Raw genomic sequence first — 45,072 nt, 5'->3', positions numbered from 1 at the left:
GCATACCGAGCCTAGGCGAGGTACCGAGTGGTGGGGCAAGAGCCCTTTGGTTACTTTGGGGCTTTTCCAAAGTGACCCGCCGTAAGGGCGGAACCCATAGCCGCCGTTACCGCAGCAACGGATATGTACTCACCCAAACCCCAAAAAGCGGTCGGCCCGAAGGCCGCCACGGAAACAAGCTCCCTCACCACAAAGAGATTTTTCAGCCTGAAAGTTGTGTAGATACCCATGCCCCGATGGCGTCAGACCAGGCGCCGCTTACTTCGGTCCCATAATCTTCACCAACTTATCCGGCGACGGCGCTCCTTGCTGTTGCTGCAAGCCACCCTTGTCATCCAGGTAGAAAATCGCCGGCGTGGCTGACAGTTCCAGCTCATCCATCAACTTCATATTGGCATCGAGCTTGGCTTCGATATCCGCCGGGATCTTGGCCAGCGCCTGCAATTTGCTGCCCTTGCCGGCGGCTTCGTGTTCTTCCAGGGCTTTTTGCGGGTCTTTGGCGGCGAACAGGGCGGCCGACTTGGCGGCGCTGTCTTCGCGGATGATGCCGACCATGATGTGGCGCAGTTGGACCTTGCCGGCTTTTACCCATGGCCGCGCCTGTTCCCAGAACATGTTGCAGTAAGGGCAGTTGGGGTCGCTGAACAGGTAGACGATGCGCGGTGCCTTAACGTCGCCGTCCTGGATCCAGCTGCTTTTTTCCATCTTGGCCCAGACTTCCTTGGCCATCGGCGCGTACACCAGTTTTTCCAGGGGCGCGCTGCTCAGGTCATTGCCTTGGGCGTCGTACAGGTTGCCGGCGATTACGCTCTTGCCGTCGGCGGTCAGGTACAGGGCCATGCCACGGTTCTGGTATTGCGCGGCGTAGCCGGTGAGGCCGCTGGGCGCGTCGAACTTGCCGAGGATTTTGGCGCCTTTGGCTTCGATCTGTTTGATCGGTGCCGGCCAGTCTTCGGCCTGGGCCAGGGTGGCCGCCAGTGTCAGCGGCAGCAGGGTCAGCAGGTGGCGGAGGCGAGGCATGTCGGTTTCCTTGTGGCGGCAGGGGCGGTGTCGAAGGTTTCCATGGCGCGGGCCAGGCTGGCCTGGGACAACTCACCCAGGTGACTGTTGATCAGGCGTCCGTCGGCTTGGTAGAACAGCGTGGTTGGCAGGGCCATGGAGCCCACGGCCTGGCCGAGGCGGCCGCTGGCGTCGAACAATACGTTGTCCAGGTTCAGGCCCTGGGTGGCCAGGTAGGTGCTGACGCTTTGCATGCTCTCGGCCTGGTTGACGAACAGGAAGGTCACGTCCGGGCGCATGCGCTGGGCGCTTTCCAGCACCGGCATTTCACGGCGGCACGGCGGGCACCAGGTGGCCCACAGGTTGATCACCAGCGGACCGCCTTGGTAATCCGCCAGTTGCACGACCTCGCCATTGGCGTTGCGCAAGGTGATGTCCGGCAGGCGTGTGCCTTTTTCATACACGCTCAAGGACAGGCTGGTCATGCCCCAGAACACCAGCCCGGTGATGACCCCGGCGCTCAGCGGCTTGCGCAGCGCCGGGCGACGCCAGCCATAGAGCAGTGCACCGAGGATCAGTGCGACGACACCGGGCCAGGCGAGAAAACCGCCGTCGCGCAGGTCGACCATCTGCAGCCAGTCGTTGCTGTAGTAGCTCCAGTACATCAGTACAAAGCTGACGCGCGCCGCCAGCATGCCCAGCAGGAACAGGCTGAACAGCACCGATTCCGGATTCTCACCGCCACGCTTGGCCACGCGCCAACCCACCAGGGTGGCGAGAATCAACGCGCTGATCAGCAGGATGTGATTCAGGGCGATGGCGAAGGTGCCGATGGTCAGGGTCAGCATCAGAGGGCGTCCCGGGCTTGAGTCCAGCGTTGCAGGAAGGCGGCGGCATCCACTTCGCCGGTGATTCGCTGGGCGCGGCGTTCCTCACCGTCTGGGCCGATCCACACGAAGCTGGGCGGCCCCGGCACTTGGTAGCGGCCCAGCAGTGCGCGGCTGGCGGCATTGTCGGCGGTGACGTCGAGGCGCAGCAGGCGTACGTCCTTCAGCGCGTCGAGCACTTCGGGCTTGCCGAACACCTGTTTCTCCATGATCTTGCACGACACGCACCAGTCGGCGTAGTAATCCACCAGCACCCATTGGCCCTGGGCCTTGGCGCTGTCGAGCTGGCTTTGCAGCACGGCGGGGTCATTGAGGGTCATGAAGGCTTCGTGGGCGGTGGGGGCGGCAGTGGTCCGCGAGCCGCTGTAGACCTTCAACGGTTGCCACAGGTCATCGCTGCCACCCGCGGCACCCACCAGCAGCAGGCCGCCCCACAACCCCACGACCACGGAACCGGCGCCGAACAGCATGGCAACCCGCCCGAAATCCTGGGCCAGGCGCCAGCCGCAATAGGCCACGGAGATAGCCAGCGCGCCCCACAGGCCGAGCCACAGGCTTTCGTCGATCACCGGGCGAATCATCAGCACGGCGGTGGCCAGGAACAGGAAGCCGAAGATGCCCTTGAGCACATTCATCCAGGTGCCCGGCTTGGGCAGGAAACGGTTGCCCACGGTGACCAGCAACAGCAGCGGCACGCCAATGCCGATGCCCATGGCGAACAGGATCAGGCCGCCATGCAGGGCATTGCCGCTCTGGGCGATATAGAGCAGTGCACCGGCCAGGGGGGCCGTCATGCACGGCCCCACCAGCAGGCCGGAGAGGGCGCCGAGCACCCCGGCGCCGACCAGGCTGCCGCCGCTTTGGTTGCGGCTGACGTTATCCAGGCGGTCACGCAAGGCCACGGGCAGTTGCAGTTCAAAAAAGCCGAACATCGGCAGGGCGAGGATCACAAACAACGCGGCGAAACTGCCGAGGATCCATGGGGTTTGCAGCAGCGCGGCGAGGTTGCTGCCAAGCAACGCGGCCAATACGCCCAGTGCGGCATACACCAGCGCCATGCACACCACATAGCTGCTGGCCAGGGCAAAGCCGCGACGTGGGCTGGCGCCACTGCCCACCACCAGGCCGGCGAGAATCGGCAGCATCGGCAACGAACACGGTGCAAATGCCAACAGCAGGCCCAGGCCAAAGAACACCAGCAGGCTCCAACCCAGGCTGCGCTGCTGCAAGCCGCTGGCCAGGCTCTGGTCCTGGGCTTCGGCGGTCGCGGCGACGGCCGGGTTGCCACCCAGGTCCACGGTGATCGACTGCGGCGGATAGCACAGGCCCGCATCGGCGCAGCCCTGCCAGCCCAGCTTGACCTGGCCGGTGACGCCGGCGGGAATCTTCACTTCCAGGCCCTGGCGATACACTTCCTGCTCGCCAAAGAACTCATCGCTATGGGCTTCGCCCTGGGGCAGCGCGGGTTTTTCGGCCAGGCCATCGAACTTCATGCGCTGCTTGTACAGGTAATAACCGTCGGCAATCTGCCAATACAGCTGGGTTTCGCCACTTTCAAGACGTTCGGAGGTAAAGGTGAAAGCCTTGCCCACCGGGAGGAAATCGGGTTTGGTCTCAAACGGATTGCCCGGCGCGGCCTGGGCGAACCCCGCGAATAACACCAGCAGAAAGGTAAACAGATGCCGCATGGTCAAGCCTTAGTTCGATGCAAGTGAGGCACACAATGTGTGGCGTTGATTAACCGATGATTAACCGGGCGCTATTCTAAAGTGTAGGGAATATCTGAGCTTGCATCTTTTCACGGCATAATCTGCGCTTAATCCGCTGCACTTTTAATCACCCCATCTTTCATGAAGGGTTCACCATGCACGTACTGGTCTGTGAAGACGACGAACTGATCGCCAGCGGCATCGTGGCCGGCCTCGGTGCCCAGGGCTTTACAGTCGAGCGCGTGGCCACGGCGGCGGCTGCACGGGCGATGCTCAAGGCGGCGACCTTCGACATCATGGTGCTCGACCTCGGCCTGCCCGACGAAGACGGCCTTAAGCTGCTGCAGCAACTGCGCAGCCAGGGCCTGGAGATTCCGGTGCTGATCCTCACCGCGCGGGATTCGGTGACCAACCGCGTCGACGGCCTGCAAGCCGGTGCCGATGACTACCTGCTCAAACCTTTCGACCTGCGCGAATTGGCCGCACGCCTGCAAACCCTGTTGCGCCGGATGGCGGGGCGCAGTGTCAACCTGATCGAGCACGGCCGGTTGACCTACGACCCGAGCAGCCGCGAAACCCTGCTGGGAGGCCAGCCGGTGGACCTGTCCCGGCGTGAACAGGCGCTGTTGCAGGCCTTGCTGCACAACAAAGGTCGGGTGCTGTCCAGCGAACAACTCAAGGACAGCGTCTACGGCTTCAACGATGAATTGGAAAGCAACGCCCTCAACGTGCATATCCATCACCTGCGGCGCAAATTGGGCAACGGCATCGTCGAGACCGTGCGCGGCCTGGGTTATCGCCTCGGCCCGGCAGATGATGGAGAGAATGCTTCGTGAAAAGCCTGCGCCTGCGCCTGACGTTCAAGCTCGGCGCCGCGTTTGTGCTGATCTGGGCCCTGGCGGCGGCCTGGATGCTCAACGACCTGCGCAACCAGATGATGTTCTCCCTCGACCAGCGTTTGGTGGCGTCGGCGCGCATGGTGGCGGGCCTGACCGAGCAGATGCCGGGCCTGGCCAGTGTGAGCGGCGGCGCGCATTTCAGTGCCGAGCAACTCAATGTACCGGGGGGTATGGCGTGCCAGGTCAGCTCCTTGCGCGGGGAAATCCTCGCCCGCAGCCATACCACGCCGGATGAGGGCCTGGAGTCGCGCAAGAGCGGCTTTCGTGACCAGGTCATCGACGGTGTGGGCTGGCGCAGTTTTACCCTGTCCCGTGGCGACCTGTTGATCACCACCGCCGACCGTCAGGTGGAGCGCGAGGCCCTGAACCTGTCGATCCTGCTCGCCGCCTCGGTGCCGGTGGGCGTGGCAATGCTTGGTTGCCTGTGCCTGTTGTGGCTGGGCATCGGCCAGAGCCTGCTGCCGCTCAACCGCATGCGTGACGCGCTGATGCGCCGCAGTGCCGACTCCCTCGAACCGTTACAGATCCACCCGCTGCCCAGTGAACTCAAGCCGCTGCTCGACACCCAGAACCAACTGTTGCAGCGCATCGCCAAGACCATCGAACGCGAACGCCGCCTCACCGGTGACGCTGCCCACGAGTTGCGCAGCCCGCTGACGGCGATCAAGACCCACCTGCAAGTGGCGCGTATGACCGAAGGCGCGGCCCGCGACCAGTCCCTGGCCCATGCCGAGGAGGGCGCCGACCGCTTGCATCGGACCCTGGAGCAATTGCTGCTGCTGGCGCGGGTGGAAGGCAGCCTGTCGTTCGACGATGGCTTGCAGTCCAGCGCCGAGGAAGTGGCGCGGCTGGCGATCCAGGACGCGAATGCCGGCGACAATGCGCGTATCGACCTGAACCTGGCGGACAACCTCAGCGAAACCCCGGTGGACATGCCGGTGGGCCTGGCGGTCGCGGCCCTGCGCAACCTGCTGGACAACGCCCTGCGCCACACACCCGCAGACACCCGGGTGGAACTCAGTGTGTTCACCGCCGCTGATCAAGTGATCTTCCGCGTGCGCGACCACGGCAAGCAGATTTCCCCCGAAGACCTGCAATACCTCACCCAACGTTTCTGGCGCAATGGCAACAGCGAGGGCTGTGGCCTGGGCCTGGCGATCGTGCAGGCGATCGTGCAGCGCTGTTCCTGCTCGTTGACGTTCGACAGCCAGGTGGATGGCCTGCGCGTCGAGCTGGGTATGCCGTTGCGACACTGACCGCGTTTTTTCATGTGCCAAATAGTTACCGCCCGCTTGAAGTTCAACCCTTCAGGATGGCGGTAATTTTTTTGCGCTTGAACGGGCCGAAAGACTCGGCCTGTATTGAAAAGGACGGTTCTTATGTTGGTCATCGATACCAGTTTCCCAGCCAGGGATTTCAACGAACGTCACGGCGAACCCGTGCGGCAGGTGATCCTGCATTACACCGCGGCGCCTTTCGCCTCCTCCTTGCGCACCCTGACGCAAAACGGCGTCAGCGCTCATTACCTGCTGCCTGATCCCGATGAGCCCGGCTACCGTGCCGCCGGGTATGACGAGTTGCGCGTGTTTCGCCTGGTGCACGAAAACCAGCGCGCCTGGCATGCCGGAGCGAGTTATTGGGCCGGGCGCGATAACCTCAACAGTCGGGCGATCGGCATCGAAATCGTCAACCTGGCCCGGGATGACGGGGGCGTATTCACCTTTCCAGCGTACGGCCAGGAGCAGGTGGCGGTGTTGATTGCGTTGCTTCGCGACATCCTTGGGCGTTATCCGCAGATCGGCCCGGCCGATATTCTCGGGCATTCCGACGTGGCGTACTGGCGCAAGAGCGATCCGGGGCCGCGCCTGCCGTGGCGCGGTTTGTTCGAGGCGGGAGTGGGAGCGTGGTTCGATGAGTCGATGCGGGCCATGTACCAGCGCCGGTTCTGTGTCGGGTTGCCGCCTGAAGTGGAGGTGGAACGGGCATTTCAGCGCTATGGCTATAAGCCGGCGCAGAATCGCCAGGCGTTCGAGCAGCGCACCCGTGCGTTTCAGATGCACTTTCGGGCGCGGGATTATTCTGGCGTGCTGGATGCAGAGACCTGCGCGATCCTGTATGCCTTGAATGAAAAATACCGCGGACTTTGATCTCATCCATCAGTCAACAATCACTGCCCCCTAAATCCTCTTATCGCTGGTGCGTTTCCAGAACAGGAAATCCGTGCGCATGCCCTTGGGCCAGACGCCAACGGATCGGCAGTTTGGTCACCATTATCCGCGTATTGAGGGATCGAGAGATGTCAGTCGCTACCAGCCGTATCGAAGATACCCAGGTGCATGAAACGCTTTATCAGTTCGACGAAAGCCCGCTGCTGGCCCGCCAGCGCCAGCAGGAATCCAACGCCCGCAGTTACCCGCGGCGCATCCCCCTGGCGCTCAAGCGCGCCAAGGGGATCTACGTGGAAGATGTGGAAGGCCGCAGCTTCATCGACTGCCTGGCCGGCGCCGGCACCCTGGCGTTGGGACACAACCACCCGGTCGTGATCCAAGCCATCCAGCAAGTGCTGAGCGACGAATTGCCGTTGCACACCCTGGACCTGACCACGCCGGTCAAGGACCAGTTCGTGCAGGACCTGTTCGGCCTGCTGCCGGCGGAGTTGAAGCGGGAAGCCAGGATCCAGTTCTGCGGCCCCACCGGTACCGACGCGGTGGAAGCGGCATTGAAACTGGTGCGCACCGCCACGGGGCGCAGCACGGTGCTGTCGTTCCAAGGCGGTTATCACGGCATGAGCCAGGGCGCGTTGAGTCTGATGGGCAGCCTGGGGCCGAAAAAACCCTTGGGCGCCTTGCTCGGCAATGGCGTGCAGTTTTTGCCATTTCCTTACGACTACCGGTGCCCGTTCGGTCTGGGCGGCGCAGAAGGTGTGCGGGTCAACCTGCATTACCTGGAAAACCTGCTCAACGACCCGGAAGCCGGGGTGTTGCTGCCGGCGGCGGTGATTGTCGAAGTGGTGCAGGGCGAGGGCGGGGTGATCCCGGCCGATCTCGACTGGCTGCGCGGCCTGCGACGCATCACCGAGCAGGCGGGTGTGGCCTTGATCGTCGATGAGATCCAGAGCGGTTTCGGCCGTACCGGCAAGATGTTTGCCTTCGAGCACGCCGGCATCATTCCGGATGTGGTGGTGATGTCCAAGGCCATCGGCGGCAGCCTGCCGTTGGCGGTGGTGGTGTATCGCGACTGGCTCGACACCTGGCTGCCGGGCGCGCATGCCGGGACGTTCCGTGGCAATCAGATGGCGATGGCGGCCGGTTCGGCGGTGATGCGCTACCTCAAGGAGCACAACCTGGCCGGCCATGCGACAGCCATGGGCGAGCGCCTGGGCGAACACCTACGCATCCTGCAGCGTGACTACCCGCACTTGGGGGATATTCGCGGGCGCGGGCTGATGCTCGGCGTGGAACTGGTGGACCCGGACGGCGCCCTGGATATTCAGGGCCACCCGCCGGTGCATCGCCAGCTGGCGCCGCTGGTGCAGCGCGAATGCCTCAAGCGCGGCTTGATCCTCGAGCTGGGAGGGCGGCATGGCAGCGTGGTGCGCTTCCTCCCGCCGCTGGTGATCACCGCCGCAGAAATCGACCGCGTGGCCGAGATCTTCGGGCGCGCGCTGGCGGCAGCCGTCGCCGGCCTCTAATTTTTTCGCGTGTTGGTACGTTTCTACAGATATCAGCGCTGCGCGTGGTGCGCAGCCCGCCTTTGAACGATGGAGAACAGCAATGACCTCAGTATTCGACCGCGACGACATCCTGTTTCAGGTAGTGGTCAACCATGAAGAACAGTATTCCATTTGGCCCGACTACAAGGCCGTGCCGGAAGGCTGGCGCACCGTGGGCAAGAGCGGCTTGAAGAAAGAGTGCCTGGCCTACATCGAAGAAACCTGGACCGATATGCGCCCGTTGAGCCTGCGCCAGAAGATGGACGGCGCTGCACTGGCCTGACGCAAAACCTGCAGTAGTCCGGCCTGTTGTGGTGGGCGGGCCTGTTGTGGCAAGCCCGCTCGCCACAACAAGCTCATCACATTCGTCATGACCTTACGCGTTCTTGCCCTTCTCCAATCCCCCCGCAGCCCCCGTCACCACCTGCACACTCAAGCGCGGCGTGGCCAGGTCCAGCCCGGCTTCATCCAGATGCCGTTTCAGTGACAAGTTGAACGCCCGCGACACTTCCCACTGCTTGATCGGCGCCGTCTTGAACCGCGCGCGCAGGATCGCGCTGCCGGATTCGAAGCTTTCCACGCCCTGGATCTCCAGCGGCGACCAGATATTGCGGCGTTGCAGCGGGTCGTTGCGCATCTTCTGACCGACATCGCGCATCAGCTTGATCGCGTCGTCGATTTCCATGTTGTAGGGGATTGCCACCCGGAAGATCGCATAGCCGAACTCCCGCGAGTAGTTCTTGATGCTCTTGATCTCGCTGAACGGGATGGTGTGCACGATGCCGTCAATGTCGCGCAGGCGCACGGTGCGGATGGTCAGGCCTTCGACGGTGCCGAGGTGGCCGCCGACGTCCACGTAGTCATCAATCGCCAGGGAGTCTTCGATGATGATGAACAGGCCGGTGATCAAGTCGGCTACCAGCGACTGTGCGCCAAAACCGATAGCCAGGCCGATCACACCGGCACCGGCCAGCAGTGGCGTGACGTTCATGCCCATGTTCGCCAGGGCGACGATGGCGGCGATGATAAAGATGGTGACGAACAGCACGTTGCGGATCAACGGCATCATCGTCTGCGCACGTGCATTGGCCAGGCCTTTGCGCGAGCGGGTCAGGGCGTGATGGATCGCGGTGTCGCTGAGGATCCAGATCAGCCAGGCAAATAGCAGCGTGCCGCCCAGGCCAAACAGCTTGACGCTGATTTCATGGCCATCGCCTTCGGTAAAGCGAATCAGCGACAGCCCCCACACCCGCAGCCCCAGTTCGATAAACACCAGCCACACCACCAGGTGGGCGAGGGTGTAGACGAAGCTTTTCAGGCGCTCGGAGTACAGCGCATGGCGCTTGTGCCCACGTTGCGGCTTGAGCGCATGGCGACGCACCAGGCCGTTGATCACCATGCACAACACCAGCAACACGGTGCACAACAGCGACTGGCGCAGGGCGGTGCTGGTGTCGCCGGCGGAGACGAAGGTGGCGAACAGCGAGATACCCACCAACAGCAGGGCCGGGATGTACCAGAAGGTGCCGATGATCTCGATCGTGTCGCTGAGGGCGCGGCGGGTCAGGCGGCGCGACAGTGGCTGGTTGCGGATCAGGTGGGCGATCGGCCGCCGGAAACGCAGGATAAACACGCCGGTGGACAGTGCGGCCATCACATTGGCGACCGTGGCCGCCGTGTGGGCCAGGTGCTGGCCGAGCGCGGTTACCAAGCGTGGATCACTCAAGGCTTCACCAAAGGCGGCAAAGCTGCCGATCCACCACAGCGGGCGGAACGCCTGACGGCGCAGGATATACAGGGCGCGATGGCGGTGCGGGCCGTCAAGCACGGAGAAGGCAATCACACAGATTGCCGAGAAACAGGTACCGACCACCAAGGCGTAAGCCAGCACCATTGCCAGGGATTTGCCCAGGGACGAGGGCAGGGCGTAGCTCAGGTAGACCGTGATCACCAGCGCGATCAGCCAGGGCCCCAGCTTACGCAGGGCGAAGCGCAGCATGTCCCAGGTGCGCGGATGCTGCGGCAACTCCTCGGGCAGGCCGAAGCGCTCGCGTACCCGGTGGCTCAGCCAGATCAACATGGCGGCCAGCAGGCTCCACACGGCGAGGATCATGGCAAAGCCGAAAATGATCGGCAGCCATTCGCTGGCCGGCAGCATCAACGCGCTGAGTTCATCCTTGGCCAGATCGATTTCATTCGACCAGCGCCCCAGCGGGCTGTCGGCGCCGGAGAACTGCTGCTCCAGGCCCGACAGCGTGCTGCCGATCAGCCCGAGCACGCCTTGTTCGGCGGCGGGCTGGGCTTTCTGGGTGGCGGCCCGCAGCTTCTTCAAGTCGCTCAGCAACTGGGTGCGCTGCTGGTCGTTTTCCAGGGTCTTGATCACCTCGTCCAGCGACTGCCCCAGCGGCACTTCGGCGTGGGGTTGGGTCTTGTTGGTGCTGAGCAGCCCGGGCAAGCCCACCGCTTGGGCGGGCGAGAGCGGCAGCAGCGTGAGCAGGGCGATCAGGAAACAGCAGGGCAGGGCAAACAGACGGGAAAGCACGAGGCGGTCAACCTTGAAAACGACGGGTTGAGCGAGTGTACGAGTGCAATCGTCATTCGGCCAGTTTGGCGAGGATCTTGTACACCACGGTGCCCAGGATCAGCAGCATACCGATCCACATGCCGAATACGCCCAGGGGCTTGTCGCGGAAGTTGAAGCCGACGGCGAGCATGATCATGCCGATCAGAATAGGGATAAGCATGGCGTGGAAAGAGGACATGGAGATCATGGGACGACGGCCTTGTCGGATTGGGAATACTGACAAGTCTAGGTCGGATTGCAGAAGGTGGCGTTGATATGTGTCAGGTTGGATTTCCTGTAGGCGCTGGCAAGCCAGCGCCTACAGGAGGTTTGATCAGGGCAGGTCGTGGCTGGCGTAGAACGCGCCCAACACCTTCACCAAATGCGCCAGGTCATGGCTGCCGCACAGTTCACGAATGGAGTGCATGGCAAACGTCGGCAAACCGATGTCCACCGTACGTACACCCAGGTGGCTGGCAGTGATCGGGCCGATGGTCGAGCCGCAGCCCATGTCGCTGCGCACCACAAAGCTCTGCACCGGCACTTCTTCGGCCATGCACAGGTGGCGGAAGAACCCGGCGGTTTCGCTGTTGGTGGCGTAGCGCTGGTTGCTGTTGACCTTGATCACCGGGCCGGCATTGAGCTTGGGGCCGTGGTTGGCGTCGTGCTTGTCGGCGTAGTTCGGGTGTACGCCGTGGGCATTGTCGGCCGACACCAGCAGGGATTTCTGGATGGTGCGTACGAATTCATCACCTTCGGGCAGCAGGCGACGCAGGGTCTGTTCCAGCATCGGGCCATCGGCACCGCAGGCCGAGCAGGAACCGACTTCCTCGTGGTCGTTGCACACCAGCACGCAGGTTTCGTCGCTCTCGCTGGTGAGCAGGGCTTGCAGACCGGCGTAGCACGACAGCAGGTTGTCGAGGCGTGCGCCGGCGATGAAGTCGCCATTGAGGCCGATCACGGCGGCGCCCTGGGTGTCGTAGAAGCTCAACTCGTAGTCGAGCACCACATCGGCGTTGAGCCCATGCTCCCGTGCAAGCTGCTCGGTGAGCACGGCACGGAAGTCCACGCGCTCATCACCGGCAAATTGCGCGAGGATCGGCGGCAACTCGGTCTGGGCATTGATCGCCCAGCCCTGGTTGGCTTCACGGTTCAGGTGAATGGCCAGGTTGGGGATGATGGCGATGGGCAGCTTGAAGTCGATCAGCTGGCTTTCGACCTTGCCGTCACGGCGGAAGGTGACGCGGCCGGCCAGGGACAGGTCGCGGTCGAACCACGGCGCCAGCAGCGCGCCGCCGTAGACTTCCACGCCCAGTTGCCAGAAACCCTGGCGCTGCAGCTCAGGCTGGGGCTTGACCCGCAGGCACGGGCTGTCGGTATGGGCGCCGACCAGGCGAATCCCGCCTTGCAGCGGCGAGTGGCGGCCGAGCTTGAAGGCGATGATCGAGGAGTCGTTGCGGGTCACGTAGTAGCGACCGTTGGCTTCGGTGGCCCAAGTCTCGCGCTCGTCGAGGCGCTGGAAACCGGCCGCTTCCAGGCGCTGGGCCAGGGCGGCTGTGGCATGAAAAGGAGTAGGGGAGGCCTTGAGGAAATCGATCAGGCCTTGATTCAACGCTTCGCGCATAAATAGCTCCAGACAGCAATGCGCGGAGTTTACCGTTCGAGGGCGAGAAGTGCACCGCCCCTCCCACATTTACTGTATTTACAGCTTTAGAACGGTGCAGGGCACTCAAAGCGCAAGCGCTCGCCGCTTTGCGGGTGAGTGAAGCTCAGCATGCTCGCATGCAGGCACAGGCGCGGCCACGCAGCCAGGGCCTGTTCGTGGGCATACAAACCATCACCCAGCAACGGATGGCCGATGGATAGCATGTGCACACGCAACTGGTGCGAGCGCCCGGTGATCGGCGTCAGCTCGACGCGGCACCAGTCGCCACAGCGTTCCAGCACTTTCCAGAAGGTCAGCGCGTGCTTGCCGAACTCGTGGTCCACCACATGGCGCGGCTTGGTCGGCGGGTCATAGCGCAAGGGCAGGTCGATGCTGCCGCTGTCCAGTTCCGGCTGGCCCCAGGCCAAAGCGGTGTAGGCCTTTTCGGTTTCGCGGTCGTGAAACTGGCGGGACAGTTCGCGATGGGTATCGGCGTCCCGGGCCAGCAGGATGATCCCCGAGGTTTCCCAGTCCAGGCGATGGACGATGCGGGCTTCGGGGTAGCCGTTTTCCTGCAGGCGGGTGATCAGGCAGTCCTTGTTGTCATCGGCGCGGCCAGGCACCGAGAGCAGCAGGGTCGGTTTGTTCACCACCAGGACAGCGTCGTCCTGATGCAGGATATGAATAGTGGACAGCGGCATTAAACAGCCTCGTAACAAACGCCAACGGCGGCTCGACCACCCGGTTCCCGCAAAGGGATCAAGGTGACCGAGCCGCCGTGGCGGCCGCCTGTTCGATCAACGATCAGGCAGGGTGATATTGAGTTCCAGAATCGAGCAGCTGCCGTCGTTTTCAAGGGCGACATGCACGTCATCGTTGCCGATATTGACGTACTTGCGGATCACCTCGACCAGTTCCTTCTGCAAGGCTGGCAGGTAATCCGGGGTGCTGCGTTGGCCGCGTTCGTGCGCCACGATGATCTGTAGACGCTCTTTCGCGACCGACGCGGTGCTTGGCTTTTTGTTGGCGCGAAAGAAGTCGAGAAATTTCATTGTTTAGTTGCCTCCAAAGATACGCTCGAAGAATCCCTTCTTCTTTACATCGAGGAAGCGATGTTCCACGGACTTGCCCAGCAAACGATCGACAGCATCGCTGTACGCCTGGCCGGCGTCGCTCTGGTCGTCGAGAATCACCGGCACGCCCTGGTTTGAAGCCTTCAAGACTGCCTGGGATTCCGGGATCACACCCAGCAGGGTCACGGCGAGGATGTCCTTGACGTCTTCAACACCGAGCATTTCGCCATTGCTGACGCGCTCAGGGTTGTAGCGGGTGAGCAGCAGGTGCTCCTTGATCGGGTCTTCACCTTTCTCGGCGCGCTGGGACTTGCTGGCCAACAGGCCGAGCATGCGGTCCGAGTCACGTACCGAAGACACTTCCGGGTTGGTCACCACGATGGCTTCATCGGCGAAGTACATCGCCAGGTGAGCACCGGTTTCGATACCGGCCGGCGAGTCGCACACTACGTACTCGAAGGTTTCCTTAAGTTCAGCGAGAACCTTGCCTACGCCTTCCTTGGTCAGCGCATCTTTGTCGCGGGTCTGGCTGGCGGCCAGTACATACAGGTTTTCAAGGCGCTTGTCCTTGATCAGGGCCTGTTGCAGGTTGGCTTCACCGTTCACCACGTTGACGAAGTCGTACACCACGCGGCGTTCGCAGCCCATGATCAGGTCGAGGTTACGCAAACCGACGTCGAAGTCGACGATGACTGTTTTGTGGCCGCGCAGTGCGAGGCCGGTACCGATAGCGGCGCTGGTGGTGGTCTTACCCACACCACCCTTGCCGGATGTAACCACGAGAATCTTGGCCAAGGTGTTTCACCCCTAAGGAAAAAGGACCTTTCAGTCCCTGAAAAACATCTCTTGGAACTCGCTGCAGGCGGACAGCCCTTGTAGGAAAAAGATGTGGTTTCCTTAGGGGAAACGCCAGCTTTCAATCATTCCTACACAAGTATTGCCGGTTTCGCTGTGCTATCAGAGTCTAGAGATGCTTGGAAAATGCGGCAGTATCCGTTAAAGACGGATGATGTTCAACACATCGCCCGACAGGCTGACTTGCACTGCGGCGCCCCACAGCGGATCACGGCGCAAATCTTCTGAAACCTTGTACTGGCCCGCGATGGACACCAGTTCGGCGGTCAATTGCTGGCAAAAAATGCGGGCCTTGGTATCACCCTTGATGCCGGCGAGGGCTCGGCCGCGCATCGGGCCGTATACATGGATGTTGCCATCGGCGAGAAGTTCCGCGCCGGGACTGACCGAGGCGATCACCACCAGGTCGCCGCCCTGGGCGTAAATCTGCTGCCCACCGCGTACGGGCGCAGTGATTATCTTTGTAGGCTTGATCGTCGGTTCCGGTGGTTTTTCCGGTTTTTTCGTCACCTCTCCGACCAAAGGTTCAAGCGGACGCTCACGGGCGCCGGAGGGCGGCAGTACTGGCAGTTCAATTGCGATGGCTGCGGCAATGTCTTCGATACGGCTGGCGCGAATCGCCAGGGTCCGCAGGCCATGGGAGCGGCACACGCGCATCAGGCCGGGCAGATCGATAGCGCCTTGGCCGGCCGGCAGTTTGTCCAGGGCCAGTACCAGCGGGGCGTTGTTGAAGAAATTCGGCGCCAGGGCAACCTTGGCGGCGAGTTGGCGGTCCAGGGCGTCAAGGTCGTTGCGGGCCAGTTCCAGCACGGTGATGGCGAGCATGCTGCCTTTCAGCTGGAACACGGGATCTTGGTCTAGCGGTTCGGTTTGGCTCATGGTCGGCAAAAAGCGGCTTGTCACGAAAAGTGTCGAGACTTATAACGAGAACACTCACTGGCCGCAAGCCGAGTCGAACCGTTGTAGAATGCGCGGCCCTGTCTTTCCCGGAATCTGTAATGGATCGCCCGCGTTTTCGAGCTGCATTTTTTCACCCGCGTTTTTGGCTGTTATGGCAGGGACTCGGCCTGCTGTGGCTGGTTACCCAACTGCCATACCGCGTGCTGCTGACCATTGGTCGCCTGCTGGGTGCGGGCATGTACCATGTGGCCGGCGAACGCCGCCGCATCGCCGCGCGAAACCTGGAACTGTGTTTCCCGGAAAAATCCGCCAAAGAGCGCAAGCGCCTGCTCAAGGAGAACTTTGCCTCCACCGGCATCGCCTTCTTTGAAATGGCCATGAGCTGGTGGTGGTCGCGCCAGCGCCTGGCGCGCCTGGCCCACGTCGAAGGCCTCGAACACCTCAAGCAGGCCCAACTGGATGGCAAGGGCGTGATCCTCATGGCCCTGCACTTCACCACCCTGGAAATCGGCGCTGCCTTGCTGGGGCAGAAGCACACCATCGATGGCATGTACCGCGAGCACGGTAACCCGCTGTTCGACTATATCCAGCGCCGTGGCCGTGAGCGGCATAACTTCGATTCCCTGGCGGTCGAGCGCGAAGACGTGCGCGGCATGCTCAAGCTGCTGCGTGCCGGTCGCGCCATCTGGTATGCACCGGACCAGGACTACGGCGCCAAGCAAAGTATCTTTGTGCCGCTGTTCGGCATCCAGGCCGCTACCGTGCCTGCTACCAGCAAGTTCGCCAAACTGGGCAAGGCGCTGGTGGTGCCGTTCACCCAGGAGCGCCTGGCGGACGGCAGCGGTTACCGCCTGGTGATCCACCCACCGTTGACCGACTTCCCGGGGGAAAGTGATGAGGTGGACTGCCTGCGCATCAACCAATGGGTCGAAGCCTCGGTGCGCGAGTGCCCCGAGCAATACCTGTGGACCCACCGCCGCTTCAAGAGCCGTCCACCGGGCGAGCCCAAGCTGTACGAAAAACGCCGTCGCTGATAGCGACTTTTTCCCATACGGAGTGACGCAATGCACCCAGCTGAACCGGTTACAGGCTTGATTCTCTCCGGCGGCGGGGCGCGAGCGGCGTATCAGGTGGGGGTGTTGGCGGCGATTGCCGAGCTGTTGCCGCCGGGAGCAGCCAATCCCTTTCCGGTGATCGTCGGCACCTCGGCCGGCGCGATCAATGCGGTGACCCTGGCCAGCGGCGCCATGGACTTCACCGCCGCTATCGGGCGCCTTACGGCCTTCTGGCAGGGCTTTCGCAGCCACCTGGTGCTGCGCAGTGACTGGCCTGGGGTGATCCGCCAGGCGAGTCGCTTCCTCATCCACAGCCTACTGGGCATCGGCGCCCAGGTACCGGTGGCGTTGCTCAACAGCTCACCGTTGCGCGACCTGTTGCACGAGCGGTTGAACCTGGATGGCATCGACGAGGCTATCCGCCACAAGCATTTGCACGCCGTGGCGGTGACGGCCTTCGGCTATGAGTCCGGGCAGGCGGTGACCTTCTATCAGGGTGGCGGCACCATCGATGCCTGGCTGCGCCATCGACGTATCGGCGTGCCGACGCAACTGACGGTTGATCACCTGCTGGCCAGTTCGGCGATCCCCTTGCTGTTTGCCCCGGTGAAACTCGACCAGGAATATTTCGGCGACGGCGCGGTGCGCCAATCCGCCCCCATCAGTCCGGCGCTGCACCTGGGGGCGACCCGTGTGCTGGTGGTGGGCGTCAGCGGCAACCCACGGGGCAATGAGCCGGCGGTGCAACGTACCTACACCGGCCAGGAGCCGACCCTGGCACAAATCGGTGGGCATATGCTCAACAGCACGTTCATCGACAGCCTGGAAAGCGATATCGAACTGCTGGAGCGTCTGAACCAGTTCAGTCATCACCAGCCCGCCGACAGCGCGGCCCGTGGCCTGGCACCGGTGGAAGTGCTGGTGATTGCGCCAAGCCAGCCGATCGATGAAATCGCGGCAAGACATCGGCAGGAATTGCCGGCGGCGTTGCGGTTGTTCCTGCGTGGGCCGGGGGCGACCAAGACGAGCGGGGCGGGGGTGCTGAGTTACTTGCTGTTCGAGGCGGGGTATTGCAGCGAATTGATCGAGTTGGGCAGGAAAGATGCGCTGGCCAAGCGCGAAGAGATCATGCGGTTTCTGCGCCTGCCGCCTATCTGAATGTGGGAGGGGGCTTGCTCCCGATAGCAGTGTGTCAGTCAACAAATATAGTGACTGACACTTCGCTATCGGGAGCAAGCCCCCTCCCACGTTTGTCTTGCATTGGCTTTTAGAAGTGGTACTTGACCAGGAAGCTCGCTGTGTCCTGGTTCGTCTTGAACGCGCCCGAATCCTCGATCCCGTACTTGTTCTTCCAGTAGTCGTATTCAAAACCTACATACAACTGCTTGTCGCCCCAATGCAGCGCCTTGCCCAAGTCGTATTTGACCTGTGGGTTGAAGTGCAGGTTGGCGTGGTAAGTGCCACGGGCGTTCTTGTCGTTGTCCACCACCCAATCCATAAAGCCGTCGATCAGGATGTCGGAGTTGCCCACGGGGAGGGTGTACGCCCATACCGGGGTGATCTGCCACACACCGTCACCCGGGCGATTGCCTTCGGTCTGGCGCTGGTAGAAGTTCAACTGGAAATAGTCGAAGCCAGGGACGTTCAGGTCAAAGCCAGGGCCGAGCAGGTACGACTCGTTGTCGCCTTCGCCGAACTCATACGTGAAGGCCAGCAACACATCCTTGATCGGGCCGAAGGACAGGTCCTGGTCGAAAATCTTACCGAACGACAGTCGCGGGCTGACCTCACCGTAATACGTGCTTGGGCCGACGTTGCCGTCTTCCTTGCCGTTGTAAAAGATGCGGTCGACGAAGACGAAGTTGTCGCCGTACTTCCAGGCATCGGCATGTTCGAACGTGACGGTTTGCTGGATCTGTGGGTTGACGGTAAAGCTCTTGCCCCACAGATACGTCAGGCTGTTGTTCTGCCACTGCAACAAGTCACCGGCCACGGCCTGGCCGCCGGCCAGCAGGGATCCCGCCAGCATCAGGCCTTTGAACATAGGTTTCATTCGGTTGCTCCCGAGTTAAAGTTTTATGGTTTTTCTTCTGCACAGGCGCTCTGGTGTGGCGCCTTTGGGTGGTTATAAAAGTGGTCTGAATGGTCAGCTTTATTGCTACAGCAAGACCCGCGCCAAGGCGGCAAACAACCGTCAATTCAAGCGGGCGCGGAGAATACTGGCTCCCACGTCAGGGCTCAAGTGCGCCGTTACAGCGCGCACAGGGCGACAATGGGGCATGCCTCAGGTGTGGGCGGGGTCGACTACGGGGCGCTCAGCGCCGCCGAGAATATTGAACAGGATATTCAGCGATAGTGCGCTGAGGGTGGCCATGGCAATCCCGCTGTGGGTAATCGGGCTCATCCACAGTGGCAACTGTGCGAAGAACTCCGGGCGCACCACCGGGATCAGGCCCATGCCGATGCTCACCGCCACCAGCAACTGGTTGCGGCGGTCGGCGATGTCGGCCTCCTGGAGAATCTTGATACCGGTGGCCGCCACCATGCCGAACATGGCAATCGCCGCACCGCCGAGCACCGCCGGCGGAATCGACGCCACCAGGTAAGCGGCCTTGGGCAGCAGGCTGAGCACGATCAGGAAGGCACCGGCCATGATCGTCACCGAGCGGCAACGCACGCCGGTCATTTGCACCAGGCCGATGTTCTGCGCGAAGGAGGAGTGAGTGAAGGTGTTGAAGAACCCGGCGAAGAACGACGCACCGGCATCACACAGCAAGCCACGGCGCAGCATTTTCGGCGTGACGTCCTGGCCGGTGATCTTGCCCAGCGCCAGGAACATCCCGGTGGATTCGACAAAGATGATCACCACCACCAGACACATCGACAGGATCGGCGCCAACTCGAACTTCGGCATGCCGAAGTGCAGCGGCGTCACCACTTGCACCCACGGCGCCTGGGCCAGGCCGCTGAGGTCGACCATGCCGATGGCCCCGCACAAGGCGTAACCCAGGCCCATGCCGATCAGCACCGAGATATTCACCCAGAAGCCGCGCATGAAGCGGTTGATCAGCAGGATGGTGGCCAGTACCAGGGCGGCAATCGCCAGGTAAATCGGTGAGCCGAAGGTGGCGGCTGCGCTGCCGCCACCGGCCCAGTTCACGGCCACAGGGAACAGCGACAGGCCGATGGCGGTGATCACGGTGCCGGTCACCAGCGGCGGAAAAAAGCGCACGATCCTGGACATGAACGGCGCGATCAGCATGCCGAAGAACCCGGCGGCGATGGTGGCGCCGAAGATGCCCTGCAAGCCGATACCGGGCATACCGGCCATGGCGACCATGCTGCCGACGGCGGCGAAACTGGCGCCCATCATCACCGGCATGCGGATGCCCACCGGGCCGATGCCGAACGACTGCACCAGGGTGGCGATGCCGGCTACCAGCAGGTCGGCGTTGATCAGAAAGGCGATTTCTTCACGGCTCAGGCCGGCGGCCTGGCCAATGATCAGGGGTACGGCGACGGCGCCGCCGTACATCAGCAAGACGTGTTGCAGGCCTACCAGAATCAGTTGCAAGAGGGGCAGCCGCACCATGGCGGGCGCGGCAGGAATCTGCGGGTCGACTAACTCGGTCATGCAACACCTCGGATCTTTTTATTGTTGTGTTGTGTGGAACGCAATCTCTAAATCACTGCAGTCCCCTGTGGGAGGGGGCTTGCTCCCGATTGCCGTGGTTCAGTCACTGATGTTTTAAATGACACACCGCTATCGGGGGCAAGCCCCCTCCCACATTGGAACTATGTGAATCTGTTAGTTGGTACGCGCCCCCTGGTTGATCCAGGTGCCAATCAAATCCCGCTCCTGCTGGGTCATCTGGGTGATGTTGCCCAACGGCATGATCTGGCTGGCCACCGCCTGCGCCTGGATACGCGCCGCCTGTTGCTGGATCTGCGCCGGAGTGTCGAACATCACCCCGGCCGGCGCGGTGCTGAACAGCGGGCTGGTGGGCTTGGCCGAATGGCACACGGCGCAGCGTTCCTGGATCACCCCGTGGACCTTGTCGAAATCAATCGTCGCCTGGGCGGGCGCAGGTGCGGCAGCAGGTTCGGTCGCCGCAGGCGCGGCAGGTTTCAAGCCGCCGCCCAATGCGGTTTCCGGCAACGGTTGGTACTCGATGGCCGCAGGTGCCTTGGCAATCGGTTCGGCCGGCTTGGGGCCGGTCACATACGCCAGGCAAATCATGGCCAACGCACCCACCGGCAAGGTCCACGCATACTTCTGGCTGTTATGCCGAGTGTTGAAGTAGTGCCGCACCAACACCGCCGCCACCGCAATACCCGCCAGGATCAGCCAGTTGTATTGGCTGCCGTAGGTGCTCGGGAAGTGGTTGCTGATCATGATGAACAGCACCGGCAGGGTGAAGTAGTTGTTGTGCCGTGAACGCAGCAGACCCTTGGCCGGCAGGGCCGGATCGGGTGTGCGGTTCTCGGCGATCGCCGCCACCAACGCGCGCTGCGCCGGCATGATGATGCGGAACACGTTACCGACCATGATGGTGCCGATCACCGCACCCACGTGCAGGTACGCCCCCCGGCCGCTGAACACTTTGCTGAAACCGTACGCGGCGGCAATCAACAGTACGAACAGGATCAAGCCGAGCAGGGCAGGGCGTTTGCCCAGGGCCGAGTCGCAGAGGAAGGAGTAGATGAACCAGCCGGCGAACAGTGAGCCGATGCCCAGCAATACGCCTTCGCTGCCACTGAGGCTGCTGCCGGGGGCGAGCAGGTACAGCGTCGGGTTGAGGTAGAACACCACGCACAGCAGCGCGACGCCCGACATCCAGGTGAAATAGGCCTCCCATTTGAACCAGTGCAGGTTGTCCGGCATGGTCGGCGGGGCCAGTTTGTATTTTTCCAGGTGGTAGATACCGCCACCGTGGATCGCCCACAAGTCACCGGACAGGCCGTCCTTGGGGTTGACACGGTTGAGGTTGTTTTCCAGCCAGACGAAGTAGAACGAAGCGCCGATCCAGGCGACGCCAGTGATCATGTGAACCCAGCGCACGCTGAGGTTCAGCCATTCCAACAGATGTGCTTCCACAGTCTTTACCTCTCGCCTGTCACCCTTGTTGTCGGGTGATCCGGCCTTCTCTTATTGGTGGGGGGCGAGGATCAACCGCTCATCCTCTTTGAAAAAATGCTCATCGCAGTTATTGCCTGTGCCACTGCGATCAACCACCAGGAAGTCATCCCGCTTTTCGATCGTCAGCACCGGGTGGTGCCAGACGCCGCGATGGTAATTAATGCCCTGCCTGCCGTTGGTGACGAAGGCGCGGACCAAGCCTGATACAGGTGCATCGCCAAGTGGCGCGACCACGATCAGAAAGGGGTTGCCGAGCAGCGGAATGAAGGCCTGGCTGCCCAGCGGGTGTCTCTCCAGCATGCACACGGTCAGCGGCATATCCAGCGCGTCGGCGCGGAAGATGCTGATGATCGCGTTGTCTTCAGGCTGTGCGGTTTCTACCGTTGCCAGCTTGTGAAAGCGCATGGTCGACCCGTTGTTGATCATGAAGTGATCGCTGCCGTCGGTTTCGATAACGTCTCCGAAAGGGGCGAAGGCTTCTTTGGTCAAGGGTTCGATCATCAGTGTGCGCATGGCTGTCTCTTATCCGAATTCTGTGTTGTGTCATTCAGTTCCTGTGGCGAGCGGGGCAAGCCCGCTCGCCACAGGGATTCACTGCTTACTTCGAAACTTTACCCAGTACGCGCAGGCGGCTCACACCGCCATCCGGGAACACGTTCAAGCGGATGTGGGTAATCGGGCCCAGTGCCTTGATCTGCTCGGCGAAGGTGTGTTCGGCGTGCATCTCGAGTTTCTGTGCCGGCAGCAGTTCGCGCCAGAACAGCGATTGGGTTTCGATCTGGCTGTCGGTGCCGCCCTTCACGAAGGCGCCCTGGATCGAGCAGGTGTCCGGGTAGTTGCCCTTGAAGTGCAGGGTGTCGACGATGATTTTCTCGATTTCGCCGGGGTGGCCCAGGGCGACGATCACCCAGTCATTGCCTGGCGTGCGACGGCGGGCGGTTTCCCAGCCATCACCCATGTTGACGCCACGGCCGGGGTTGAGAATGTTGCTCATGCGCCCGAAGTGCTCGTCGGAACACGCCAGTGCGCGGCCACCGTTCAGTGCTGCCGCCAGGTCGATCTGTTCGTTGTCGCCCACTGCCGACCAGTCGCGGAACGGCACGCCGTACACACGCAGACGGGCCACGCCGCCATCCGGGTAGATGTTGAAACGCAGGTGGCTGAACGCCTGGTCGTTGCTGATCTCGTGGTAGTGGTGGCTGTTGCCTTGCAACTCGACGGCCGACAGGACTTCTACCCACTGGGTATTGTCGTCAGGCTCGCCCGAGGCCAGGAAGCAGGCTTCCAGGGAGGCCGACGGCGGGTAGTTGCCGGTGAAGAATGAAGTGTCGATGTCCACGCCCTTGATCGAGCCCGGTACGCCCAGTCGGATCACTGCGCTGTCGTAGCCTTCGAAGCGCTTGCGGCGTGACTCCCAGCCGTCCATCCACTTGCCGTTGTCATCGAAAACGCCCTCCTTCCACACGGCCGGGGTCGGCTGGAACAGGCGGTTGGCGTCGGCGAACCAGTCATCCGTCACGGAGATGATCTTGGTGCCCAGGCGGGCGTCGGCCAGGTTGACGAACTTCTCGAAAGGTACGGCGTAAGCTTTCATTCTTCTTGTCTGCCTTAAATAGAGTGGCTGGGGATGGTCGTTTAGAGGGTCAGTAAACGGAACAACGCGATCTTGTTGATCTCGGCCAGTGCGCAGTTGAACTCAGCGTCTACCGAGTTGTGAATGCGCGTTTCGAATGCGGCCAGGATCTGATGCCGGTTGCTGCCTTTTACCGCCATGATGAAGGGAAACTTGAACTTGGCCTTGTAGGCATCGTTCAGCTCGGTGAAGCGTGAGAACTCTTCGGCCGTGCAGTGGTGAATCCCCGCGCCAGCTTGCTCATCGGTGCTGGCTTGGGTGAGTTGGCCCTGGACGGCAGCTTTGCCGGCCAGGTCCGGGTGAGCGTTGATCAACGCCAACTGACTGGTGTGATCCGCGCTCAACAAGATGTCACTCATGCGCTGGTGCAGGGTTTCGATCTGGTCGATCGAGGCGTCCTGGCCCAGGTCGAAGGCCTTTTCGGCCACCCACGGCGAATGTTCGTAGATGTCGGCGAAGGCGTTGACGAAGGCGTCGCGGCTCAAGGTCGAGGGTTTCAGGGTCTGGAAGGTGCTCATTTGGCCGCTCCCTGAAAAGGGTGTACGTCATGCCAGTGGCGGGCGATGTCGACGCGGCGGGTGAACCACACCTGTTCGTGGCCTTTGGCGTATTCGATAAAGCGCTTCAACGCGGCCAGGCGCGCCGGACGGCCGATCAGGCGGCAGTGCAGGCCGATGGACAACATTTTCGGTGCCTCGCTGCCTTCGGCATACAGCACGTCGAAAGCGTCCTTGAGGTACTCGAAAAAGTCATCGCCCTTGTTGAAGCCCTGCACCTGGGTGAAGCGCATGTCGTTGGTGTCGAGGGTGTAGGGGATCACCAGGTGCGGCTTGCCGTTGGGCGTGTTGGGTTCCCAGTAGGGCAGGTCGTCGTCGTAGGTATCGCAGTCGTAGAGGAAGCCGCCTTCCTCCATTACCAGCCGCCGCGTGTTGGGGCCGGTGCGCCCGGTGTACCAGCCCAACGGGCGTTCGCCGGTCAGTTCGGTGAGGATGCGGATGGCTTCGAGCATATGCTCGCGCTCCTGGGCCTCGTCCATGTATTGGTAGTCGATCCAACGGTAGCCGTGGCTGCAGATCTCGTGGCCGGCTTCAACCATGGCGCGGATCACATCCGGATGGCGCTGGGCCGCCATGGCCACGGCGAAGATGGTCAGCGGAATGTCGAATTCCTTGAACAACTTGAGGATGCGCCACACGCCGGCACGGCTGCCGTATTCGTACAGCGACTCCATGCTCATGTTGCGCTCGCCTTGCAGCGGCTGGGCCGAGACCATTTCCGAGAGGAAGGCTTCGGACTCTTTGTCGCCATGCAAAATGTTGCGTTCGCCGCCTTCTTCGTAGTTGAGTACGAAAGACAGCGCAATGCGTGCGTTGCCCGGCCAGTGGGGGTGAGGAGGGTTACTGCCGTAACCGATCAGGTCGCGTGGGTAGTCAGCGCTCACTGCAGTCTTCCTTCTTGTTCGTGGTAGCAAGTGTGTGGCGGCCAGCGGAAAGACTGGGTGGCGTCACAGCGATGGGCTGATTGTATACAACTTAATGCTCACTTTGTAAGTCTGCATTTCCGCATTTTTTCCAGGTGCTTGGCTCAATTTAGTACTGCAAGAAACTTGCCCAGTTGGTCAGCAAACGGACAAAAGGTCTTTAAAAAGCAAGGCTTGCTGGGAAATCGCGTAGAGGATCGAGCCGCCGCAGGGTGTGCAAAACTTTGTGATTTTTATTGTGTACAATTTTTGTTAAAAGTGTCTTAATCGATGCGTCAACGGCTTTTTCATGCCCCGTATAGGTGCAGCCTATTTCACTTCATGCAAGGGAGCCCCGCCCCATGGGACGACTGACCACACACGTGCTGGACGCCGCCCACGGCTGCCCCGGCAGCGCCATCCAGGTTGAGCTGTACCGCGTCGAAGGCGCGCAGTTGGAGCTTGTGAGTACCGCCGTGACCAACAGCGACGGGCGCTGTGACGCGCCGCTGTTGCAAGGCGAAGCGTACCGCAGTGGCGTGTACCAATTGCAATTCAGCGCCGGTGACTACTATCGCGCCCGTGGCGTGCAATTGCCGGAGCCGGCCTTCCTCGACGTCGTGGTGCTGCGCTTTGGCATCAGCGCCGAGCAGGATCACTACCACGTGCCCCTGCTGATTTCGCCTTACAGCTACTCCACCTATCGCGGTAGCTGAGTCGTCACCTCGCTTCACACCCCCAAAGCTCTTCGTTGGTTTTTCGCCCGCCCACACTGCGGGCTTTTTTTTGCATGTCAGAGCGTTCAATTATCTAGCGCCTCCTGAGGGAATGGGCTGCATAGGCTAGGTGTTTTCCACGATGAAGATACCGCCGTGACCTCACCTGACGATTCCGATGTACCTGACAACGATGTGTTGCAGGCCATGCGTACCGAACTGACACGGCGGATCAACGCCAGTCCTCATCCCAGCCTCTTGATCAATCGGCTCGTCGGCGTCGACCTGCGTTGTGCCGAATCGGCGAAATGCCAGGCGCGACTGATCCTTAGAGCCCCCAGGGTGCTGCGAGTAATCCGCGCCGAGTTGCGCCAGGCCTTTGATCTGGACCCCGATACCCTGCTGTTTACCGAACCCAAGCCGCCGGCCGCGGCACAAAAAATCGACAGTTTGACCGACCGGGCGTTACGGCTGCTGGTCTTGCCGTCGGTGCCGATCAACCTCAATCAGTTTACGGTCGTCAGCCTCAAGGCCGACCCGTCCCGCCGTTTGCCATTTACCCCCCTGGAGGCGTTGCGGCGGGTCATTGCGCTGAATCTGCTGGCTCGGCTTACCCACGTGCAGGGCGCGTATTGGCAGGCATTGGAGCCGGGCTCCTGGCTGACCCGCAAAGAGCGCTGGGTTGAACTGCACAAGCAGCTGTTCGCCGACCAGGCCTTTGTGGCGCGGCACTTGAACGAGCTCTCGAGCGCCGGGGCGCTAATGGTCCAGGCGGTGGTGGACGCGTCGACGGTCGAGGCCCGTCAGCGCGCGGGCGGGCCGTTGGCCAGCGTCCAGGCGTGTGAGCTGATGTGGCCCGGCATGGGGCCACGGCTGATGCCGATTCCCGGAGCGCTGCATATCTATCGTGAGGGCGACCCGACGGAGGCACCCCATGTGATGTATCTCCCGGGCGCAAATCGCACGTTCTACGAGTACCCATCCTTTGCTCGCATGCAGTGTGGCCTGGTGGCGCTGATCAATGGCGCGCTGTTCGACGACCTCTGGCAGTGCCTGCCACTGCGACGTCGGCACGAGGTGTGCGGGCCCGCCGCTGTCCTCGCGGCTGCTCGCGGCTTGGCGTTGCGCGGCGATGCGTTGACGTTCAGCGCGCAGGCGGTGCTGGAGGGGCAATGGGAAAATGAGTTGGCCTGTGCGGTGTCGGTCAACCTCGCGCAGGTGTTTTCCAGCGGGCACCTGCCACCGACGATCAACGCAGCCCCTTTCCTCACCTACATAGAACGCGGCAGGCAACACTGGGTGGGCAAGGCTCGCCTGGGAAATATTCGCCGTGAGTTGCAGGGCTGGGATGCGCATCGGCGACGTGAGGAAATCATTTTCGCCAGTACCGCACCCACGCTGGCGGTGAACACCGTGCTGCAACAGCTCAAGCGTTATGAACAAGGCCTGATGTCGCTGCTCGACCCGCAGGATCCCTTGGAAGACACGCAGGCCTTTCGAGACTTCGTGGCGCTTGAGGCGCAGTGCAAGGGGCCGGCGGACTCACTGCGCGCGCTGCTGAAGAATGCGCAGTTGCAACTGTTCCAGGCGGCCTTCTGGAAAGCGCGTCCCGACGGAAAACAGAGACGCCTGGGCACGGTTATCCGCGCGTGGACTGACACGCTGCGTTGCGCGATCCAGTTACAGCACCGACTCGGGTTGATTGGCATCGACGCTCTGAATCTGCTCGTCGAGGTGCTGGACAAGCCGCTGGCCAGCAGGCGCCAGGGCAGTGACTGCCGCGTGCTTGGCGTGCGGCTGGGCAATGGGACTGACGCCACGTACCCGCTGCACAGCGTGTTTGCGGTCACCCGGGCAGCGGCGGTCCGTGATTACGGGCAGCGGGCTCCTGTGGTGCTCTGCGCTTTCGGACGGGAGGGCGGCGTGGCCACCTTTAGCCGCTTGGCGGCGTTATCCCGCAGCATCAAGGCCAGTCTCGGCAGTCGGGATGAGTCGATGTTATGGCGCTATGTCGATCGGCCGGATCGCAACGCGGTGCGTGAGTATGTCGGCCGTCAAACCTTGGTGGTGGGGTACGAACCCATCGAGGGCAATCCCGTACTGCTTGCGCTCAAAAGGCTGGTCAAGGGGTATGTCAGCCTGCAACGCAGTATTGATGACCGCGCGAGTATTTTCAGCGAAACCCAGGATGCCCAACTGAGCCGCCTGTTGTTGGCGGTCGAGTTGGAGGAGGGCCTCAGCGCACCCGTCAACGCTGCGCTGATTCAAGCACGGGCGCATTTCGACCTGGTACGTAAAGCCGCAGGTGCCAGAAAAAAGTTGCCGCTGTGGCTGGCCAAGGCGGCAGTGGCCCAACGTAACCGCTTCAAACATTTGCAGAGCCGCTACCTGGGCAATACGTGGGCTTTTGAAGAGGGCCTTAGGCGGCGTTTGCCTGATCTGCAAACCTTTGCCCGCAGTGCCTTGGTCGCCCGCCTGCGCGAGGATGGCCTGTATCCGAAACTGGACATCGACACCCCCTTTATCGAGCTGCCGGACCAGGTCGATGGACGGTTCTGCGGATGGGATAGCGCCTGTCCGGTGGGGGACCGCAACGAGATCCTGACCCCCAGCACGCAGCGCAGATCCTTCAGCCTGCTGCAATTGGTGCTGCATAACCTGGACCCACAAATGATGCCCACCTGGTGGCGTTTCCGCTACGGGCGCTATCTGCAGGCGGCCTGGAAACAGCTGCTGGGCACACATTATCTGGTCAACATGGTGTCGTCGCTGGATGTAGGAGGCCGCTACGAGGCGTTGATCAACAAGGTCTTTTATCCGCCGCCTGCTGGTGAGTCCAGTGACGGTGACGCGCGTGTCCCGCAATTACTCCAGCGCGCTTTGCTGACCGGCACCGATGTTCATCTGTATTCGGCGATTCAACAGGGGCTGACAGCGAGTGCGCAGAGCCTTTTCAATACCGCGATGGCAGCGGAAACTCCCGAACACCTGCGTAAAAACGGCCATCAATTGCAACTCTACGTGGTTCATCTGGTGGGCCACACCCTGCAGCACGATCGCTACATCGGCGGAATCCTGGTGATTCACGACCTGTCTTCCCTGCTCTGCGTGGTCTACTGGCCGACTGCGCCGGATACCGTCAACCTCACGGAGCATGTCAGCCTGCAGCACGCCAGAGAGTACCTGAACAGCATGGGCGCGCGGCCTGATAATGTCGCGGCACTGGCCCGTCATGTCGCGCCCGGCTGGGCGTTTGAAGCCATTACTCATCATCCCGGCCCACTGGGCGGGGCGCCGGTATCGTTCGGCCTGGCCTTTCTAAACCCTGAATATGCGATGTCGCACGGGGTCTGGCGCGGCGCCGAGTTCGTGCGCTCATTCACCATTAAACACCGGTTGCCCACTGCGCTTGTCGAGGAGATCGAAAAACAGATCCATGAGCAGATTGCCAGCGATTCCCTGAACTGGCTGGCCCTGGTGCCTACCTCACACTGCGATGCCAGGGCCTTGTTGTATCACGCACGGGTACTGGACCTGCACCATCAGGCCCAGGCCAACAGCAATTCCGGCAAGACCCTGGAAAAGTACCGAGAGCTGCGGCTGGAAGAGGAAAAGGATACCCGCCGGCGCGCATTGGTATCTGTTTTTTCCCCCCTGTTCGGGTTGGTTAACCAGTTGTATGAGTTGCTACTGACCTCGCGGCGTTATCACCACAGTGGTGAGGGGCGCGACGCGGTAGATGTGGTTTTCGGCACGCTGTTCTTGAGCATAGAGCTTTTGCTGACCTTCGTTCCCGGCCCCAAACCGAAGCCGGGCGCTGTGGTTCGTCCATGGCGGCGTTCGCTCGATGTCGGCTTGAATCGTATCCACCGCTCGGCGGCCATCCAGCCCGGCCGGGTTTCCCGCCTGCCCAAGTCGCCATCGATGGTCACCCGGCTCAAGCCCGTGGAGGGCTTCAGGGGCCAGGGTGTGCCAGCGGACGCCGTCGCGTTGAGCGGGCTGGGCGAGCAGGGCATTTACGTTGCGCGCGGCGAGCATTTCATTGTCGAAGGTACGCATCACTTCCCGGTATACCGCCGTGGCGATGAGGGGTTCTTTCGCCTGAAGAACAAGACGACACCGGGGGCGGATGAGCTGATTCTGACGATTTATTCCCCCGGTGAATGGCTGCTTGGGGCAGATGCACCCGTGGCTGGACCGAGTTCGGGGGGTACTGAGCCCGTTGCGAGCGCTCGCCCAGCCGGCGGACTGGCACCCCCCCATTGCGCGCAATGCGACGGAAAATCGCATTCGCCAGTCATCCGCGCCCGCCAATTATTGGTCCGACTGGCGAATCCAGGTGCCCGAGAATCAATCGTTGGGTAGCTCGGCTTACGGTGTGTTTCATCTTCATCAGGAAGCTCCAGGGTTTCCCTACGATGCCATCTACGTGGGGCCGAGGTATGACACGCCAACGCACTCGGGGATCGGCTATTACCGGTTGCTGCACCAAGGCGAGCATGCGCCGTTGGACAACATCGCGTTTATCGCCAGGAACGAACAGCTGGTTTCAAAGGCTCACGTAGACATCGAGCGTTGGACAGGTACAGCGCTTGGAGAGCAGCCGATTCCGGTCTCGCGCACTTCATCGGGTCAATGGCAGTTGCATGCGCCGCTCTTCGATGGGCCGCTCGAGCCATTGATCGGCAGGGCTTTTCCGACCATGACCAGCAAGAGCCGGGAGTTTGCGCTCGCAAGGGTCATTGAGTTGGCAGACGCTTCTCGCTCGGTAACGGCCAGTCATTTGCTTAACCTGCGTGCAACGCTGGACGACTGGTTGACCCCAAACCCCGTGAGGCTTGGTCAGACGGATGATTTACTGAAGTTGTTGCGGCCCACTGAAAGGAGGGGCGCCAATTTACTTATCGGTTACGAAGGCAAGGCGCCCGGCTTTACCCGTGTCGATTTCAGGCCGGATGTAACGTTGGAGCCGAGGCTCAGAACCGAGAGCAAGCAACTCGCGCCGCAGCGCAGTACCGCGCAGCAGGCGGCAGTCAAGGCCGTGCTGGAAGGGCAGGGCTTCAGTCTTCACGAATGGCAGGTGCGGCGCGGAACGATACGCCCTAATGAATTGATAGCGACTCATCCCCGTTCGAACCATCTGTACTACATGACTTACCAATGGCTTGAGCGAGGGGCCATTCAGTTGAAAACGAAACTCTCGGATAAGTGGCTCAACACGGCAATCCAATCCCATAAGGATTCCGTGCTGGCCGCGACGGTCCAGGGGGCTCTGGATGAACAACGCCTGGTCCGGATCGTCACCGGCGTTCAATGGCCCAGCCTGGGGAACGTGCCGCCCACGGTTTACTTTGTCAAAGTGAACCCGCTCTGACTTTGATCAGCGAGACAACGCCGGCACAGCCGAACAGGGCGGCACTGACACGGTTGAACCAGCTCTGGCCCGAACCGCTGCGCAGGTACCGCGCAGCCCCATGGGCGCCCAGGCCATAGGCCAGCTTGCACAGCAGGTCGAGCAGGGTCCAGGTGGCGATCATGATCAGCAATTGCGGCAGGAAGGGTTGCTGGCTACTGAGGAATTGCGGCAGGAAGGCGGCGAAAAACAGGATGTCCTTGGGATTGCTGGCCCCCAGTACAAAGGCGCGACCGAACAGCGCGCGAAAACGCGGCACCGGGGCCGCTTCCGGAACCTTCGCGCCCTGGGACGGCAGGCGCGATTGCTGCCAGCTCTGCCAGGCGAGGTAGAACAGGTACAGCGCACCGACAATCTTCAACGCGCTGAAGAGTTGTTCCGAAGCGAGCAGCAATGCGCCCAGGCCCAGGGCCGACGCGCTCAGCAGGCAGATCGAGGCGATCACTCCGCCGAGAAACGCCGGGTAGGAGCGGCGCAGGCCGTAGTTCAGGCTGTTGCTGATCATCAGCAACGACAGCGGCCCCGGGATCAGGATCACCACCAGCGCAGCGCCGCTGAACAGCAGCCAGGTTTCCAGACTCATTGCATGCTCCTTTTCTATAGAAAGACGAACTTGGCGATAAAGATCGCGCACAACACCCACAGGCTTACGGAAATCTCGCGGTACTTGCCGGTACCGGCCTTGAGCGCCACATAGGTGATAAAGCCCAGAGCGATACCGTCAGCGACCGAGAAGGTCAGGGGCATCATTATCGCGGTCACGATGGCCGGGATGCTGTCGGTGGCCTCATCCCAATTGATGTGGGCCATGCTCGCCATCATCAGCATCGCCACGTAGATCAGCGCGCCTGCGGTGGCATAGGCCGGAATCATCCCCGCCAGCGGCGCGAAAAACATCGCCGCTACAAACAACACGCCGACCGTTACCGCCGTCAACCCGGTACGGCCCCCGGCGGCAACTCCGGCAGCGCTTTCCACGTAGCTGGTCACCGGCGGCACACCCACCATGGCGCCGAACACACTCGAAGCGCTGTCGGCCTTCAGGGCGCGGGACAGGTTATCGATCTTGCCGTCGGCGTTGACCAACCCGGCGCGTTGCGCAACGCCCATCAGTGTACCCGCAGTATCAAACATGTGCACAAACAGGAAGGCAAATACAACGCTGATCATGCTGACATTGAATACACCTTTTATGTCCATGGCCATCCAGGTCGGCGCCAGGCTCGGAGGCGTGGAGAGAATGCCGTTGTAGTGCACCAGGTCGAGACCCCAGCCGGCCAGGGTCACGGCGATGATGCTGATGAGGATCGCGCCGAACACCCGGTGGTAGCTGAGGATCGCGATCAGCAGGAAACACACCGCCGCCAGCAGCGGCGCCGGCTCGTGCAGCGAACCGAGCTTGATCAGCGTGGCCGGGCTGTCGACGATAATGCCAGCGGTTTTCAGTCCGATCACCCCGAGGAACAACCCGACACCGGCGCCCATGGCGTGGCGCAGGCTCACCGGAATGCTGTTGAGCAGCCATTCGCGCACCCGGGAGAGCGTCAGGCCCATGAACAGCACCCCGGAAATAAACACCGCACCCAGCGCGGTTTCCCAGTGGTAGCCCATGGTGCCGACCACGGTGTAGGTGAAAAACGCATTCAGCCCCATGCCCGGCGCCAGGCCCACCGGCCAGTTGGCGTACAGGCCCATCAACAGGCACCCCAGCGCGGCGGCGATGCAGGTGGCGACGAACGCAGCGCCGTGATCGATGCCGGCGTCGGCCATGATATTGGGGTTGACGAAGATGATGTAGGCCATGGTGATGAAGGTGGTGAGGCCGGCGATCAGCTCGGTCTTCACTGTGGTGCCATGCAAGCGCAGTTTGAACAGGCGTTCCAGCCAGCCGTTCTGTGAGGGGGCAAGGTCCAGCGTCGGGGCTTCGGATTTGCGGCTATCCACAGCGAGTACTCCTCAAGCATTTTATTGTTATGTCCAGCGCGGTGCGCTGTGAGGTACCGGCGGGTTTTGTTGACTGATAGGTCAGGAACTCGCACGAAGCGAATTATGCTTTTGTATACAAAGAAAGCAAATAATGTTTTATATTTTCTGTGTGAAAAGGATGAAAGGCAACGCTCACTCGCCACCGGGATCAAGGCTGGCCTGCAAGTGCCTGATTCACCGCCAGCCAGCCCGTCACCGCTTCTTCCCCAGCTTCGGCGAAGGCGCGCCGCAACAACTTCACCTGTTCACGGCGCAGCGACTGCTCGAAACGCAGGCCTTCCTCGGTCAATTCCAGCAGGCGTTTGCGCTTGTCGGTCTCCGACGCAACGCTGTCCACCAGGTGCATTTCCTGCAATTGGCGTAGCGGCATGTTCAGCGCCTGCTTGCTCACACCGAGCAATTCCAGCAGTTCCTTGACGCTCAACGCCGGGTAGCGCGCGATAAAAAACACGATGCGCTGGTGCACCCGGCTCAGCCCACGGCGCTCGAGCATTTCATCGGCCTTGGCAGTGAACGCCTGGTAACCGAAGAAGAACGCTTCCATGGCTTGTTGCTGGCTGTTTTGGTTTTTAAGGTCAAGCATGTTGACGTATCCACTCAAGCTGTCGTAATTTCGGTCAACCAGTTTGACGTATTTCCCACAGGCTTCGCTAGCGGTGACCTTATGGCCTTCTCTGAACGTGTTACGCGCCTCAAAAGCTCCTTGATCCGTGAAATCCTCGCGGCCGCCCAGCGCCCGGAAGTGATGTCGTTTGCCGGTGGCCTGCCGGCCGAAGCCATGCTGCCGGCGCTGGACTGGGATGATATGCCGCTGAATATCGGCCAATACGGCATGAGCGAAGGTGAGCCGCAGTTGCGTGAACTGCTCGCCGCCGAGGCGCGTGCGTTGGGTGTGCCGTGCCAGGCCAGCCAGGTGCTGGTGGTCAGCGGTTCCCAGCAAACCCTGGACCTGGCGGCCAAGCTGTATATCGACAAAGGCACCCAGATCCTGCTGGAAGGCCCGACTTACCTCGCTGCGTTGCAGATCTTCCAGCTGTTCGGCGCCGACTGTCTCACCGTGCAACTGGAAGCCGATGGCCCCAACCTGACCAGCCTGCGCGCCAACCTCGAGCGCCATCGCCCGGCGTTCATCTACCTGATCCCGACCTTCCAGAACCCTTCGGCCGTGCGCTACAGCGAAGCCAAGCGCGAGGCCGTCGCCGCCTTGCTCGACGAGTTCGGCGTGACCCTGATCGAAGACGAACCCTATCGCGAGCTGACCTTCGACGGCGGCAGTGCGCAGCCCATCGTCGGCCGCTTGAAAAAAGCCAGCTGGATCTACACCGGCACGGTCTCCAAGACCCTGCTGCCCGGCCTGCGCGTGGGCTACCTGATCGCCAGCCCCGACCTGTTCCCGCACTTGCTCAAGCTCAAGCAGTCGGCGGACCTGCACACCAATCGCGTCGGCCAGTGGCAGGCCATGCAGTGGATCGGCACGCAGAAATACCAGCAGCACTTGGTGGAACTGCGCAGTTTCTACCGCGAGCGCCGCGATGCATTCCAGGTTGCATTGGCGCGTCACTTCGCCGATCTGGCCGACTGGCAAGTGCCCCAGGGCGGATTATTCTTCTGGCTGACCTTGAAACAGCCGCTCGATACCCGCACCTTGTTGGCTCCTGCGCTCGATCAGGACGTCGCGTTCATGCCCGGTGAACCGTTCTTTTCCGAGCCGGACCAGCATTTAGGCTCACTGCGACTCAACTTCAGCCACATCGACCCGGCCCGCCTGGACGAAGGGCTCAAACGCCTGGCCGCAGTGGTCCGTCAAGCACAGCACGCGCAAGCGGCATAAGGGGAGCCCCATGTACAAGGTTTATGGCGATTACAAGTCGGGCAACTGCTACAAGGTCAAATTGATGCTCAACCTGCTGGGCATCCCGTATCAATGGGTGGATATCGACATCCTCAACGGCGATACCGAGACCCCTGAATTCCTGGCCAAGAACCCCAACGGTAAGATCCCGGTGCTGGAACTGGAAGACGGCACCTGCCTGTGGGAGTCCAACGCGATCCTCAACTTCCTTGCCGATGGCAGCGAGTTCCTGCCTACCGAGCCGCGCCTGCGCACCCAAGTGCTGCAATGGCAGTTCTTCGAGCAGTACAGCCACGAGCCGTACATTGCAGTGGCGCGGTTTATCCAGTTTTACCTGAACATGCCGGAAGATCGCCTGGAGGAATACAAGACCACCCACAAGGGCGGTTACAAGGCCTTGCGGGTGATGGAGCGTCAGTTGCAGGCCACGCCTTACCTGGTGGGCGACCAGTATTCGATTGCCGATATTGCGCTGTATGCCTACACCCATGTGGCCCATGAAGGGGGTTTTGACCTGGCGCCTTACCCCGCGGTGCAGGCGTGGTTGAAGCGCGTGGCCAGCCATCCCAAGCATGTGGCGATGCTCGACTGATCACCGCGGTCAAAAAATGTGGGAGGGCGGTGCGACGATTCGACTTGCCCCCTCCCACATTCAGCTCGATGTCGTGTCAGATAATTCATAATTCAGCAGGTCAAAACAGCGCTGCGCCGCCGGGCTCAGGCCCATGCCGCTGCGACTGATCAACCCGATCTCCCGGTTCACCCCAGGATGGTCAATGTCGATGCGCTTCAACCCCGCCAGGCTGTCCGCCGCCGACTCCGGCAGCACACTGATCCCCAGGCCCTGGCGCACCAACGCCAGCACCGTCGACATGTAGTTGGCCTCCATCCCGGCATTCATCGTCAGCCGCGTTTCGTCAAACAACGCGTCCACCTGCTCGCGCACGCTGCTGTCGCGGCCGGTGAGGATGATCGGTTGGTCCGCCAGTTGCTCCAGGGTCAATTGGCGATGATGGGCGAGGGGGTGGTCCAGGGGCACAAATGCACACAGCCGATCATTCAGGACCGGCACGAACTCCAGGCCATGGCTTAGCCGCGCCCGTACGCCAATACCAAAATCCACTTCGCCTGCGCGCACCTGGGCATGAATACGGTGGGCCACCAGGTCCTGCAAACGCACTTCGATCCCGGCAAAACGCTCGCGAAACCGGCGCAGGGCCGGGGGCAGGGCGCCGGCGCAGACCGAAGGCAGGGCCGCGAGGGTGACCACGCCACGGCGCAAGGCCGCGAGGTCGCGGGAGCCGGTGACGATGTTGTCCAGGTCCAGCAGCAGCTTTTCCATCGGCCCGCGCGCGTCCTGGCCGGCAGCGGTGATGCTCACATGCCGGGGGCTGCGGTCGAGCAGGGCGACGCCGAGCCAGTCTTCGAGTTGTTGCACCTGCACGGTGAGTGCCGAAGGCGAAAGATGCAGCTCATGGGCGGCCTTGGTAAAGCTGCCGGTACGGGCCACCGCAAGGAACGCTTGAATATGCTGGATCGAATTTTTCATTGTTGTTTTTCTCGAGCGTTTTGTTTTTACGAATATGACTGGCTGAACATTCCAATTTACAAAGACTAACGCGCTTCCAATACTCCAGGGAAAACAATAACCGGCCACCAAGGCCGCTCTGGAGTAACCCATGCTCGCTACCCTGGGTGTCATTACCATCCTGTGCCTGCTCGCTGCCGTCATGAGCAAACGCCTCTCGCCACTGGTGGCCCTGATCGCCTTGCCGATCATCGCCGCGCTGCTCGGTGGGTTCGGCCTGCAAACCAGTGCCTTCATCATTAGCGGCATCAAGAACGTCGCCCCTGTGGTGGGCATGTTCGTGTTCGCGATCCTGTTTTTCGGGATCATGACCGATGCCGGGATGCTCGATCCCATCATTGATCGCATCCTGCGCACGGTAGGGACGCGTCCTACACGGATTGTCGTCGGTACCGCGACCCTCGCCCTGCTGGTGCACCTGGACGGTTCCGGCGCGGTGACCTTTCTGGTGACGGTGCCGGCGATGCTGCCGTTGTATACGCGGCTGGGCATCGACAAACGCATCCTCGCCTGTGTCTGCGCGATGGCGGCCGGGGTCAACTTCCTACCGTGGACCGGCCCGGTGCTGCGCTCTTCGGCGGCCTTGCATGTACCGGTGGCGGACCTGTTCCAGCCGCTGATCCCGGTGCAGATCGTCGGCCTGATCTTCGTCTTTGCCTGCGCGTGGTGGCTCGGCCGGCGTGAAGAAAAACGCCTGGGCCTGGGCGCCGGCTCCAGCGTGGATGCCATGCCGCAACGGGTGCTCAGCGACGACGACATCAAGCTGCGCCGCCCACGCCTGTTCTGGGTCAACCTGATTCTGACTGTGTTGGTCATGGTGGTGATGATCGCCGGCTGGGTCGACCCGGTGGTGATGTTCATGCTCGGCACCGTGGTAGCACTGTGCATCAACTATCCGAACGTGGACGCCCAGCGCGCCCGCATCGATGCCCATGCGAAAACCGCCCTGACCATGGCCAGTATCCTGCTCGCCGCCGGGGTGTTCACCGGCATCATGCAAGGCACGGGCATGCTCAAGGCCATCGCTGAAGTGGCGGTAGCGCAGATTCCGGCCGGCCACGGCAAGCTGATCCCGGCGGTGGTGGGCTTCCTGTCCATGCCGCTGAGCATGCTGTTCGACCCCGACTCCTACTATTTCGGCGTGATGCCGGTGATCGCCGAAGTCGGCAAGGCGCTGGGCGTCGACCCGCTGCAAGTGGCCCAGGCCTCGTTGTTGGGTGTACACACCACCGGTTTCCCGGTCAGCCCGCTGACCCCGGCGACCTTCCTGTTGGTGGGCCTGTGCAAGATCGAATTGGCCGATCACCAGCGCTTCACCATCCCTTTTCTGTTTGCCGCGTCGGTGTTGATGACCCTGACCGCGTTGCTCCTGGGAGTGATTTGAGATGAAAACCTTGCGCATCGGTTCCGGCGCCGGCTATTCCGGCGACCGTATCGAACCTGCCGTGGAATTGGCCGAGCGCGGCGACCTGGATTACCTGGTATTCGAGTGCCTGGCCGAACGCACCATCGCCCTGGCGCAGCAGGCGCGAATCAGCGACCCACAGGGTGGTTATGACCCGCTGCTCAGTGAGCGTATGCAGCGTGTGCTGCCTTACGTCGGCCGCCATGAAGGGCGCCGCCGCCTGCGGGTGATCACCAATATGGGCGCGGCCAACCCGGTGTCGGCCGCCGTTGAAGTGCGCCGTATCGCCACGGAGCTGGGCCTGCACCTCAAGGTTTTGGCCGTGGTGGGCGATGATGTGTTGGAGGTCTTGCGGCCCGAGCAATTGCTGGATAACGGCCAGACCGTCGGGGCACTCGGCAAGCGCCTGATTTCCGCGAATGCCTACCTGGGCGTTGACGGCATTCTTGAGGCCTTGCGCGCCGACGCCGATGTGGTGATCACCGGGCGTGTGGCCGACCCGTCGCTGTTCCTCGCCCCGCAGATGTTTGAGTTCGGCTGGGCGGCGGACGACTGGCAGCGCCTGGGGCGCGGCACGTTGGTCGGGCATTTGCTGGAGTGTGCCGGGCAGGTCAGCGGTGGTTATTTTGCCGATCCCGGTTTCAAGGACGTGGACGATCTTGCGCGCCTGGGTTTCCCGTTGGCCGAGATCAATGCTGCCGGTGAGGCCGTGATTACCAAGGTTGCAGGCTCCGGTGGGCGGGTCAGCCGTGCCACTTGCACAGAACAACTGATCTACGAAGTGCATGACCCTGCGGCGTATTTGACGCCTGACGTGACGGCCGATTTTTCCCAGGTGGGGTTTGACGAGGAGGGCATTGATCGGGTGCGTGCTCAAGGTGCCGATGGTCGCGCACGGCCGGAGCAGTTGAAGGTCAGCGTCGGTTACCTGGATGGCTGGATTGGCGAAGGGCAGATGTCCTACGGCGGCCCCGGCGCGGTCGCACGGGCGCAGCTGGCGCGGGATGTCGTACTCAAGCGTTTGGAACTGATGGGCGTGAAGATGCAGGACGTACGCGCCGAACTGATCGGCATGGACTCGCTGCACGGTCCACGCAGCAGCGTAGAGCCGTGGGAAGTACGCCTGCGCGTGGCTGCCCGCTGTGAAGACCGCAGCGAAGCGGTGCGGGTCGGCAATGAAGTGGAAACCCTTTACACCAACGGCCCGTCCGGTGGCGGTGGTGCGAGTAAAAGCGTACGGCAGGTGGTGGCGGTGGCGTCGTTGCTGCTGCCCCGTGACGCGGTCAACCCGAGGATCGAAGCATGAAACTGCACACGCTGGCCCATTCCCGTACCGGCGATAAGGGCGACACCTCGAACATCTCGATCATTGCCTATCGCGTCGAGGATTATCCGTTGCTGCGTGAGCAGCTCACGGCCGAGCGCGTGGCCGAGTTTTTTGCGGGCTTGCTGGAGCCTGGCGCTGCGCCGGTACGGCGTTATGAACTGCCCAACGTGCAAGCGCTGAACTTCGTACTGCCGGGGATATTGCGCGGCGGCGTAACCCGTTCGCTGGCGCTGGATGCCCATGGCAAGTGCCTCGGCTCGGCGCTGCTTGAGTTGGACCTGGATTTGCCAACACCGAACTGAATGTGGGAGGGAGCAAGCTCCCTCCCACATTGGATCTCAGCAGGTCTGTCAGACCGCAGCGAAACGCTTGTCCAGGTAATCGATGATCACTTTGGAGTCATACATCCAGGTGGTCTGGCCATTCTCTTCGATGCGCAGGCACGGCACCTTGATCTTGCCGCCTTGCTCCAGCAGGGTCTGGCGGTCCTGCTCGTTGTTCTTCGCGTCCTTCAATGCCACCGGCACATTCAGGCGGTGCAGGGTGCGGCGGGTCTTCACGCAGAACGGGCAGGCGTGGAATTGATACAGGGTCAGGTCCTTGGCCGCTGCGTTCACCTGCGCCTGTTGTTCGGCAGGGCGCTGCTTTTTGCGCGGACGGGTAAGTAAGTCGCCGGCGATGATGACGTGGCCGAGGCCCACTCGAAGTGCTTTGACGAACATGGCTGAAACCTCTTGCCCATGAAGAAGGGGCCGCAGCTTACCTTAATTCTGCAGGCGAAAAAAAACCGGCGATGAACGCCGGTGTTTTTCTACGCAGCCTATTACTTGATCAGGCTGAGGAATTCGCTGCGGGTGGCCGCGTTTTCGCGGAACTCACCCAGCATCACCGACGTGATCATCGACGAATTCTGTTTCTCCACACCGCGCATCATCATGCACATGTGCTTGGCTTCGATCACCACGGCCACGCCCAGGGCGCCGGTCACTTGCATCACCGCGTCGGCGATCTGGCGGCTGAGGTTTTCCTGGATCTGCAGGCGGCGCGCATACATGTCGACAATCCGCGCGACCTTCGACAGGCCCAGCACTTTGCCGCTCGGGATATACGCCACATGCGCCTTGCCGATAAACGGCAGCAGGTGGTGTTCGCACAACGAGTACAACTCGATGTCCTTGACCAGCACCATTTCGCTGTTGTCGGAGCTGAACAAGGCACCGTTGGTGACTTCTTCGAGTGTCTGTTCATAGCCGCGGCAAAGGTACTGCATCGCCTTGGCGGCACGCTTAGGCGTGTCGAGCAGGCCCTCGCGGGAAACGTCCTCGCCGAGTTGGCCGAGGATCGCGGTGTAATTCTGTTCCAGGGACATGAAACTACCTGTGGGATTTTCGCAAAGCGCAAGGTTACGGTGGCCGACACATCGCTGCAAGCCTGACGATGGCACTTGTTACTCGTCGCGCCCTTCCATCATCGTGCGCTTGAGCATCACATACACCGCCCCCGCCCCACCGTGGCGTGCCTGGCACGAGGTAAAGCCGAGCACCTGGGCATGCTGGCGCAGCCAGGTGTTGACGTGGCTCTTGATCATCGGCCGCTTGCCGTCCAACCGCACGGCCTTGCCATGGGTGACGCGCACGCAGCGGATTTCGAACTTGGTGGCTTCGGCGAGGAAGGCCCACAGGGTTTCCCGGGCTTTTTCCACGTTCATGCCGTGCAAGTCGAGGCTGCCTTCGAACGGGATCTGACCAACCTTGAGCTTGCGCATCTGGCTTTCCTGCACGCCGTCGCGGGCCCACATCAGTTCGTCTTCAGGGCCGACGTCAATCACGAACTGGTCCGACAGGCCATCGACGGTAGTGGCGTCGGTGCGCACGGTCGCGGCCTGGCGCAACTTGGCGATCTGCGCGCGGTCGGCCTTGGGTTTGCCGGTGTCGGCGCGGTCGTGCTTGATCGGCTTGACGCCGCGCAGCTCGTTTTTGAACAGGGAAAAATCGTCGTCTTGCATGTCAGCCTCCGCGAAGGGCGGGCAGTTTACCTAAATCGCGGCGGCCGGGGCGCAGGAAACGCTATCCAAGCGCCATCAGTCGTGCTTTTTCATCAGGTGCGAGGCGATATTCAGTGACAACGGCTGGCGCATCTTCCGACGGCTGCGTCGCCATAACCAGACGCCCAGCCACAGCACCAGCAACCCGATCACCGCCAGGAGCGCAGAGCCACCGGGGCTGGCATTCAGTTCGCCAAGCGCCGGCGAGCGACCAAACAGACCGGCGCCACCAGCGCCGGTCAACAGCAAACCTACTACCGCCAGCAGCGCGGCAATGCCGGCCACCAGGCGCAGACGCCAGTTGCTCGGGCCCTTGGGGCGCAAGCGACGAGCGTCAAAACCATCGGATATCTTCATTCCGACCTTTCCTCCAGGGTATCGGCCCTTCGACCGGAAGTTACACAGGTTGTTCCTGTGCCAGAGGTAATTGCAGCAAATGACAGGCATTTGCAGATGAGCGGGGCCATCAACAGGCCGCACCGCTCATCAGAAGCACGATCAGATCAGATCTTTAGTCAGGGCGAGGGTGGCGAAGTTGTCAGCCATGATGGCCATCTCGGTCTGCTGCACATGCTCGGCGCTCAGGATGCCGCCCTTGTAGGGCAGGTCGCGGGTGGCGCAGGCGTCTTCCACCAGGGTGCAGCGAAAGCCCAGGTTCTTGGCAGCGCGTACGGTGGTGCTGACGCTGGAATGGCTCATGAAGCCGCAGACGATCAGGTCCAGGGAGCCGAGGTCCTGCAGGTGTTTTTCCAGGCCGGTGCCGTGGAAGGCGCTGGGCAGCAGCTTGCCGATGATGGTTTCGTCACCTTGAGGTTCAAGGCCGGGGATGAACTCACCACGCTCGCCCTGCGGGTCAAACAGGCCGCCCACGGTACCGAGGTGGCGCACATGCACGATCGGGCGTCCGGCGTTGCGCGCAGCGGCGACCAGTTGCTTGATATTGCCGACCGCCGCGTCCATGCCGGAGAGGGCGAGCGGGCCACTGAGGTATTCCTTTTGGGCGTCGATGATCACGAGGGTCGCATGGCCAAGGTTGGCAGCTGCGTAACCACGACCGCTGAGTTGAAACATCGTCTTTGGAACGGACATTCTGGGGCTCCTGTGAGGGGGGCTTTTGCGTCATTGTCCACTGGCTGAGCGGTTCTGTGAATCGCTACTATCGTAAGGTACGCCGTTGCTGGCGTGCAGCCATGTCAAGTGGCGGTGATGTTTAACCGAATGATGGCGATTTGGATGAAATCCGACGTACGGCGACAGGTTTTCGTACATCGTCGGCACAGGCGAAGGCTGTTAGAATCGCCAGTCGTTTTTTCCAGGAGTCTGCCCCCGTGATCACATCCCGCCTGCGCACCTTGCGCGACCACATCCGTTGGGCTGTCAGCCGTTTCCATGGGGAAGACCTGTTTTTTGGCCACGGCACCGACAATGCCTGGGACGAAGCCCGGCAGTTGGTGCTCGGCGCTTTGCACCTGCCATGGGAAATTGCCGACAGCTACCTGGATTGCAACCTGGAAGAAGAGGAAATCTCCCACGTACAACGCTTGCTGCATCGCCGTATCCACGAGCGCGTGCCTACCGCGTATCTGTTGAAAGAGGCGTGGTTCTGCGGCATGTCGTTTATCGTTGACGAGCGCGTGCTGATCCCGCGTTCACCCATCGGCGAGTTGATCGAAAACCGCTTCGAGCCTTGGCTGGCCCAACCGCCGGCGCGCATCCTCGACCTGTGCACCGGCTCCGGTTGCATCGGCATTGCCTGCGCTTACGAGTTCCAGGACGCCGAAGTGGTACTCGGTGACTTGTCCTTCGAAGCCCTGGAAGTAGCCAACCAGAATATCGAGCGCCATGGTGTCGACGAGCGCGTGTACACCGTGCAGGGCGATGGCTTCGACGGCCTGCCGGGCCAGCGCTTTGACCTGATTGTGTCCAACCCACCGTATGTGGATGCCGAAGACTTTGCCGACATGCCGGACGAATACCAGCACGAACCGGAGCTGGGCCTGGCCTGTGGCGACGATGGCTTGAACCTGGTGCGGCGCATGCTGGCCGAGGCGGCGGACCACCTGAACGAGAAGGGTTTGCTGATTGTCGAGGTGGGTAACAGCCAGGTGCATGTTGACGCGCTGTACCCGGAAGTGGACTTCGCCTGGCTGGACTTCCAGCGGGGTGGGCATGGGGTGTTCATGCTCACGGCCGAACAGTGCCGGGAACATCAGGCAATCTTCGCCGCTCGGGTTTAACCAACCTTATCTGTAGAAAATGTGGGAGGGGGAAAGCCCCCCACATTTTGATTGCTTTCCAGCCGGCTAGCGGTGCGTGGCAATCCAGATCAACAGCCCCGCCTGAAACACGGTGAACGCCACCAGGCAGGTGATGGTAAACCGCAACCCGCTGTCCTCACGCTTGAACTTGGTGACCTTTTCTTCTTCCTTGCGCAGCTTCACTTCCTGCTCCAACAGGTTGTGCTCGGCCTGTTGCAGCATCTGCGCGGCTTCAAGGATCTCCACGAACTGCACCTTCTCGGTGTTCCAACTGTCGAGCACGTCGCTGACCTTGCCCGGCTGCACGTTGCCTTTGAGGTGCTGCACATCGGCGTAGGCCACATCGAAACCCTGGACGCGCAGGAAGTGATCGCGGCGCAGGCGTGTGGCTTCGTTGAGTGCATCCTTGTTGGCCAGGTCCACGCCATCGACGCGGTAGTGCGACCATTTCTTCTTCGCCCACGCGGCGCCCTGGGCCACCAGGAAGCGACCGATGCCGCGGTTGGCCGGTTCGATTTCCAGGCTGTTGCCCGGGCCGAAGTGCACGCGGTGTTTATCGTGATCCACCCAGATATCCAGATGGTTCTGCTCACGGCGCACCCGTTGCCCCGGCAATTGGATGACCATGCGCAACAGGCTGTGGTGTTTGTCATGGCGCTCGGCATAGCCGAACTGTACGAACCGTAGCGGCCGCAGGCCGGTGGCGCGGTCGGTGGCCAGTGGGGCCAGGCGCAGCATCTTGAAATGCTCGGCCTGAACATCCGCCCACGGCAGGGGAGCCGCCGTGTCGATGGCCTCGGTTTTTTCAGCCGGGGTGTCGGCGGTCGGTTCCGGTGTTGCTTCAGTGGTTGTCATGCGGTGCGATCCTGTCCAAGCCCTGCAAGTCGACCGTCTTTTTGCCGTCGACCCTGGGCTTATCGGCCGATTTCTGCAGGACTGGAGGCAAATTGTCGCTTAACGGGGTTGAAGTCCGTCGATAAAGCGCACCACACGGTTGCCCAGCTCGGCGGCGAGGGGTAATTGTGGGTCATTGTAGGAGGCCAATTGTTGCTTTACGTCGTTGGGCACGATGCGCATCACGTGGTTCATGCCTTCGATCACCGTCAGTTCGGCATCGGGCTTCGCCCTTTTGAGTTGCTGGGCGTCGCCGACACCTACCTGAATATCGTTGGTGCCCTGGATGATCAACGCCGGCATGCGCAGTTTCGCAAAGGCCGCCGAAGGGTCGGCGCGAAACAGGCTGATCAGATACGGCTGCACGCTGGGTCGGAAAATGCCCTCCAACGGGCCAGGCACATCGGCATCCACCTGACCGGCCTTGAGGTGATCAAGGATTTCATTGCTGCGCAGCAGCAGGGCAGGGGGCAGGTGATCGGCCAGTTGCTGGCGGATGACCTGATCCACCGGGCGGGCGCTGCCGGACAGGGATATCACCCCGGCCGGGTCGAGTTGCGGTGCAGCCAGTGCGGCCACCAGCGCGCCTTCGCTGTGGCCCAGCACAATCAGCGGGCCCATGCGTTTGTCGGCTTTGAGCAATTTACCCCAGGCCACCGCGTCGGCCACATAGGCGTCGAGGGTCAGGTTGCGTTCGTCGGGCGTGGCGGCCAGGCTGGCGGCCACACCGCGCTTGTCGTAGCGCACGCTGGCGATGTTGTGCCGGGCCAGCACCCAGGCCAGGCGCTTGAGGCTGTCGTTGCGTGCGCCGTCGGCGCTGTTGCCGTTGCGGTCGGTGGGGCCGGAGCCGGCGATGATCAACACCACCGGCACCGGCTTGTCGGACTGGGGCAGCAGCAGCGAGCCAAACAGTTCGCCGCTGCCGGTGTCCAGGCTGATCGGGCGTTGCAGTACGACAGGGGAGGCGGCGTGGGCCACGGCGGTAAACAGGGTCAGGGTAAACAGAAGAACTCGCAGCATCATCGCGCCATCATGAGGAAGGTGCCGGTTGGACCAAGGT

At 61.8% G+C, this 45,072-nt stretch carries 44 protein-coding genes; 16 read left to right on the top strand and 28 right to left on the bottom strand.

Translation table 11 applies throughout. From position 1 onward, the window contains the following. Positions 1–258: 258 nt before the first annotated feature. Genes dsbG through dsbD form a run of 3 tightly spaced genes read right to left on the bottom strand, consistent with a single transcriptional unit; the run spans position 259 to position 3,574 of the window. Positions 259–1,020 carry a thiol:disulfide interchange protein DsbG gene (gene dsbG / locus FBY10_RS13060; RefSeq protein WP_145336520.1) on the bottom strand — a complete coding sequence of 254 codons (762 nt, stop codon included), beginning with the start codon at positions 1,018–1,020 and terminating at the stop codon, positions 259–261. Further along, a complete protein-coding gene (locus FBY10_RS13055) occupies positions 996–1,847 on the bottom strand; it encodes a TlpA disulfide reductase family protein (RefSeq protein ID WP_145336519.1) in 852 nt (283 codons plus the stop codon). The genes dsbG and FBY10_RS13055 overlap by 25 nt, the downstream gene beginning before the upstream one ends. After that, positions 1,847–3,574 (bottom strand): protein-disulfide reductase DsbD, encoded by a 1,728-nt coding sequence (gene dsbD, locus FBY10_RS13050; RefSeq protein WP_145336517.1) that lies wholly within the window; start codon positions 3,572–3,574, stop codon positions 1,847–1,849. Before dsbD ends, FBY10_RS13055 begins: the two co-directional genes overlap by 1 nt. A gap of 176 nt (positions 3,575–3,750) precedes the next feature. Here dsbD and FBY10_RS13045 point away from each other — a divergent pair, with 176 nt between their 5' ends. The 5 genes from FBY10_RS13045 to FBY10_RS13025 all read left to right on the top strand — a co-directional run bounded on the left by FBY10_RS13045 (position 3,751) and on the right by FBY10_RS13025 (position 8,489). Next, the gene (locus FBY10_RS13045; RefSeq protein ID WP_065927228.1) at positions 3,751–4,431 is read left to right on the top strand and encodes a response regulator; all 681 of its coding nucleotides are present in this window, start codon (positions 3,751–3,753) and stop codon (positions 4,429–4,431) included. Beyond that, positions 4,428–5,750 (top strand): ATP-binding protein, encoded by a 1,323-nt coding sequence (locus tag FBY10_RS13040; RefSeq protein WP_145336515.1) that lies wholly within the window; start codon positions 4,428–4,430, stop codon positions 5,748–5,750. Before FBY10_RS13045 ends, FBY10_RS13040 begins: the two co-directional genes overlap by 4 nt. A 123-nt stretch (positions 5,751–5,873) precedes the next feature. After that, entirely contained in the window at positions 5,874–6,641 is a 768-nt protein-coding gene (locus FBY10_RS13035; protein ID WP_145336513.1) for an N-acetylmuramoyl-L-alanine amidase, read from the top strand. A gap of 149 nt (positions 6,642–6,790) precedes the next feature. Next, a complete protein-coding gene (locus FBY10_RS13030) occupies positions 6,791–8,185 on the top strand; it encodes an aspartate aminotransferase family protein (RefSeq protein WP_145336511.1) in 1,395 nt (464 codons plus the stop codon). 82 nt (positions 8,186–8,267) lie between these two features. Then, positions 8,268–8,489, top strand: a complete 222-nt coding sequence (locus FBY10_RS13025; protein WP_017527671.1) for an MbtH family protein — start codon at positions 8,268–8,270, stop codon at positions 8,487–8,489. A 93-nt stretch (positions 8,490–8,582) separates the two neighbouring features. On the opposite strand, the gene FBY10_RS13020 is transcribed toward FBY10_RS13025, so the two are convergent. The 7 genes from FBY10_RS13020 to minC form a co-directional block, all read right to left on the bottom strand. After that, the gene (locus tag FBY10_RS13020; protein WP_145336509.1) at positions 8,583–10,748 is read right to left on the bottom strand and encodes a mechanosensitive ion channel family protein; all 2,166 of its coding nucleotides are present in this window, start codon (positions 10,746–10,748) and stop codon (positions 8,583–8,585) included. A gap of 52 nt (positions 10,749–10,800) precedes the next feature. Continuing rightward, positions 10,801–10,977, bottom strand: a complete 177-nt coding sequence (locus tag FBY10_RS31490; RefSeq protein WP_010208820.1) for a hypothetical protein — start codon at positions 10,975–10,977, stop codon at positions 10,801–10,803. Between the two features lie 126 nt (positions 10,978–11,103). Beyond that, the gene (locus FBY10_RS13015) at positions 11,104–12,393 is read right to left on the bottom strand and encodes a M18 family aminopeptidase (RefSeq protein WP_131700355.1); all 1,290 of its coding nucleotides are present in this window, start codon (positions 12,391–12,393) and stop codon (positions 11,104–11,106) included. 86 nt (positions 12,394–12,479) lie between these two features. Continuing rightward, positions 12,480–13,115 (bottom strand): RluA family pseudouridine synthase, encoded by a 636-nt coding sequence (locus FBY10_RS13010; RefSeq protein ID WP_027603908.1) that lies wholly within the window; start codon positions 13,113–13,115, stop codon positions 12,480–12,482. A gap of 96 nt (positions 13,116–13,211) precedes the next feature. Further along, positions 13,212–13,466 carry a cell division topological specificity factor MinE gene (gene minE, locus FBY10_RS13005; protein ID WP_003175252.1) on the bottom strand — a complete coding sequence of 85 codons (255 nt, stop codon included), beginning with the start codon at positions 13,464–13,466 and terminating at the stop codon, positions 13,212–13,214. 3 nt (positions 13,467–13,469) lie between these two features. After that, on the bottom strand, positions 13,470–14,282 hold the full coding sequence (gene minD / locus FBY10_RS13000) for a septum site-determining protein MinD (RefSeq protein WP_092486440.1): 813 nt from the start codon (positions 14,280–14,282) through the stop codon (positions 13,470–13,472). Positions 14,283–14,483: 201 nt separating this feature from the next. Then, positions 14,484–15,221, bottom strand: coding sequence for a septum site-determining protein MinC (gene minC, locus FBY10_RS12995; protein WP_131700405.1), 738 nt, complete (start codon positions 15,219–15,221; stop codon positions 14,484–14,486). A 119-nt stretch (positions 15,222–15,340) separates the two neighbouring features. On the opposite strand from minC, the gene FBY10_RS12990 reads away from it, so the two are divergent. Both FBY10_RS12990 and FBY10_RS12985 read left to right on the top strand, forming a co-directional pair. Beyond that, positions 15,341–16,276 carry a lipid A biosynthesis lauroyl acyltransferase gene (locus tag FBY10_RS12990; protein WP_145336507.1) on the top strand — a complete coding sequence of 312 codons (936 nt, stop codon included), beginning with the start codon at positions 15,341–15,343 and terminating at the stop codon, positions 16,274–16,276. 30 nt (positions 16,277–16,306) lie between these two features. Beyond that, positions 16,307–17,455, top strand: a complete 1,149-nt coding sequence (locus tag FBY10_RS12985) for a patatin-like phospholipase family protein (protein WP_145336505.1) — start codon at positions 16,307–16,309, stop codon at positions 17,453–17,455. A gap of 109 nt (positions 17,456–17,564) precedes the next feature. Here the strand turns inward: FBY10_RS12985 and FBY10_RS12980 are convergent, their stop codons facing one another. The 7 genes from FBY10_RS12980 to puuE all read right to left on the bottom strand — a co-directional run bounded on the left by FBY10_RS12980 (position 17,565) and on the right by puuE (position 24,511). After that, complete coding sequence (locus tag FBY10_RS12980) at positions 17,565–18,350, bottom strand: outer membrane protein OmpK (RefSeq protein ID WP_145336503.1); 786 nt, start codon at positions 18,348–18,350, stop codon at positions 17,565–17,567. 231 nt (positions 18,351–18,581) lie between these two features. Next, entirely contained in the window at positions 18,582–19,931 is a 1,350-nt protein-coding gene (locus tag FBY10_RS12975; protein ID WP_145336501.1) for a nucleobase:cation symporter-2 family protein, read from the bottom strand. 174 nt (positions 19,932–20,105) lie between these two features. Then, positions 20,106–21,395 carry a urate hydroxylase PuuD gene (locus FBY10_RS12970; RefSeq protein WP_053129242.1) on the bottom strand — a complete coding sequence of 430 codons (1,290 nt, stop codon included), beginning with the start codon at positions 21,393–21,395 and terminating at the stop codon, positions 20,106–20,108. 51 nt (positions 21,396–21,446) lie between these two features. Beyond that, positions 21,447–21,950, bottom strand: coding sequence for an ureidoglycolate lyase (locus tag FBY10_RS12965; RefSeq protein ID WP_027603915.1), 504 nt, complete (start codon positions 21,948–21,950; stop codon positions 21,447–21,449). A gap of 85 nt (positions 21,951–22,035) precedes the next feature. Next, complete coding sequence (alc, locus tag FBY10_RS12960; RefSeq protein WP_092486418.1) at positions 22,036–23,031, bottom strand: allantoicase; 996 nt, start codon at positions 23,029–23,031, stop codon at positions 22,036–22,038. A 41-nt stretch (positions 23,032–23,072) separates the two neighbouring features. After that, positions 23,073–23,588: a 2-oxo-4-hydroxy-4-carboxy-5-ureidoimidazoline decarboxylase gene (gene uraD, locus FBY10_RS12955; RefSeq protein WP_145336499.1), complete on the bottom strand. Its 516-nt coding sequence runs from the start codon at positions 23,586–23,588 to the stop codon at positions 23,073–23,075. Then, on the bottom strand, positions 23,585–24,511 hold the full coding sequence (puuE, locus tag FBY10_RS12950) for an allantoinase PuuE (protein WP_131700361.1): 927 nt from the start codon (positions 24,509–24,511) through the stop codon (positions 23,585–23,587). Before puuE ends, uraD begins: the two co-directional genes overlap by 4 nt. 380 nt (positions 24,512–24,891) lie before the next feature. On the opposite strand from puuE, the gene uraH reads away from it, so the two are divergent. The 3 genes from uraH to FBY10_RS31745 all read left to right on the top strand — a co-directional run bounded on the left by uraH (position 24,892) and on the right by FBY10_RS31745 (position 30,619). Beyond that, positions 24,892–25,245 (top strand): hydroxyisourate hydrolase, encoded by a 354-nt coding sequence (uraH, locus tag FBY10_RS12945; RefSeq protein ID WP_131700362.1) that lies wholly within the window; start codon positions 24,892–24,894, stop codon positions 25,243–25,245. 156 nt (positions 25,246–25,401) lie between these two features. Continuing rightward, complete coding sequence (locus tag FBY10_RS12940) at positions 25,402–29,610, top strand: dermonecrotic toxin domain-containing protein (RefSeq protein WP_256663450.1); 4,209 nt, start codon at positions 25,402–25,404, stop codon at positions 29,608–29,610. Continuing rightward, a complete protein-coding gene (locus tag FBY10_RS31745; RefSeq protein WP_256663449.1) occupies positions 29,585–30,619 on the top strand; it encodes a hypothetical protein in 1,035 nt (344 codons plus the stop codon). The genes FBY10_RS12940 and FBY10_RS31745 overlap by 26 nt, the downstream gene beginning before the upstream one ends. On the opposite strand, the gene FBY10_RS12935 is transcribed toward FBY10_RS31745, so the two are convergent. From FBY10_RS12935 to FBY10_RS12925, 3 genes are all read right to left on the bottom strand, one after another. Beyond that, positions 30,600–31,241, bottom strand: a complete 642-nt coding sequence (locus FBY10_RS12935; RefSeq protein ID WP_131700364.1) for a LysE family translocator — start codon at positions 31,239–31,241, stop codon at positions 30,600–30,602. The two genes, FBY10_RS31745 and FBY10_RS12935, sit on opposite strands and share 20 nt — an antisense overlap. 14 nt (positions 31,242–31,255) lie before the next feature. Then, entirely contained in the window at positions 31,256–32,602 is a 1,347-nt protein-coding gene (locus FBY10_RS12930; RefSeq protein WP_145336497.1) for an NCS2 family permease, read from the bottom strand. Positions 32,603–32,792: 190 nt separating this feature from the next. Then, complete coding sequence (locus tag FBY10_RS12925) at positions 32,793–33,227, bottom strand: MarR family winged helix-turn-helix transcriptional regulator (RefSeq protein WP_145336495.1); 435 nt, start codon at positions 33,225–33,227, stop codon at positions 32,793–32,795. Between the two features lie 81 nt (positions 33,228–33,308). On the opposite strand from FBY10_RS12925, the gene FBY10_RS12920 reads away from it, so the two are divergent. Continuing rightward, a complete protein-coding gene (locus tag FBY10_RS12920) occupies positions 33,309–34,475 on the top strand; it encodes a PLP-dependent aminotransferase family protein (RefSeq protein ID WP_145336493.1) in 1,167 nt (388 codons plus the stop codon). Positions 34,476–34,485: 10 nt separating this feature from the next. Then, positions 34,486–35,088, top strand: a complete 603-nt coding sequence (locus FBY10_RS12915) for a glutathione S-transferase family protein (RefSeq protein ID WP_131700368.1) — start codon at positions 34,486–34,488, stop codon at positions 35,086–35,088. 60 nt (positions 35,089–35,148) lie between these two features. On the opposite strand, the gene FBY10_RS12910 is transcribed toward FBY10_RS12915, so the two are convergent. Beyond that, the gene (locus FBY10_RS12910; RefSeq protein ID WP_145336492.1) at positions 35,149–36,045 is read right to left on the bottom strand and encodes a LysR family transcriptional regulator; all 897 of its coding nucleotides are present in this window, start codon (positions 36,043–36,045) and stop codon (positions 35,149–35,151) included. 130 nt (positions 36,046–36,175) lie between these two features. Between FBY10_RS12910 and FBY10_RS12905 the strand changes: the two genes are divergently transcribed. The 3 genes from FBY10_RS12905 to FBY10_RS12895 are packed head-to-tail and all read left to right on the top strand — an operon-like array spanning position 36,176 to position 39,118. Next, a complete protein-coding gene (locus FBY10_RS12905) occupies positions 36,176–37,468 on the top strand; it encodes a CitMHS family transporter (protein ID WP_145336490.1) in 1,293 nt (430 codons plus the stop codon). A gap of 1 nt (position 37,469) precedes the next feature. Further along, positions 37,470–38,795, top strand: a complete 1,326-nt coding sequence (locus FBY10_RS12900) for an acyclic terpene utilization AtuA family protein (RefSeq protein WP_145336488.1) — start codon at positions 37,470–37,472, stop codon at positions 38,793–38,795. Beyond that, positions 38,792–39,118 carry a hypothetical protein gene (locus tag FBY10_RS12895; protein ID WP_131700372.1) on the top strand — a complete coding sequence of 109 codons (327 nt, stop codon included), beginning with the start codon at positions 38,792–38,794 and terminating at the stop codon, positions 39,116–39,118. The genes FBY10_RS12900 and FBY10_RS12895 overlap by 4 nt, the downstream gene beginning before the upstream one ends. A gap of 48 nt (positions 39,119–39,166) precedes the next feature. Here FBY10_RS12895 and FBY10_RS12890 read toward each other — a convergent pair whose 3' ends face one another. The 5 genes from FBY10_RS12890 to FBY10_RS12870 form a co-directional block, all read right to left on the bottom strand. Beyond that, positions 39,167–39,538 (bottom strand): glutathione S-transferase N-terminal domain-containing protein, encoded by a 372-nt coding sequence (locus tag FBY10_RS12890; RefSeq protein WP_065926614.1) that lies wholly within the window; start codon positions 39,536–39,538, stop codon positions 39,167–39,169. A gap of 101 nt (positions 39,539–39,639) precedes the next feature. Continuing rightward, positions 39,640–40,185: a GTP cyclohydrolase I FolE gene (folE, locus tag FBY10_RS12885; RefSeq protein ID WP_003442011.1), complete on the bottom strand. Its 546-nt coding sequence runs from the start codon at positions 40,183–40,185 to the stop codon at positions 39,640–39,642. A 78-nt stretch (positions 40,186–40,263) separates the two neighbouring features. Continuing rightward, a complete protein-coding gene (locus FBY10_RS12880; protein ID WP_105162625.1) occupies positions 40,264–40,821 on the bottom strand; it encodes a Smr/MutS family protein in 558 nt (185 codons plus the stop codon). Between the two features lie 75 nt (positions 40,822–40,896). Then, positions 40,897–41,217 (bottom strand): hypothetical protein, encoded by a 321-nt coding sequence (locus FBY10_RS12875; protein ID WP_145336487.1) that lies wholly within the window; start codon positions 41,215–41,217, stop codon positions 40,897–40,899. Positions 41,218–41,358: 141 nt separating this feature from the next. Further along, positions 41,359–41,949, bottom strand: coding sequence for a cysteine hydrolase family protein (locus FBY10_RS12870; RefSeq protein WP_065926616.1), 591 nt, complete (start codon positions 41,947–41,949; stop codon positions 41,359–41,361). Positions 41,950–42,188: 239 nt separating this feature from the next. Here FBY10_RS12870 and prmB point away from each other — a divergent pair, with 239 nt between their 5' ends. Next, positions 42,189–43,097 carry a 50S ribosomal protein L3 N(5)-glutamine methyltransferase gene (prmB, locus tag FBY10_RS12865; protein WP_145336485.1) on the top strand — a complete coding sequence of 303 codons (909 nt, stop codon included), beginning with the start codon at positions 42,189–42,191 and terminating at the stop codon, positions 43,095–43,097. Positions 43,098–43,163: 66 nt separating this feature from the next. On the opposite strand, the gene FBY10_RS12860 is transcribed toward prmB, so the two are convergent. Together FBY10_RS12860 and FBY10_RS12855 are read right to left on the bottom strand one after the other, a co-directional pair. Beyond that, the gene (locus FBY10_RS12860) at positions 43,164–43,973 is read right to left on the bottom strand and encodes a hypothetical protein (protein WP_065940505.1); all 810 of its coding nucleotides are present in this window, start codon (positions 43,971–43,973) and stop codon (positions 43,164–43,166) included. Positions 43,974–44,072: 99 nt separating this feature from the next. Then, positions 44,073–45,035 (bottom strand): alpha/beta hydrolase, encoded by a 963-nt coding sequence (locus FBY10_RS12855; RefSeq protein WP_131700375.1) that lies wholly within the window; start codon positions 45,033–45,035, stop codon positions 44,073–44,075. Between the last annotated feature and the right edge of the window lie 37 nt (positions 45,036–45,072).

Source organism: Pseudomonas sp. SJZ103 (assembly GCF_007828335.1).
Classification (GTDB): Bacteria; Pseudomonadota; Gammaproteobacteria; order Pseudomonadales; family Pseudomonadaceae; genus Aquipseudomonas.
Note: the sequence above shows the minus strand (reverse complement) of the source record. Positions and strands in the feature narration are given on the sequence as shown.

What these genes read in the sequence shown, in the direction of transcription:
- minC (WP_131700405.1), bottom strand. Translation starts at nt 15,221, where the DNA reads ATGAGCCAAACCGAACCGCTAGACCAAGATCCCGTGTTCCAGCTGAAA.
- FBY10_RS12890 (WP_065926614.1), bottom strand. Translation starts at nt 39,538, where the DNA reads ATGTTCGTCAAAGCACTTCGAGTGGGCCTCGGCCACGTCATCATCGCC.
- FBY10_RS12965 (WP_027603915.1), bottom strand. Translation starts at nt 21,950, where the DNA reads ATGCGCACACTGATGATCGAACCCTTGACCAAAGAAGCCTTCGCCCCT.
- FBY10_RS31490 (WP_010208820.1), bottom strand. Translation starts at nt 10,977, where the DNA reads ATGATCTCCATGTCCTCTTTCCACGCCATGCTTATCCCTATTCTGATC.
- FBY10_RS12935 (WP_131700364.1), bottom strand. Translation starts at nt 31,241, where the DNA reads ATGAGTCTGGAAACCTGGCTGCTGTTCAGCGGCGCTGCGCTGGTGGTG.
- FBY10_RS12875 (WP_145336487.1), bottom strand. Translation starts at nt 41,217, where the DNA reads ATGAAGATATCCGATGGTTTTGACGCTCGTCGCTTGCGCCCCAAGGGC.
- FBY10_RS12985 (WP_145336505.1), top strand. Translation starts at nt 16,307, where the DNA reads ATGCACCCAGCTGAACCGGTTACAGGCTTGATTCTCTCCGGCGGCGGG.
- FBY10_RS12910 (WP_145336492.1), bottom strand. Translation starts at nt 36,045, where the DNA reads ATGAAAAATTCGATCCAGCATATTCAAGCGTTCCTTGCGGTGGCCCGT.
- FBY10_RS13025 (WP_017527671.1), top strand. Translation starts at nt 8,268, where the DNA reads ATGACCTCAGTATTCGACCGCGACGACATCCTGTTTCAGGTAGTGGTC.
- dsbG (WP_145336520.1), bottom strand. Translation starts at nt 1,020, where the DNA reads ATGCCTCGCCTCCGCCACCTGCTGACCCTGCTGCCGCTGACACTGGCG.
- minE (WP_003175252.1), bottom strand. Translation starts at nt 13,466, where the DNA reads ATGAAATTTCTCGACTTCTTTCGCGCCAACAAAAAGCCAAGCACCGCG.
- FBY10_RS12920 (WP_145336493.1), top strand. Translation starts at nt 33,309, where the DNA reads ATGGCCTTCTCTGAACGTGTTACGCGCCTCAAAAGCTCCTTGATCCGT.
- FBY10_RS12925 (WP_145336495.1), bottom strand. Translation starts at nt 33,227, where the DNA reads ATGCTTGACCTTAAAAACCAAAACAGCCAGCAACAAGCCATGGAAGCG.
- uraD (WP_145336499.1), bottom strand. Translation starts at nt 23,588, where the DNA reads ATGAGCACCTTCCAGACCCTGAAACCCTCGACCTTGAGCCGCGACGCC.
- FBY10_RS12860 (WP_065940505.1), bottom strand. Translation starts at nt 43,973, where the DNA reads ATGACAACCACTGAAGCAACACCGGAACCGACCGCCGACACCCCGGCT.
- uraH (WP_131700362.1), top strand. Translation starts at nt 24,892, where the DNA reads ATGGGACGACTGACCACACACGTGCTGGACGCCGCCCACGGCTGCCCC.
- FBY10_RS13055 (WP_145336519.1), bottom strand. Translation starts at nt 1,847, where the DNA reads ATGCTGACCCTGACCATCGGCACCTTCGCCATCGCCCTGAATCACATC.
- FBY10_RS13015 (WP_131700355.1), bottom strand. Translation starts at nt 12,393, where the DNA reads ATGCGCGAAGCGTTGAATCAAGGCCTGATCGATTTCCTCAAGGCCTCC.
- dsbD (WP_145336517.1), bottom strand. Translation starts at nt 3,574, where the DNA reads ATGCGGCATCTGTTTACCTTTCTGCTGGTGTTATTCGCGGGGTTCGCC.
- FBY10_RS12905 (WP_145336490.1), top strand. Translation starts at nt 36,176, where the DNA reads ATGCTCGCTACCCTGGGTGTCATTACCATCCTGTGCCTGCTCGCTGCC.
- FBY10_RS12880 (WP_105162625.1), bottom strand. Translation starts at nt 40,821, where the DNA reads ATGCAAGACGACGATTTTTCCCTGTTCAAAAACGAGCTGCGCGGCGTC.
- alc (WP_092486418.1), bottom strand. Translation starts at nt 23,031, where the DNA reads ATGAAAGCTTACGCCGTACCTTTCGAGAAGTTCGTCAACCTGGCCGAC.
- FBY10_RS12855 (WP_131700375.1), bottom strand. Translation starts at nt 45,035, where the DNA reads ATGATGCTGCGAGTTCTTCTGTTTACCCTGACCCTGTTTACCGCCGTG.
- FBY10_RS12975 (WP_145336501.1), bottom strand. Translation starts at nt 19,931, where the DNA reads ATGACCGAGTTAGTCGACCCGCAGATTCCTGCCGCGCCCGCCATGGTG.
- FBY10_RS12900 (WP_145336488.1), top strand. Translation starts at nt 37,470, where the DNA reads ATGAAAACCTTGCGCATCGGTTCCGGCGCCGGCTATTCCGGCGACCGT.
- FBY10_RS12915 (WP_131700368.1), top strand. Translation starts at nt 34,486, where the DNA reads ATGTACAAGGTTTATGGCGATTACAAGTCGGGCAACTGCTACAAGGTC.
- folE (WP_003442011.1), bottom strand. Translation starts at nt 40,185, where the DNA reads ATGTCCCTGGAACAGAATTACACCGCGATCCTCGGCCAACTCGGCGAG.
- FBY10_RS12895 (WP_131700372.1), top strand. Translation starts at nt 38,792, where the DNA reads ATGAAACTGCACACGCTGGCCCATTCCCGTACCGGCGATAAGGGCGAC.
- FBY10_RS12870 (WP_065926616.1), bottom strand. Translation starts at nt 41,949, where the DNA reads ATGTCCGTTCCAAAGACGATGTTTCAACTCAGCGGTCGTGGTTACGCA.
- FBY10_RS13030 (WP_145336511.1), top strand. Translation starts at nt 6,791, where the DNA reads ATGTCAGTCGCTACCAGCCGTATCGAAGATACCCAGGTGCATGAAACG.
- FBY10_RS12990 (WP_145336507.1), top strand. Translation starts at nt 15,341, where the DNA reads ATGGATCGCCCGCGTTTTCGAGCTGCATTTTTTCACCCGCGTTTTTGG.
- FBY10_RS12980 (WP_145336503.1), bottom strand. Translation starts at nt 18,350, where the DNA reads ATGAAACCTATGTTCAAAGGCCTGATGCTGGCGGGATCCCTGCTGGCC.
- FBY10_RS13010 (WP_027603908.1), bottom strand. Translation starts at nt 13,115, where the DNA reads ATGCCGCTGTCCACTATTCATATCCTGCATCAGGACGACGCTGTCCTG.
- FBY10_RS13035 (WP_145336513.1), top strand. Translation starts at nt 5,874, where the DNA reads ATGTTGGTCATCGATACCAGTTTCCCAGCCAGGGATTTCAACGAACGT.
- FBY10_RS13045 (WP_065927228.1), top strand. Translation starts at nt 3,751, where the DNA reads ATGCACGTACTGGTCTGTGAAGACGACGAACTGATCGCCAGCGGCATC.